Raw genomic sequence first — 57,671 nt, 5'->3', positions numbered from 1 at the left:
TTTTGGAAAGACAATACAGCTCTTTATGTGCTTCGCATTCCAGAGCGTGGAACGGCTCCTGCGGCTAGCCTTACGCCAACAGGTCCGGTTGTACAAGAGAATTTAGGCAAAGCAGCGCCATCGCGTACTTATCAAAATTTGTTACGCAATGAGTCTGATGTTCGTCTTTTCGATTATTATCTCAACGCACAACTTTCTGAAGTGCAGTTAGATGGCCAAGTCAAAGATATTGCGGCTCCAGCCATTTATAGAAATGTATCTAAATCACCAGACGGAAAATACTTGATGGCCACGACGATCAAGAAACCCTATTCTTACTTGGTATCTGTTGGTTCATTCCCATATCAAATCGATATTCTGGATCAATCCGGCACGGTGGTAAAAGCATTATATACGGCACCACTAGCCGAAAGCGTTCCACTGGGATTTGATTCAACCGTACCTGGCTATCGTAGTTTTGCTTGGCGAGCAGATCAGCCTGCCACGCTGTATTGGGCCAATGCGCTTGATGAAGGAAATAGCCGCACCGAAGTTCCTTTTCGTGATGAAGTGTTGCAATTAGCGGCGCCATTCACGGCTGCGCCGGTTCAATTTGCTAAAACGACATTGCGGTATGGTGGCATCACGTGGTTTGCTAACGATTACGCGGTGCTTTCCGAGCGCTGGCGCGCGAATAGACGGGTGAAAAACAGTTTGATCTCTAGTAAAGATGGCCAAGAAATCAAAGTCATTGAAGAACGCTCTTCTGAAGACGCCTATGCAGATCCGGGTCGTTTTATTCTGACGGACAATGATTTTCATCGTTCGGTTATTCTTACGGATAAAGGAAAAACGCCTACCGTTTTCACGACGTCCGATGGAGCATCGCCCGAAGGCGATCGCCCATTTTTATTAAAATGGAATTTGATGAGCGGGCAAAAAGATACCTTGTTCCGTTCGCGTGGCGAATGGTACGAAAGTCCAGTGTCCTTCAAGAACGATGGCACATTGATTATTTCTCGTGAATCGCAAACAGAAGTGCCCAACTATCAACGCGTGGCTTTGAAGTCCCGCAAGATGACGCCAATTACGCACTTTACCAATCCTTATCCCTCATTTGAAGGCGTGCACAAGCAACAGCTTTCGTATCCGCGCAAAGATGGTTTGAATCTGACTGGTACATTATATTTACCAAAAGGATATCAGAAGTCTGATGGGCCATTGCCATTGTTGATGTGGGCTTATCCTCGCGAATTCAAAACGGCGGATGCTGCCAGCCAAGTCAAAGGTTCACCGTATCGTTTTACGCGTATTTCTTGGGGATCACCGATTTATTGGGTCAATAGAGGTTATGCTATTTTGGATAATGCCGATATGCCCATTGTTGGAGAGGGGACGGCAGAGCCGAATGACACCTTTGTGCCACAATTGCAGGCAAATGCCGAAGCGGCAATCAATTACCTTTCTGACGCAGGATATGTAGATCGCAAACGCGTTGGCGTAGGTGGTCACTCGTATGGCGCTTTTATGACGGCCAATTTATTGGCGCATACCGATTTGTTTGCCGCAGGCTTGGCACGTAGTGGTGCGTACAATCGTACGTTTACACCGTTCGGATTTCAAGCCGAAGAGCGTACCTATTGGCAAGCGCCAGAAGTGTATACAACGATGTCGCCATTTAGCTATGCAGACAAAATCAAAACGCCCATCTTATTTATTCACGGTATGGATGATGAAAACTCGGGAACATTCCCTATTCAATCGGAGCGTTTCTATAATGCGATCAAAGGCCATGGAGGAACTACGCGTTTGGTATTCTTACCGAAAGAGTTTCATGGTTATCGCGCCAAAGAATCTGTCATGCACACCTTGTGGGAGATGGATCAATGGTTAGAGAAATACGTTAAGAATAAGAAATAGCATCACATAAAAAATCCGCTCTAGAGCGGATTTTTTTATTACTTAGTATTGAGGTTGGTCATCGTGAGCTCAATGCCGATATTGACAAAGCTATGCACCATCTTGACGCTATGTTCGATCAGTGCAGGTAATGTCTTGGATTCTTCGGCATCAAATGGGCCGAGTACATAATCTACTTGTCTGCCCTTTGGATAATTGTCGCTAATCCCAAACTTCAAACGTGGATAATCCTGTCCACCACAAAGTTGTTCAATAGATTTCAAGCCATTGTGTCCAGCGGCACTGCCTTTTGGTTTGATGCGGAGTGATCCGAATGGAATCGCCAAATCATCCACAATCACCAAAATATTCTGTTTCGGAACTTTTAGCGCGTGCATCCAGTAATTGACTGCTTTGCCGCTGAGGTTCATGTAGGTAGTCGGTTTGATCACATATACATTATGTCCGCGCTGTCTGAATTCTGTGTAATAAGCGTATTTTAAGGTAGACCACGTTGTGCCAGCTTGATTAGCCAACTCATCGGCCACCATAAATCCAATATTGTGTCGTGTGTCAGCATATTCGCGTCCGATATTTCCCAGACCAACGATAAGATAGTTCATGCGGTAAAAATATAAATTAACTCAGATTGTACCAAAATCTCTAAAAATACAAAAGGCATCGATTATCGATGCCTTTTGAAGCTTAGTGTGTGCTTAGCTTATTTTTTTCCGCCTTTAGCTTGTTTAGCAGCTTCTTGCTCTGCCTGACGCAATGCACGAGACATGATTACCGATACGATGGTATCGTCAGAATTGTTCAATACTTTCGCATCTTTCACTTCTACCTGTCTTACGCGGTAAGATTTACCTACTTCTAGACCGTCCATTGGAACTTCAATAGTCTGAGGAAGGTTGTTAGGCAACGCCTTTACGCGAAGGTTGCGCAATTTTTGAACTAATTTACCACCCATTTTCACACCTGGAGAAGTACCAGTCAATGTTACAGGGATGTTTACAGTTACTTCTTTGTCGTCAAACAATTCCAAGAAGTCTACGTGAGTAACTTGGTCTGTCAACGGGTGGAATTGTGCTTCTTGAACGATCGCTCTTGTTTTCTTGCCATCGATATCTAATTCGATGAATACTACGTCAGCAGTATAAAGAGCAGATTTCAAATCAGCTGCGGATACAGAAAGGTGAGTTTGCTCTTTACCTCCGTAAAGAACTGCAGGGATGTTTCCCTCGTAACGCAATTCCTTTGCATCTCTTTTCCCTACGTTCTGTCTAACAGAACCGCTAATAGCAATTGATTTCATGTTTAATTTGTTAAAATTTGAGGTGCAAAGATATTTAATTATTTTATAATCTGCAATATGCTGGCGCAAATGGCAAGAGTTAATCCATTATAAAGACAAAGGCGGTGCAAATTATAACTTTGCGCCGCCTTTGATATGTAGTCACAATTGAGCTTTAGATCTCGAACAAATCCGAGATAGATCCGTGTTCGTTCACATTTCTAATGGCTCCGGCAAATAGTTTATCCGTAGAAAGGACTTTGATTTTGCTGCACAAGTGTTTTTTTTCAGGGTGTAGTTGGATGGTATCACTTACGATCATCTCCGTCAATACAGAGTTTTCAATCGTTTCGTAGGCTTTGCCTGATAAGACCGCATGCGTACATACTGCACGTACAGAATTTGCGCCGTTTTCCATGATCAATGCTGCGGCTTTCGATAGCGTACCTGCGGTGTCGCAGATATCATCGATTAATACCACATCTTGTCCGGTCACATCACCGATGATCGACATCGATTCGATCTCATTGGCACGCTTACGGCGTTTGTCACAGATGATGACCTCTGCATTGAAGTATTTTGCAAAAGTACGCGCTCGGTACGAGCCACCCATATCTGGTGAAGCAATCGTCAGATTTGGTAGGTTAAGCGATTTGATGTACGGCACAAAGATGATTGCGCCATCTAAGTGATCCACCGGAATGTCGAAAAACCCTTGAATCTGGGCGGCATGCAAATCCATGGTCATGATGCGGTGTGCACCAGCCGCTGTCACCAGATTCGCCATCAATTTGGCGCCGATCGCTACACGTGGCTTATCTTTACGATCCTGTCTGGCGTAGCCAAAATAAGGCACTACAGCAGTAATGTAATGAGCAGAAGCGCGTTTTGCGGCATCGATCATCAAAAGCAGCTCTACTAGATTGTCATTGGGCTGATTGGTGGATTGTACGATAAAGACGTCGCTACCACGTACAGATTCATTGTAAAAGGGCTGAATTTCGCCATCAGAGAATTCGGATACGGTTACGTCTCCGAGAGGTTTACCGTAGCTTTTAGAAATTTTGTCGGCAAGTTCGCGAGATCCCGAACCGGCGAATAATTTTACGGTATTGAATTGCAAAGGCATGGTATAGTATGTTTTATCTGTCTTGCGCTTGAAAGTTATCGGGAGTCAAAGTTAGATAAATGTTTTTTAATAGTCACAAAAAACTAAACGAAAATGGAAGGATAAAATGGCTATAAAAAACAAAAAGTTGAGTTTGTGAAAACTCAACTTTTTGTTGCCCGACCTGGATTCGAACCAAGACAAACAGTACCAAAAACTGTCGTACTACCCTTATACTATCGGGCAAGCTATCAAGGTTAAGGAGGTGTTCCTTTGTTTTGATGATGCAAATATAGAGCGTTTTTTGATTTGTCCAAAATTATTCTTTCTATTTTTTTGTATCTACCTTGATTACCAAATGAATAAATTTTCATGCCGCTAATGGGGTAGTGCTAGTAAGCGCTCATCAGCGGCTAAACAGTTAAAAAATGCTATATAAATTCTTTTATAGAGGACTAATCCTTATTTTCGAAGCGAAAACGCAAAAAATAATCTCATCATAGGATATGAACTATAGTAAAATTAATAATTGGTTGGGTTGGTTATGTGCAGTCATAGCGACGCTTACCTATGTATTGACTGCCGAGCGCACAACGAGCTGGTGGGATACAGGCGAGTTTATAGCATCTGCTTACAAAATGCAGATTGTACACCAGCCCGGAGCACCATTATTTTTGATGATCCAAAATCTTTTCTCCAATCTAGCCATGGGCGATACCACGCGCATCGCATTCTGGATGAACATCGGTTCGGCCGTCTGTAGCGGATTGACCATTCTATTCCTTTTCTGGAGCATCACCGCTTTGGCGCGTAAAATCTACACGCGTTCGTATCAAGATCAAGAGATTTCTAGCATCGCTCTGGTGCGTATTATGGGTGCGGGTGTTGTTGGTGCGTTGGCCTACACGTTCTCCGACACATTTTGGTTTTCAGCCGTAGAATCAGAGGTTTACGCGATGTCTTCATTATGTACTGCCGTCGTATTTTGGGCTATTTTAAAATGGGAAGCTGTCGCGGACGAACCGGGAGCAGATCGCTGGTTGATCCTGATCGCCTACATCATGGGACTTTCCATTGCAGTGCATTTGCTGAATTTATTGGTGATTCCAGCTATCGCATTAGTCATCTATTTTAGACGTACACCCCAAGTTACTACCAAAGGTGTCGTTAAAGCATTATCCATAGGAGTCTTGATCTTAGCCTTCGTGTTATGGGGCGTTATTCAGTTTTCGATCAAATTTGCCGCTTATTTCGATCTGTTTTTTGTGAACAGTCTCGGTATGGGCTTTGGTACGGGAGCCGCTTTTTTTGCAATCGTAGTCATCGGAGCATTAATCTACGGTATTTGGTATTCGGTAAAAGCTGCCAAGCCTATCTTAAATATTGCCTTAGTATCATTAGGGTTTATTCTATTCGGATACAGTTCTTTCGCCATGATCGTGATTCGTGCAAAGGCCAATCCATCACTCAATAATAGCGATCCAGATAATGCATTTACCTTTTTGAGTTACCTAAACCGCGAACAATACGGTGATGAACCTTTGTTGAAAGGTAAGTATTTTGATGCCAAACCAACTGACGTATTCGAAGCAGGGAAAGTATACCGCAAAGATGGCGATCGCTATGTCGTGGCGCGTACCAAGATGAAGTACAGTTATGACAGAGAAACGATTTTTCCACGTATCTATTCCGAGCGAGGCCCACACGTACAGGTGTACAGAGACTTCTTGGGCTTAGGTCCCGATGAACAGCCGACGATGGCTGATAACTTGAAGTTCTTTTTCGGTTATCAGATCGGTCACATGTATAGCCGTTATTTTATGTGGAACTTTGTCGGTCGTCAGAATGATATTCAAGGACATACATCATTTACCGAAGGGAATTGGATTTCGGGTATCAAGCCCATCGACAATATGCGTTTAGGCGGTCAGTACGATTTGCCGACTTCCGAATTAGAAAATTCAGCGCGCAATACCTATTTCTTCCTACCGTTCATTCTGGGCTTGATCGGTGCGATCTGGCACTTCAAGTATAAGCAGCGCGATGCTGGCGTTGTAGGTTTGTTGTTTTTCTTCACAGGATTAGCCATCGTACTTTACCTGAATCAAACGCCATTGCAACCGCGTGAACGTGATTATGCCTATGCAGGTTCGTTTTATGCTTTCTGTATCTGGATTGGTTTTGGGGTAATTGGTATTGCCGAGTTCCTTTCTAAAAAAGTCAATCCAAAAACCGCAGGTTATATCGCGGTGGGTGTTGCTCTATTGGGAGCGCCCGTTTTATTAGCGAGCCAAAACTGGGACGATCACGATCGTTCGGAAAAATACTTAGCGCGCGACATGGCCAAAAATTATTTGGAGTCCTGTGCGCCAAACGCGATCCTATTTACTTACGGAGATAATGACACGTATCCGCTGTGGTACGTACAAGAGGTAGAGGGTTTCCGTACCGATGTGCGCGTGGTCAATTTAAGCTTATTGAGTTCGGATTGGTATATGAAGCAGATGATGCAACCCGTCAACGACGCTGCCGCTTTGCCTATCAAGATAGATCCCAACAAAGTGAAAGACGGCGTACGTGATGTCATCTATTATCAAGATCATCAAATTCCAGAACACATAGATATTCAAAACCTACTCGCTATTATGCTGTCGGATAACCAACAAAATATGGTGCAGTTGCAAAGTGGCGAATACGTAAATCTGTTGCCAACGAAAAAAATGCAATTACAAGTAAACCGTGATGCGGTGTTGGCCAATAATGCGGTTCCTAAGCAATGGCAAGATGCTATTGTAGATACCATGCAGTGGGATTATAGCATGGAATACGTGAGCCGTGCCGAGCTATCGATTCTATCGATCTTAGAGAATAACAATTGGGAACGCCCAATTTACTTTACTACGACCACGCCATCTGACAATTATATTGGTCTAGATCGCTTTTTGGTTTCCGAAGGTTTTGCCTTACGGCTAATGCCTGTTGCTTTGTCTCAATCGGAAGAAATGGGCGGTCCTGTAGCCAATGCCGAGCAGGTGTATGATAACATCATGAACAAATACACTTGGGGAAATATTGCGGGATCATCTTACTTAGATCCGGATTCGTACCGTTACATTAGTATGTATGCCGGTAGTATCTTTGGTGAGACTGCGCAGGATTTGTTGCTCATGGGTGAGCAAAAGAAAGCAAAAGATGTGGTGAACAACGCGTACACAAATCTACCTAATCGCGTGTATACCATGGGTGAAGTGTTGAGTTATGTGCCTTTGGTAGATGTGATGTATAAGGTCGGAGAGTCTACTAAAGCTAATGAGATTGTAAAACGCAATTTGCAGTATATTCGGGAGAATCTACAATATTACATGGCTGTAGCGGAAACCAAGCCAAATCTTGAATACCGCAATATGCGATTCGGATTGGCATCGATTCAACGCTATCAAAATCTATTGAAAACGACCAATCAAAAAGAATTAATTGCGGAAGCAGATAAGCTTTTCGAAACCTACAAATACTTGTACGGAGAATAGCGTCCAGAATCTTCATGATAGAAAGCCTGCTGATAATTTTCAGCAGGCTTTCTTGCTTTTGTAAGCTAAAACTGGTAACTATATGGATGTAAACTATTCGCGGCAGCAAAGCTAATGGGTAAGTAAATAGTGCTGGATAGAATAAAATTTTCAAGATTAGTAATAACTACATATGAAGCAAGAAAATGCGATTTGGCTGATGAGTTCAGCGTATGATAAATTAAACCAACAACAGCTGGTAGAGAAGGCCGTGACCCTGGGCGTGCAAGGCATTGATCTCTGTGTATTCCGTACCGATAGTGATCGCGCAGACCACACGGCAACGCATTTGGCATACGAATCCTTTGACTCCGATGATGCCGCGAAGCTAATCGAGCTATTTAATAAAAACGAATTACGTATGTCGCTCGGAGCTTTTGATAATATGATTGGGGGCGATGAAAGCGAACGCGTGAAGAACCAGAATCACTTACTACGCTTGATTCGTATTGCCCATCTGCTTGGCGGTGATGCGAATGATGTCATCGTAGGTACTTTTGTAGGATACAACCATGAGTTGGGCAATATGGAAGATGGATTTCAGCGAAACTTAGACGAATACAAACGCATATTTGCGCCGATCGTACGCTATGCAGAAGATTTGGGCGTTACGATTGCGTACGAGAATTGCCCGATGGAAGGTTGGCGCTCCGCGAGATATACCACGACCTACAATAACTTGCCCGGTGTGTTGGCTGCTCGCCAATTGATGTATGCGATGGTAGATAGCAAAGCGCATGGTGAGATTTATGATCCTTCGCATGATATCTGGCAAAATACTGATCCAGTGGCCGTTATGCAGCAAACCGATATTTCGCGTTTGAAGCGCATACATGTTAAGACTACCAGAAACTTACAAAATTCGGCACGCATTCAGTGGGGTGGGATGTACCCGATGCAGCAGGTAGATGCGTCTTTAGCAGAAAAAGCAGGCGTGTCGATTCCGAAGAATGATTGGGATCGCCATCACTATGAAGCCATGTTGCCGGGATTTGGTGGTACGGATCATATGGATTGGAATGCATTCACGGCGACTTTGCGTGAGCGCGGCTATAGTGGAGCGTTTGAAATCGAAAACGAAGCCAAAAATTCGAAAGATACGGGCGTGCCAGCAGCTATCGATCAAGGGATCAAATCTTGTGTGAATTATCTATCTCCGTTATTGTGGCCGCTGAGTGAAGCAGGTTATGTACGCCCAAATCATCAGCCGTTAGTGCAGGTAACTACGCAACGGCACGTGCCGGTAGTACAAATGAAAGACTTATTATAGTTATTCCTCGTTTAATTTAAAGAGTTCAATAAGCTCTGGTATATTGTTCACGTTCAGCTTTTCGAAAACTCTACTTTTGTAGGTAGATACGGTCGAAGAGCTGAGCTGTAATATATTCGAGACTTCAAGTATACCCATTCCGTCAATCAAGTGCTTGGCCACATCCATCTCCCGATTAGAGAGTTTGAGTAAAGGGTTGATCTTCTCTACTTCATTTTTATTCGAGATGAGCTTTTGAATATAGAGATCCCGGACGGCATCAGACATATATTTTCCAAGCTCCTGTACACTTTGGATAGCCACTTTTAACTCTTCCATCGCGGTGTTTTTATTTAAATAGCCACAAGCTCCTTCTTGGATATAACGTAGCGCATAAAGATGCTCGTCGTACGACGAAAACACTAATATTTTGAGCGCAGGCTGTATTTGGAGAATTTCTTTAATGACTCGAATATTATTCCCACCAGGCATGTTGATATCCAATAGAAGGAGGTCAAAACTTTGATCGGTCAGTTTCTGATAAACTTCGTCGTAAGTTTCAGCCTGTACAATGACAGCATTTTTGATCAATCCTGAAATAATGACAGAGGCACCTAGCCTCACAATACTGTGGTCGTCTGCAATTAAAATATTCTTCATTCAGCGTCTAATACAAGGAAGCGGTTAAATCACTGCAATTTAGTGAAATCTTTACAAGTTGCTGTGGCTATTTTGAAAATACTCGACATAAGGATAAAAAATATGATAGTCCGATGTTTTTCGTCCAAAGCGCTTTGTAATATCGAAATAATGTACAACTTTGTAGTAATAAAATATATTTACAATCTAAATCATTCTACTCATGGGGATTTTAAAAGAATTTAAGGAATTCGCCTTACGTGGCAACGTGATCGACTTAGCAGTCGGTGTGGTCATCGGCGGTGCTTTCGGCAAGATTGTGACTTCACTAGTCGATGATATCATTATGCCACCAATAGGTTTTCTGACCGGCGGAGTTGATTTTTCGCAATTGAAATATATTATTCGCGAAGCGAATGAAGCTGAAGGCGTGGCACAGGTTGCGGTTACTTACGGTAATTTCGTCAATGTGGTCATTCAGTTCACAATCATCGCGTTCTGTATCTTTATGGTCATTAAGGGTATCAATTCTCTGAAAAAGAAAGAGGAGATCAAAGAAGACAATGCCTTGCCAGTGCCTACGAAAGAAGAAACGCTTCTTACGGAGATCCGTGATATCTTAAAAAATAAATAGCATGTGTCCTCGAAAAGGGATAAACTTGCTATCGCAGGAAAAAAGTATAGGATTAATTTGTATTATTTCGATTTAAGCTTTACTTTTGCATTCCTGTTTTAGAGGAACATAGAGTTTTAAATCGAAATAATTAAGCATATATAAAGCGTCATGAAAAGAACATTTCAGCCATCGCAGCGGAAAAGAAGAAACAAACATGGTTTCAAAGAGCGTATGAGTACAGCCAATGGCAAAAGAGTATTGGCATCTCGTAGAGCTAAAGGAAGAAAACGCCTTACTGTATCTGACGAGTACCGTCACAAAGGATAAGGGCTCTTCTGTAGCCGGTTTGTGTCCGTGCTCGGTGATCTAACAGATAGATTGTTCGGATGCAAATGAATACTTTTAAAAAAGAAGAACGATTGTGTAGCGTCAGACTTATTCAAAGTCTGTTTCACAGTGGTTCTTCTTTTGTTGTATATCCTTTTCGGGTAGTATATCGTTTTGAAAAGCGAGATATCGGTACGGCACAAGTGCTTATCTCTGTGTCCAAGCGGCGTTTCAAACTCGCAGTTACGCGAAATAGTATCAAGCGACGCTTGCGCGAAGCGTACCGACTGGAAAAAGGAGAAAAGCTACTTCCTTTTTTGGACGAACGTAAACAGTATCTCGCATTTGCTATCCAGTATATTGGTAAGCAAGAAGAGGCTAGCTTGCCTACGTTGCGCGAAAAGATGATCACGGTATTTAAAAAACTCCAACATGAGAGCGATCGCATGGATAAGCACCTATCTGATTAAGATTCCGTTGCAGTTTATCTTCATCGGCATCATTCGCTTTTACCAAATTTTCATTTCTCCATTTCTAGGTGCCAATTGTAGGTACACACCAACCTGTTCACAATATGGCAAAGAAGCCATCTTGAAGTACGGGCCTTTTAAAGGCGGATGGTTAGCGGCCAAAAGAATTGGACGCTGTCATCCTTGGGGAGGTCATGGTCCAGATCCGGTGCCATAATCTGTTTTTAGATAAATTAATTCCAGTATGTCAGATCAACATTATCTCCTTTGTATAGAAACTGCTACATCGACTTGTTCCGTGGCGCTAAGTAATGGACAAGAGCTGTTGGGGATGCGAGAATCACGCGAGCCCAATATGCATGCTGCTGCTGTGACCGTTTTTATTCAGGAATTAGTGGCTGATTGTGGTATCACCTTCGATTCGCTCTCTGCTATTGCCGTGAGCAAAGGCCCAGGATCCTATACCGGTTTGCGGATCGGAGTTTCCGTGGCGAAAGGATTGTGTTATGCCTTAGATATCCCGTTGATATCGGTCAATTCTTTACTTGCCATGGCGCAAGGTTATCTCTCAGATAATGATGATTTGGCGAAGAAAACAGTGCTTTGCCCCATGATTGATGCGCGACGCATGGAAGTTTATGTAGCCACGTTTGATACGCACCTGAAAGAGTTAGAAGCCACTAAAGCCTTGATTGTTGATGCCGAATCTTTCGATCAATGGACAAATAAGAATCAGCAAGTTGTGTTATTCGGTACGGGAGCAGATAAGCTGCAGCAGTTATTTGAAGGGAATAATAAGATCGAAGTGGTGCTTGGCTTCCAAAATTCTGCTGCCCATATGATCCCTTTGGCTTGGCAGAAATTCAAAGCCCAAAACTTTGAAGATGTGGCTTATTTCGAGCCTTTTTACCTGAAGGATTTTGTGGCGACCACGCCCAAAAAGATGTTTTAATACTGCGCTACGTAGCGAGACAGCTGCTACAGCCAGCGTTTCTTTTTGAACCAAATGTAGATCGCTAACGATAGCAGCAGCATAAAAAGCAACACCGCCGGATAACCATATTTCCATTCCAACTCCGGCATATCCACAAAGTTCATCCCATACACACCGACCACGAAAGTAAGCGGCATGAAGAATACCGAGATAATCGTGAGCGTGCGCATAATTTCATTGGTATGATTCGACTCAATGTTGAAATACATCGATAGCAACTGCGACGTGTTTTCTGCGATGTTGCGATACAAAGTATCGGTTCGTTTATAGAGATCATGCAGGTTGCGATGGTAGGTGCTTACGCGCTCCGGAATATGAAAATATTCCACCAAATCCTGATACAAGGTCAGTATGATCCGGATTAGATCAATCTGCCGCTTGAGATAATAAAGCTTCTTCATGAATGGTTTGCGCCGACTGTGCAAGAACACAAACTCCTCGTATTGATCGATTTTTTCGGAGAAAGTATGGATCACTTCATGTTCAAATGTCTTCAAGGCTTGCGATACCAATAAGTTGACCACGTGTTTTGTGCCCTTAAGTTTTGCGTTGTCTGCCGGCGTTTGTTTGATCTTGTCGAGCCACTCGATCTGTGCGCGATGCACGGTGATGATAAATTTGTCGCCATAGAAAATCGAGATTCTTTCGGTAAGTTCTATCAGCACATCGGAGTGTTCTGGGTATTTTGCTGCGATCGAGCGGAGGATCAGGAATTGATAATCGGGATAGACTTCGATCTTGGGTAGATGGCCGACCTCCAAGCAGTTTCTGATCGTAGATTCGTGCAAGTTGTACCGCGTAGCCAATTCGTCGAAATCGCCTTCACTGGGATGAGTGATGTCGTACCAATCAAATCCATTCACTTCACTAGATAAAACATGTTGTATCATCGGGCAAACGTTTTATGGAAGGTACGTAGTTCTTGGCAGGTATACAACAACAAAAAAACCGGCAAGGGATTGGCCTGCCGGTTCTACTATCGCGAAGGATTAATTCGCTTATTTCTTATCAGCGTTTTTCTTTTTGTAATCCGCGTTTAGTCCATCAACCACTTGTTTGGTAATGTCCAATTTCGAATCTGCATACAATACACTTGGGTTTTTCTGTGAATAGGTCAATACCAAAGTGTATCCATGCTCAGAAGCGTGTTTTTTCAAGTATTCGGTAATAGCCGTGTACACATTTCCAAACTCAGTTGCCTCATCTTGTGCTAATGAAGAAGAAGCATTCTGATCTAATCGACCTAGTTCATCTTGCTTACGTGCTAGGCGTTCTTCTGTCGCTTGACGCTCAGAAGCACTCATGGTATTCATCTTTTGTTGGTAATCGGCAACCTCACGTTGGAATGCCTGTCCTTTCGATTGCAAATCAGTTTGTGCTTTCTTTACCTTTGATTCTAGCTTTGTTCTGATCTCTTTGTAGTATTCGTATTTCTCGGCCAATGTGTCGGAGTTTACGTATACAATTTTCTCGGTGGTAGCGCTGGGTGAGCTAGCTAGTGCTGTAGAGTCATTCGTAGAAGTAGTGGCCTTTTTATCTCCATTTTGGTTACAAGAGGCAAGTAATGCGGCAGCGACAACAGTCGTAGCCAATTTTGTCCATGTGTTCATGCTAAGTTCAATTTTCAAATCAACAAGCAAACCTAACATAAAAAATGATAAATCACTAATCCATCTCCTACTTTACGCGCGAAATCATCCCTGTGAGTCCTATTTTTGCCTTGCCAATATGGGTGATTTTTCGTATTTTTGATAGATAATTTCAAGAAGTCTTTAAGTATATTTCATGAGCGAAGAAAATAAAAATGTGTCTACGTATTCCGCGGACAATATCCAGGTGCTGGAAGGGTTGGAAGCAGTTCGTAAGCGTCCATCCATGTATATTGGTGATACCGGAGTAAAAGGTTTGCACCACTTGGTTTATGAGGTCGTGGATAACTCTATCGATGAGGCGGTAGCTGGATATTGTACTGATATTTTAGTTACCATTCATGAAAACAATTCCATATCTGTACGCGACAACGGTCGGGGTATCCCAACCGGTATAAATAAAAAAGAAAACCGATCGGCTTTAGAGTTGGTAATGACTGTATTGCACGCCGGCGGTAAATTTGATAAAGATACCTACAAAGTTTCCGGTGGTTTGCACGGTGTGGGTGTTTCCTGTGTGAACGCGTTGTCCACCGACTTACGTGCAGAAGTGCACCGCGAAGGCAAAGTCTTTGTCCAAGAATATAAGCAAGGTAAACCTCAGTACGAGGTGAAGGAAATTGGCGAAAGTGATCGTACGGGTACGACCGTTACGTTTCAACCAGATGCTGAAATCTTTACGATGACTACGGTGTATAATTATGATACGTTGGCCAATCGCTTGCGCGAATTATCATTTTTGAATAAAGGTATCACCTTGACCTTGGTTGATGAACGCGAAACTGTCGAAGATGGTGCGTTCCGTCAGGATGTATTTCTCTCTGAAGGTGGCTTGAGTGAGTTCGTAAAATACTTGGATGGTACACGCCAACCATTGATCCCAGAACCGATTCACGTAGAAGGAATCAAACAAGGTATTCCGGTGGAGTTGGCTTTGCAGTACAACGATACCTTCTCCGAGAATGTACATTCTTATGTAAATAATATTAATACCGTAGAAGGCGGTTCGCACGTGGCGGGATTCCGTCGTGGACTGACGCGGACATTAAAAAAATATGCCGACGAATCTGGCTTGTTGAAGAATTTGAAGGTAGAGATTACTGGAGACGACTTCCGCGAAGGTTTATCAGCCGTAATCTCGGTAAAGGTGGCTGAGCCTCAATTTGAGGGACAGACCAAAACTAAGTTAGGAAATAACGAGGTAATGGGTGCGGTGGATATGGCCGTTGGCGAAATCTTGAACACCTATTTAGAAGAGAATCCAAAAGAAGCAAGAACGATTGTACAAAAAGTCGTGATTGCAGCGCAAGCGCGTGCAGCAGCACGTAAAGCGCGTGAATTGGTACAGCGTAAAACCGTGATGAGCGGTTCTGGTTTGCCAGGTAAGTTGGCGGATTGTTCAAGCAGCGACCCTGCGCTGTGTGAGATCTTCTTTGTTGAGGGTGATTCGGCGGGTGGTACAGCCAAGCAGGGGCGTGATCGTAAGTTCCAAGCCATCATGCCATTACGTGGTAAGATCTTGAACGTCGAGAAAGCGATGGAGCATAAGATCTACGAAAACGAAGAGATCAAAAATATGTTTACCGCTTTGGGTGTCAGCATCGGTACAGAGGATGATCCAAAAGCGTTGAACACCGCGAAATTGCGTTACCACAAGATTATCATCATGACGGATGCGGACGTCGATGGTAGCCACATTGCTACCTTGATCCTGACGTTCTATTTCCGTTATATGCGTGAGTTGGTAGAACAAGGTTATATTTACATCGCTACGCCACCATTGTACTTAGTGAAAAAAGGTAAAGAAGGTGAATATGCGTGGAATGAAGAGCAACGTATTGCTGCCATCCAACGTTTGAAAGGTGCAGGTCGTGAAGATAGCGTACATGTACAGCGCTACAAAGGTCTTGGTGAGATGAATGCGGAACAGCTTTGGGAAACTACTATGAATCCAGAGTTAAGAACATTACGCCAAGTAACGATTGAGAACGCAGCAGAATGTGATCGTGTATTCTCTATGCTTATGGGTGATGAAGTAGCACCTCGCCGTGAATTTATTGAGAAGAATGCGCGCTACGCGCGAATAGATATCTAAGCAATCTTGCTTTAGGAAACTATCTGAGCTACTTTGTTAGACAGCCTGGCAGGGCTAGAACTAGCAAAGTAGCTTTTTTTATGTCCAATTGGTCGAATTTTTGAATAAACATATACTATGAAATCTAAATTGAGAGTGTTAGTGGTAGGGTGTGGCAACATGGGAGCTTCCCATGCACATGCTTATCACCACATGGACGACTTTGAGATTGTCGGGTTAGTATCCAAAGGTCAAAGTAAAGAAGCATTGAATGCCAGCTTGGGAGCAGATTATCCACTGTTTGGAGATTATTATTGGGCGCTGGCTGAAACGAAGCCCGATGCCGTTTGCATCTCTACTTATCCAGACACACACGAACCCTTTGCCATTGCGGCATTTGAAGCAGGTGCACATGTGTTTTTAGAGAAGCCTATGGCAGATACCATTATTGGTGCACAACGCGTGATGGATGCTGCAATCAAAGCCGACAAGAAGCTAGTGATTGGCTATATCTTGCGTTATCATCCGTCGTGGATTCAGTTTATTGCACAAGCGCGCGGAATGGGTACACCATTGGTGATGCGGATGAATTTGAATCAGCAAAGCCAAGGTTATATGTGGGATGTGCACCGCAATTTGATGAAGACCATAAGTCCAATTGTGGATTGTGGTGTACATTACATCGATGTGATGTGTCAGATGACCGATGCTAAACCGGTGCAAGTTTCCGCTATTGGCGCACGGTTGACGGAGGATGTTTCGCCAGATAATTACAACTATGGCCAATTGCAAATCCGCTTTGATGATGGCAGCGTGGGTTGGTACGAAGCAGGTTGGGGCCCAATGATTAGCGAAACCGCCTTTTTTGTAAAAGACGTTTTTGGACCTAAAGGCAGTGTCTCTATTGTAGCTAAAGAAGCCTCTGCTACCGGCAAATCACATTCTATTGATGCGCATACCAAAACGGAATCTATTCGTGTACATCATGCGGCAATCAACTCCGAGAATAAATTTTTACGGGAAGACGAATATATTGATCTACAAGATGAGCCCGGTCATCAAGAGTTGTGTAACCGTGAGCAGCAGTACTTTTTGCGTGCCATACAAGAGAACTTGGATCTGACTAGAGAGATGCAAGACGCCTTCAATAGCTTACGCATTGCAATGGCTTGCGATGAATCGGTGAAGACAGGTGAGATCGTCCGCCTAAGTGACGAAGGAAATTAAGACCTTACATAAGTAGCATGAACAAAAGGCTGATTCCGGTAGAAATCAGCCTTTTGAATATATTCGCATAGTGTAACCATCCTGCCAGATGACAGGCAAAAGATACAATCTAATTATACACGTCTTGATTTGATACGAGCCGCTTTACCAGTAAGTCCACGTAGGTAGAACAATTTCGCTCTACGAACTTTACCGTAGCTGTTCACTACAATTTTATCAATGTTAGGCGAGTTTACAGGGAAAATACGCTCTACACCAATACTGTTAGATATCTTACGTACTGTGAATGTTGCGTTAGCACCTTCGCTGTTCAATTGAATAACTACGCCTTGGTACACCTGTACACGCTCTTTATTTCCTTCGCGGATTTTATAATGAACGCTAATGGTATCTCCGGCTTTGAAAGCGGGGATGTCATTTTTCGCTACCGCTTGTTCTTCTACAAATTTTACTAAATCCATGATTTCGAGTAATTATATTACGATTTTGTCCTGTGAAAATCGGAATGCAATATTACGGACAATTTCTCACATTTTGAAATTAATTTTGAAAATGTCTATGACTGTACGTTATTCTACAAATATGCGCTTCTGTTTACGGATCAGATGGGGCTGTTTTATTTGGGTGAAAAAATAATATGCAATAAATCAATGAATTAGTAGATTCTTTTGCGCAGGGTATTGACAAGAATGAAAATGGTTGTATCTTTGTGCCACACAAACGAAGAAAGATTCGTTTTCGGGGTGTAGCGTAGCCCGGTATCGCGCCACATTTGGGATGTGGAGGTCGTAGGTTCGAATCCTGCCACCCCGACAAAAAAGCTCTAACGAAAGTTAGGGCTTTTTTTGTGTTTCGGGGTTTGGCAGATGAGAACCTTGGTTCGATCCGCAGGAGCTTCAGGGATTGTGTTTGGGGCGAGTGGGGCTGAAGCAATCCTGCCACCCCGACAACGAAAGAGGTGAGATTTAAAATACGAGTCGCCTATTCCAAGCTTTGGTAACTCAAAATTTTCAATAATAAATTAGCAATCTTTAAATCAGTCATAAAGAATCATTTATCATAGCCAGGGCAGTTCGCGCTTTGAGCATTTGTGATAAATGTGGGAGATGACTTGATGAGCGTTTTTCTTATACATATTCGTCGACGAACTTCGGATTGAAACTCTCCGTTCAATAATTAAAGAAAAAAGAGGAAGCAACTATTAGCAGAAGCATATGTTTGCCGTATAAAAGTGTATATAAATGGTGTTGGACATAGCGGCATAAAGCAGTTGTTATTTCAATGATACCAACACCTCAAAAACATAGTGGATTTCACTGGATCTACTATGAAAATACGAGGTAGCAATAGATGATAAATCTGTATTCGTGAACAAGGTTATTATACCAACAAGGTAGAGCGGGCTTGTGCTTCAAATTCTTCTTTCTCCAAGACAATTCATTATAAGTAGACCCTAGAGAATTTTAATAATAGAGTGCAAGTCATATATGTAAGTTATTTTCTTAGAGATTAAATTGATGAGGTTTAATTTTTGTTCAGTATACCTGTAGTGAATTGAGTCAATCTTTGTTAGTTTGCTTTTAATCAAGGTATGTAAGTCGATATTAACTCTATATAAACATTATCTCTGGGTTTTTATGTTCAAATTTTCTACCTGTAGTAAATTAATAGATAATAAACTCGTCTAAGAGATTTTTAATTATTGAAGGTAGGTCTCCAATATTGGTTTTTAATGTCCTTTCTAAAAAGCTATTACTCTCGGTGACATAGAATTATTAGACATAAGTTTGAAAATTCAAGTACTATGTTATCTCCTTAAATATATTTTTTCTCACTAGCGAAAGTTAAAAAATATTGATTTATGTCGGTATAGGGTTCGTTTTTGTGATGTAGTTCAAGTTCTACATTTTGAAATTTTATCTCTTCGTAAATAGTTATTTTGTCAAATAACTATAGATGTTTGCGCTGTGAAAACTTTCGGTTCATTTAAAATAAAACAGTTAGCATTCTTTGTTAAATATAAGTCGGCAAATGATGTGTTTTTAGTCAAGTAGTCGAATGTTATAATGTTTAAAACAATTTCAATGCTACAAATATGGGTTTGATTCAAAAAAAAGGAAATATTAGTAAAGTGTGTGGTCAAAAGCCTTATTCACCGCCCGCGATTTCTTTTATGAACGTTATGATGGAGTCAGGTTTCGCTGCTGGTTCAGCACGAATTACGCCAGGGGGGTCAATGTCTGATTTTCAGCCAGAATTAGAAAGTTGGGAAAATATTGGTGGTTTAAATGGTACAATCGATGCATAGCAATAGGTCAATCGGAAGTATATCCAGATATATTGCAGTTTTAGGGCTTCCGATATGTTTAACTGCGGTATCACTTTTTCAATTTGCTTGTAAAAAGGCATCGCCAGAACTGGCTGTCAAAGGTGATGGTACGCATATCACATTTGATTGGGTAGGAGTTGACGAAACTGTTATTGATGAATCCTCAGATCTTCGTAAAGCAACGGTCAGTGACAGAGATAATAATAAACCTGCCTTGGACGTGATCACAGCGACGGATAGACTCCTAGAAGAACACAGGATTGAGTTGAACGATGGGACGGAGGCTGTTGTAAATTTTTCAGAGATTGCGAATAGTTCATTGAGTATCCAGCAGGATTCTGAGAAAAATTTAAAAAATATAGGCACATTCTCAAGAGCTGCGGCTCTTGAGAATGTGCCTTCTGGGATTGCATACCGATTAGTTCTGTTCAATAACACGAGCGGTGCCTATGTGGCTACTATAAATGCAATTTCAGGTACTTCTTTCACTTTTACCGAAGCAAATAGAAATACTACTTATCGCTGGTTTGCCTATTCACAGAACTCTACGATACCTTATTCTGGTGAATTTAATGTGGGAAATCCGCAAATTACGGTAGCTCCGACTGAAAATGGCTTATTTTATGCCTCGGGAATTTTTACCACGAGTGATGTCGTAAATGGTGATAATAAATTGAACATTACTTTTCAGAGGAAAGTCGCAGCCATTGAAATTGTTGTTGACGTTAGAGGATTGTTCAGTACCATAAATAATATAAATGCAAGAACCAATAGTGCCAGTGATCTAAAATCTGGAACGTTCAACCTCAATACCGGCCAGTATGTCGAGCATACTAATAGTACAGACAATACGGTAAGTAATGCTAGTTTTGTGCGATACAATGCTAGCTTATTAGATTCCGTAAAACGGGCTCAAATCTACACCACTGATTCTCAAAACCCAATACAAAATCTTCAGATTATACTTACTAATGTAAATATTGATTTTGATTTAGGTGGCACGAGAAACTTTAGTGACCTAGTATTTTCGACTGGCACGAACATATTACCACAATTGGGTAAACGATACCGAATTACGATTACGCTAATAGCAAGTGCTCAGAGTGTGAGCAACGTTGGCTGGGCACGAGCAAATCTTTTTTATCGTCCGGCTGATGGTGGTTACAGATTCAGACATAATAGTTCTCATCTGTATGGAACCGTAGGTGGTAATCCGGTGAGTACTTCTGCTGCTAATGGGGAATTTTTCAATTGGCGAGCAAGAACGGCCGTGTTTAATGCTGCACCAAACCAAATTGATCCGTGTAATGAAGCATATCCAAGGGGAAGATGGAAATTGCCTACGCAAGCGGAAGCCCAATTATTAGCAAATGTGACTGCAACAACAGGATTCCCCAGACGTCGTTTTGAAAGACAGTCCTCAGCTACAGAGACTATCCGCTACACTGCATATGCAATTGGGGCAGGTATTCCAAACGATCCTTACGAATTAAATTGGATAACTTTTCTGAGTTATGGTAGAAGAAATCAAGGTAACTATTTGATTTCTGAATTTAACGATGAGGATCGCGGTCCAGCATATAGTTACCATTGGACTTCGACAGCAAATGGTACAAATGCAATGGCTTTAAGGATGATGAGCAACACTGCAAATTCAGCGAGTGGTACGGTTACTTTAGTAGCACAAAACACTTCGAATGGTTTTAATGTGAGATGCGTACGTAACAACAGTTGGACTACCGCTGCTATACCAGCTCTTCCTCCTGCAGATTATTAGTTTACAATATAGGGTGTTTACTATTGAACACCCTATGCTTTAAGATTGTTCTACTAGGAACGATCTGTTTCAGGCCACACTATGTAACAGCGATCATCTAAGAACTCCGAACGAAGGACTGAGTGGGTAATGCTGATAACCAGCTCATTCAAAATATTTCTGGTAGAATATGCTTTCTTTTTAAGAATCCGTTGTTATTTCTTTCGGCACATGGGTCTGTTTATTCAAACATAGTTTCCATATCAGTGATTTTTAAAAACACCCTATAGTTTCACGTGGTTGATTTACAATTTGCTTTCTGGCAAGTGCTGCATATGTTGTTGTAGCATCAACAGCAATTCGTAAATCCAAACCGACGAATTGTAAATGCATTGCGGCGCTTCCCATCTTTTACGCCGAAAATTTTCTAACTTTTGAATGGATTCTGAGTTATACTTTCAAAAAATGGTTCAAGCAATAAAGTTTCCATTTATTGTGATCGTATAAATTTTATATCTATTTCATTTGAAAAGAGAAATAGTATGTGATCACCTACCCAATGAATAATTTTTCAAGCACTATGAAACACTATATTTTAATCTTCACACTCACGATTATAAGTTTAAGCATGTTTGCTCAACACAAACCCATCGTCCCAGAAAATAACCAAGATATTGCAGGCCAATATGGTAGTAGTGATGGTATTTTACTGTTTGAAAATGGCCGTTTTGCACTCTACGGATATGCTACGTTTGTGCCAGGAAGTTATCAGATTACAAAAGAAGGGATCGATTTTACGCCAGATGTTCCACCACTTTTTAGCGTTTACGGATTTCATAATCCGGCATTAGGTGATGAGGTGCAAATGATGTTTCAAGGTTTTGAAGAAGGCGATGCATATGTGGTATTTGATGGTGAAAAACCACGACCTGCCTTCAATCAAGATGCAAACTGTTTTGACTGGCCCTTTGTCTACCATCGAAAAAAGGCACTGCAAGACCTCACATTTAATCGTAATAAAAGCGACTATGATGATGGTTTTGGAGAATTAACCATTGACAATCAATGGGAGTTTTCTAACGACGGCTACAACGATTTTATTTTTCTGTTTAATAAGCCTAGTCGTTACTATTCGCCGTTTAAGGGAATAGTGCAAGAGACAGCAGAAAACGTAAAATTTTTGCAAGTCTCCGCCAATTTTGGAGATCGTCTTTTACCATTTACACCCAAAGAGGTAGTGAATGAATGGGATGAAATTGTACAGATGCAAAGTATGTCTGATGTTTCTATGGAAGATCAAGATATACTTTATGCCAATGAACGGTACAATATAATTGGTTTAGAATCGGAAAGTTATGTATTGGACTCGAATTCCAATCTACTTATTGATACATTAAATACCGAAGAGGGGAGTGACTATCGGGCGACGAGCTATCACGATACGCGCTTCCTTAAAAAATATGTAAACATAAAGCCTTCGCGTAAAACTACTTCTGATATTGCCACATTGCAACCTACCACTGAAAGTATTTTCTTCACAAGTTGTGAAGAAACCGAGAAATCGTATAAAAATCCACATCATCAAGTGGACAGCATTGAGAATACCTATTTAGAAACTATACCATCTATTCCTATACCTGATAAGCAATAAAAATATGATGAAACTAATGTTTATAACCTCTATCCTTTTGAGTATGTTTTCTCTCCAGAACTGCACCCCTAATGGAGGACAAGTCAAGCATGAAAATCGTCCTCGTCCCGACTGGTTACAAGAAGAATACAACGATGCGGTCATGATAGAGCCCTTTAATTCGGTTGAGCAGGATGGATTTTTCCTCATCGACCAGCCGATTGATTTTGCCGAAGGCATTACGCCGACATTTTTTCTGACGACGATGATTCCATTAGAATTGTTTAAAAATTCAGAAGCTTTTTATCCAGAATTGAAAGAGTTTGTATTGGTCGTTCCTGATTGGGATTATTATCAAAAAACTACAGGAGATGCGCACGACAATGGCATTACGTTGGAACCCATCACCTCCAATTATTATTATCGTTTTGTCCGTACCGAGGACAGTGTGAAGGTAGACGATTATTATATTCAAGGTGAAGGGCAACCCGTGCTGAACTATAAAATACCAGCTGTTTCCAAAATAGAAAATCTCATAGTTTATCGCGAAGAGCAATACGGTTCGGTCTGTTGTCCGAGGGATGAAAAGCACACGCTAGCGGAGCAAGATTCTGCCTTCATCACAAGTTATAAAACTAAGAACCATGTGAGCATAGAAGGCACCTATCGCCAGACGAATGGCAAAGAAGGCGAACATATTAATTATTACACATTGCAGGGAATTTCATCCGCAGAGCGGTTGGCATTTCTACTAGCTAAAAACAAACAATGGCAGCTAGATGGTCAAGGTGTTTTTAATCCGGATGAAAAGCGTGTGATTACGCCAAAAGTAGTTGCTCAAGTAAATGAAGGCAGGATGAAAATGCATCTTGTTGACATGGAATGATCACTGGTATGTTGTTAAATATAACGATATTAGGTCAGTAAAAACTTTCAGAGATGATCGTCGTTTCATGGTTGGTGAACAATGATCTCGGGAATAGGTGTCTATTATCCAGACGGTACAGAGACGCAGCGCGTGGGCGTCGCACCTGATATCGAAGTGAAACCAACCATCGATGGAATAAAAGCAGGAAGAGACGAATTGCTCGAAAAAGCCATTGAATTGATTAAGAATTAGAATTGCTGCCATCAACTAAAGTCATCCGAAAGATTATGCGAAAATCCGATATCTACGAAGTTGCCATTAAAATTCTTGGGCTATACTTATTATTTACTTCCATTGACTTATTGTCTACTGTCTTCGCTGCATTTGCAATAATGGCCCAAGTGAACCAAAATATTCAAGTGTCTGATGATTTTGTACAAATACCTTTCTTGGTACTGAGTATCGTCAACTTTGGGTTAGTTGTTGCATTTGCACTATTTCTAACGTTGAAAACTCAGGTTATAGTTCGGTTTGTATGTAGCCCAACGGATTATGAAGAAACGAGTTCTCTATTTGCAGATCGAAAAGTCATTTACGAAATTGCACTGGTTTTGATGGGGCTTATCTTAGTCGTCTGGACGCTGCCTGACTTTGTTATTAACCTGAGGGAGCATGTTCGTTTGGTTCAAAGTGATACGCCGACCAATCAACAAGATATGAACTTTGTGATTACTGCGGCTGTAAAGATAGCGCTTGGCTTGATCGCGGTCATTTATGCCAAGTCGATCTCGGTACTATTGCTAAAGGTGAGTAAAAATGGAGATGTGGTGTGATAGTTTTGGTTTCTGAAAAGCTTACTTTTGTCTCACCACCACGGCCATTTAATAGTTAACGATTATGATTAGATATCTTGGGACAGTTTTAATGACTTTATATCTGTCTTGTTCATTCGCGCAAACCTATAATGAATCTTACGGAGAACCAAAAGTTGTTCTGATAGAAACCGACCCTTGGCTCATGGTCATCGGGTCAGACGTTCCCACGTTTGCATTGTATGAAAATGGGCAGGTCATTTATAGAAAAGTAGTGGATGATGAATATCAGTATTTTGAAATTAAGTACGATCGGACGCAAACGCAGTCAGTGATTAGTTCCTTTGGGATTACCGATAGCTTGATGCTACAATCCGAGGTCATAGAGGCTTCTTTAGCTACCGATCAACCTTCCAATATTTTGTTGCTCAACTTTGATACCTTAGCACAATTAGAAGTATACGGAAATCTGCGTAATCTCAAAGGTGAAGCGCGAAAACGTACTCCAAAAGATTTTTTAAAAGTGTATGACAACATTTTGAAATTTGAAGATGCCGCTGCGGTCACATGGCTCCCTGATAGCATAGAAGTAATGGCGACAAATTATGATTATTCTCCCGAAGAGCCCTTGAAATGGAATGAAGCGTGGAATGATCTTAACAGTTCTTCAACTATTAAACATAGTAGTGGTTTATACAGTATTTTCCTAGATAGAAAAGACTTTGACGAAGTAGTGAAATTGATTGAGAATCTCAAAGAGAAGCAGGGCGTCGAAATTAACGGAAAGAAATATTCGCTGAACTACAGGCTTCCATTTCCAAATCTTTAAGATGCTATCGGTATCAGACAGCAAATGAGTAATTCGAGTGTTTAACAGTTCTGCACCCGCGATCCGCAAACAAAGACCGAAACTGCCGTACATCATTACAACTCAATAAGAAAAACCAAACTACTAAATGAAAAAATTACTATTCTTACTTCTTGCAACATTCTATGCAAATGCTAACTATGCCCAAAACACCGTACTCGACAGTCTAGTCCAAAAGAATGTTTTTCCTTTTGGAAGTGATTCAAACATTTCCTTTCAGGGAAAAGGATGGGATGTATTGCTAGACGAGGTAAAGCAATCTAATTCGGTTTTGTTGGGCGAAACACATTTTACCAACGAAATTCCATATTTCGCTAATGCACTTGTCCATGCGGTTGAGTTTGACAATTACTTTCAGGAAGTTGACCCTTATACTGTAGCTATCATTGAGACAAAAATCAAATCGCTATCTGCTGATCAGCTTAACGATTTTGTGAAATCGCATAGTACCAATTTCTCTTTTTTGCGCTATGAGCCCGAATTTGCCTTTTTTAAGGATTTAGTAGATCGTAATACCAAAGCTTACGGTGTCGAACAGATTAGCATTTTTGCAGATCAACTGATCATCTCAAGCTTAAAAGAAGTTTCTAAAAACAAGGAAGCAATCAACTTATATGAACAAATGCTTCATGACTCTAAACGAGCTGCCCTAAAAGAGGGTTTAGAAAAATACTACCTGCTTTCCGACGATTGTCTTCAAAAAATCGACTTGCTATTAAGTTTAAAATTGTCAGACCTAGAGCGCAAGCAAATGGAGGATCTCAAGCTCAGTAGGGAGATCTATACGAATAGAAATCATGCCTTAAGGATTCAGTTGATGAAAAACATTTTGCTAAACCAACTGCCTGATTGGACGAATAAAAAAAATCTATTCAAATTTGGTGCGGTGCATGTACCCAGCGGCGAGACCATATTAACGAAAACGGATATCTATGATATAGGCAATTTAGTGGCCAATATTGAAGATGGCAATTTCAGGAAATCTTTGCATATCATGCTGACGGGAGGTGAGGATAAAACTGTTTTTAAACCTTTTTTGGATGAGATCAAAGATGAAGAACAGTGGTACTGTTTTGATTTAAGACCGTTAAAAAAATCGATTTTACAAAATCAGCTAAAAGTAGATGACGTATACTTATCGAGAGTGATAAAAGGCTATGATTATCTTATTTATATCCCCAAATTAACTAAAAGCAAGGAGATCTCGGTTGAATAACAACGTTCATCATCGTTTGGAAATAAGGTTGGTTGGGCTGGCTAGTATCTTGATAAAAGTTTTGTAACTTAGTTAGGTACAGTTTACTATGAACAATTATATCTTGATATCCAATCATTATGACAACGCATGAAATGAAAGACTATATTTCACTGGACTGATGGATGAGTTTGATAAAGCGCTCAAATACGATCATCAAAAAGCGAAAACTATTTTGAGGCTTCTAGGAGTTGATCGACCCGCTATCCACAAAATTGTTGTATAGTTCCTATAGAAGCAGTAACCTTCACCGATGCCATTATGACAATATCAACCCAAGCACAAAATATTCTCACTCAAATTGCCGATAAGAACACCAAACTCGGTGATCTGCGCACGATCGCCAAAGAGGTAAAGAAAGATCATGTATTGGCGATGGAACTTTGGGCATCAAAACGCGTGCTTGCTCGGCAATTAGCCATTTTGATTATGGATAAGAAACAGCTCACTGAAGAGGTGGTTGATACGTTAATCCATGATATAGAGCCGCACAGGGAGAAGGAAAAACTGCACCTCATAGATTGGCTGTTTGCCAATCAACTGGCAAAAGACAAGAAGACTATTGCCATGATCGAAAGTTGGCAGCACAGCAAATCCTCCTTAAAAAGACGAACGTATTATTATTACCAAGCGCGTTTGCGTTGGATGGGGCAGACGCCGCCGCCCAATAGCGAAGAACTGCTTTCCACCATTGAAAAAAATATCGAAACGGAAGAACCAGAAGTACAATGGATGATGAATTTTACAGCTGGACAAATCGGTATATTTCAAGAGAAGTATCGCGCCAGATGTATTGCACTGGGCGAGCGCACTGGTTTGTATAAAGATGAGATGGTGGCGAAAAATTGTACACCGAGCTATTTGCCGCAGTTAATTGCAATCCAAGTCGAAAAGGAAAAAAGGAGAAAGAGGTTGTAAACGTGATCTCTAAAAATGAAACTATCCAATCTCAATAAATCATTAAAAACATGCGTAATAATCTTATTCTGATTGGATTCATCCTACTGAAATTCATTATTCAGTATACGCTGATTGGATCGGAATACGAATTGCAGCGTGATGAATTTCTACATCTTGATCAAGCGAATCACTTGGCTTGGGGATATACTTCAGTTCCGCCTGTTACTTCTTGGATTTCTTATTTGATTCAGTTGATGGGCAATTCTGTGTTTTGGATCAAATTTTTTCCAACACTTTTTGGCGCACTTACCATTTTGGTGGTGGGTCGAACTATTGAAGCATTAAAAGGTAACCTTTTAGCCCTGCTGCTGGGGACAAGTTGTATCACCTTTTCGGTTTTATTTCGGCTAAATATTCTTTATCAGCCTAACTCTTTAGATGTACTATGCTGGACGGCAAGCTATTTTTTCTTTATCAAATACCTTCAAGAAAGGCAGGCGAGATGGATGTACGCGCTGGCATTCACATTTGCCATCGGTTTTCTAAATAAGTATAACATTGTCTTTCTGCTTTTGGGTATTATACCAGCTTTGCTAGTAAGCCGGGAGTGGAAAATATTTACTGATCGCAGGTTGTATTACAGCGCGGCGATTGCTTTTATATTGATCCTTCCTAATCTCATTTGGCAGTATACGCATGAGTTTCCGGTGTTTCAGCATATGAAGGAGCTTTCTGAGACGCATCTTGTTCATGTGAATAGGTGGAATTTCGTGCGTTCACAGTTTTTATTCTTCCCAGCAACTTTTCCCATCATCTTAGTAGGGTTATACGCCTTAATGAGGTATGTTCCTTTTCGAAAATATCGCTCGCTCTTTTGGTCATTTATTTTCACGCTGATCATCTTTCTCTTTTTTAGAGCCAAGGACTATTACGCGATTGGACTTTATCCTATTTATTTCGCCTTTGGATCTGTCTATATATCATCATTACTAAGCAGTAGAGTTGGTCGCCTGATCCAAATAAGCTTGATCGTGCTTGCTGCGGTTTGCTTCTTACCTATCTATGATGTCGCTTTTCCCAACAAAAGTCCGGAGTATATTGTAAATCATCGGGATAAGTATAGCAGGTTCGGCTTATTAACTTGGGAAGATGGCAAAGAGCATCACATACCGCAAGATTTTGCAGATATGCTGGGTTGGAAAGAACTAGCAAGCAAAGTCGATAGCATTTACCGCGAAATTCCAAACGCAAGCAGTACCTTGATTCTTTGTGATAACTACGGGCAGGCAGGGGCAATCAACTACTATTCTGAACTGGGGGTTCGCGCTGTATCTTTCAATGCTGATTATCTAAACTGGTTTGATTTTTCCATGCCGCATTACAACTATATCCGAATTAAAAGTGGCTGGGAAGCTACAGAAGAGTTAGAAAAAACTGCGCCTTACTTTGAGCAATCCATCGAAGTTGGCTCCGTCACCAATGTGCATTCCAGAGAGTTCGGAACGGCGATCCTATGCTTTATCGGAGCGAATATTGATCTTAACCATCAAATCAAAAAAGAGGTGATGACGCACCAAATTGGCGAATAAGACATTGCTTTCTCACGATCTAAACTCACCTAAAGCTCATCTGGTAATAAATTACGAGATCAGGATAATACTCCAATAATATAATCCGCTTTTACTATTGTAATTTAATTAAGCTTAGAATAAATAATTGTCATTTAAATATTATTTTTGTTTAAATATTTTATAAATTAGTGGGCGATTTATTGGCTATTTAATTTATGCGATTTTAACTCTTAATCTGAGGTCGACAGATCAGATTGATGTTTCTGTACATGCATTGCTCATTTCGTGAGCAATAATGCATGGCAAACTATCTTGCCAGTTAAGAATACGTGAGCTTATCGGATGCATACTATTATCATGTTTGTATATGCTATCTGATTGCGTTGCGATAGCATATATAACATAGTAGAAAATACTTCGGTTATTATCACAACTATTAATTATACCAACCATTATGACAAAAAACAAAATTTGGCTATTGCTGTACCTTTTCATTCTACAACTAGCCATCGGCTCCACATTATATGGTCAAACATCTCTAGTCACAGGTAAAGTACGTGCTGACGGTATCGCGTTGCAGGGTGCCACGGTTACTGAGGTGGGGACTAGAAATGCTACTTTAACTGACAAGGATGGAAACTATTCATTACCCGTATCGTCTGGCACTACCGTAGAAATAAAGGTTTCTTACGTGGGCTTTAAAACGTTAACAAGGACGATTATATTGTCTGAATCTACCATCTTAGATTTTGATCTGTCTGATGAATCCCTAGATGAAGTGGTGATTATTGGTAGTCGATCGGTGCCCCGAACCAACTTAGAAACTACGGCACCTGTAGATGTGGTGGATATGAAAGGTTTGTCAAAAGATGTCGCGCAAGTCTCCGTTAATCAAATCCTTAATTATGTAGCGCCTTCGTTCAATGCGGTTAATACGTCTATCAATGATGGAACGGATCACATTGACCCGGCATCGTTACGAGGACTTGGTCCCGATCAGGTATTAGTGTTGATTAATGGCAAAAGAAGACATACATCTGCTCTAGTAAATGTGAATAATTCGGTCGGGCGTGGTTCTGTAGGCACGGACCTAAATTCAATACCAACTGCGGCAATCAAAAGGATAGAAATATTGCGCGATGGTGCGGCTGCGCAATATGGATCTGATGCGATTGCAGGTGTGATTAATATTGTATTGGACGATAGTGTTAATGAGCTCACCGTGAATATGTCAGCAGGAGGAAATGCTTCGCGGTATGCACAAGGAGGGATAGATGGTGAACAAGTGCAGTTAAACTTAAACTACGGTGTACCATTAGGTCAGAATGGTGGCTTTTTGAATGTGACGGGTTCGTATGATAGGCGAGAAGCAGTCAATAGACAAATACAATATTCAGGTACGATATTTAGCGATTACAATAATCCAACGCTCTATCCAAATCCAATTGGTATGGATATTACTGATGCAGAATTATTGAGAAGAGGATTGGATAGAACCGATTTTGTTTCACAAATAGGGGCTTCGGAATTAAGTGGCGGATCCGCTTTTTTTAATAGTGAGATACCGCTTAACGATAAGAGCGCTTGGTATGCATTCGGCGGTGTCAATTTTCGATCAGGAAAGTCGGGTGCATTCCGACGTATGCCAGCACAGCTGTCCCAAAATAATGAAACGGTATATCCGAATGGTTTTTTGCCATTTATCGAATCTAGCATCTACGATCAGTCTTTTGCTACCGGTCTTAGAACGCAGATTGATGACTGGCATGTCGACTTTTCAAATACCTACGGACAGAATAGAATCAATTTTTGGAATACAAATACGATCAATGCGACGATGTTAGAGCAATCTCCAACAGAATTTCGTTCGGGCGGTCTTTCTTTTCTGCAAAACACGACCAATTTTGATATCACCAAAAATTTCGGAACTGTATTGGAAGGACTAAATCTAGCCTTTGGATTGGAACATCGCTATGAGCGATATCAAATTCGGGCTGGTGAAGAAGCATCTTACACCGATTATGGTAAAGGTTATTTTATCACGGATGAAACGGGTGTTCGTAGATTTATTCCAGATTACATCAACGGGCCTTCTACGAGATTTGCGGCGGATGGCGCACCCTTATTTCAAGGTTCTCAAGCTTTTCCAGGATTCCGACCAGAGAATGAGGCCTTGGAGAATCGTAATTCTGTTGCGGCATATGCAGATGGAGAGTTGAACGTCAACGAAAACTGGCTGTTGACCGGTGCTTTGCGTTTTGAGCATTATTCAGATTTTGGATCCACCTTAAATTGGAAGCTGAGTACACTATATCGGTTGGGTGACATCTACAACTTTCGGGCAGCCGCGAGTACAGGATTTAGAGCGCCATCTTTACAGCAACGTTATTATAGTGCGACAAACAGCCAAGAGATTGATGGTGTTTTCTTGAATTCGGGCGCATTTCAGAATAGTAGTCGGGTAGCCGAATTATTAGGCATTCCATCGTTGCGGCAAGAATTGTCGCAATCATACAGCGCAGGATTTACAGCGAACTGGGGCGCACTGAAAGCCACGGTAGATGCTTACTACATCCGAGTCGATGATCGTGTCATCTATACTGGTATGTTTCAGGGCAATACTTCGCCAAATGCAACGGAACAAGAACGTGAAATTGCGCGCTTGTTAGGTCAGGCAAATGCTAGTGCAGCGCAGTTTTTTGCGAACGCCATTGATACAGATACGAAGGGTATTGATGTGGTGCTTACGTACAATAGAGCGGTCGGTCAAGGTCATTTGAGAGCCGATTTGGCGGGCACTTTTGTAAAAACTAATATTATCGGCGATCCGAAGACATCAGATCAATTAGCAGGTCTAGAAGATGTTTACTTTGACCGCACGAATAGGATTCTATTGGAATCTGCGATTCCTCGCGTAAAAAGCAATCTTGCTTTAAATTATACTTACAATCGTCTGAATGTTTTTTTACGGAACGTCTACTTTGGATCGGTAGATGAGGCCACCAATCTTCTTGATTTTACACAGACTTTTGGCGCAAAAGTGATCACGGATTTATCTGTAGGCTATGGCGTTACCAAAAATCTGAGATGGGCCGTCGGTGCAAATAACATCTTTGATATTTATCCCGATCAACTAAGATCCGACAGCCCTGTTAGGAACAACGATATTTTCCTTTATGCTCGGACTGCACAACAGTTCGGTTATACGGGTCGGCATATATTTACCAGATTAAGCTTGACTATGAAATAATACGGAGAAGGCTATACAGATATAGCCTTCTTGATCAAGACTTTCACTAAAGTACTTGATCAGTTCATTATCTAATCATGTAAATTCTGACTAATACAATACATTGCCATGATGGATCAAAGACTTTACCGGAGAGATGCGGGAAACTGCTTCTGCAGAACAACTCGCATCAATGAGCACCATATTGGCTGTATCGCCTGCTTTCGGCCACTGTTGTGCACCATTGTCATCTAGTGGAAGTAGGTTAGCTGTTGCCAGCTTCAAACTTCGAGATAATAAAAACTCGGTCGAATAGCCGTAAAGCTGAGCCATTACATTGGCTTTTTGCAAGACGCTGCCGCTTCCAAACGTATTCCAATGGTCGATAATGCTGTCATTGCCGGTTAATACCGTGACGTTGTGCTTATATAATGTTGGGATCGGCATCATTAATTTGCCGAAAGGAATGGTTGATACTATACCTATCCCTGCTGCACTGAGCTGCTCTGCAATAGCTTCTTGCTTTGTAGGTTCTAGGTTGGCCAATACAAAGCAGTGGCTCAGATAAGTTTTATTTTTTAAGATTGGATTCTCATTTACTTTTTGGATCAGGTATTCTACGGTTTTCAATCCCGATTCGCCCGATTCGTGTAAGTGTATATCAATGCCTTTGCCATTATCCAAGGCAAGCTGCACCGTAAAATCCATTGTTTTTTCAATGGCGCCGTCAAGTGAATAAGGATCAACACCACCGATAAAGTCAATATCCATCTGCGCAGCTTCCTTCATGTAAGAAACTGAGTCCGTATAGAAAACGCCGTGTTGGGGAAATGCCACCAATTCCGCTCCGAAACCACTCGCTTTGTTTTCCAACGCTTTTTGCAGGTTGATGAGCGACTGTAATTTAGAAGTTGGCTCGATATTTACATGACTTCGTGCAAAGGAAGTACCCTGTGATTGGAGCAGTTCAATCAGCTTTTCGGCACGCTGTGTCGATGTCGCTAACATCTCCGGTAAGATTTGCTGCTCCAAGGCGATCATGCCTTTTACACCGCCTGTTCTTTTGCGAACTGCTTGCCACTCGCCACCATAGAAGGTCTTGTCCAAATGAATATGCATATCCTTGAAAGCTGGCAGCATCAGCAATCCTTTAGCATCTATGGCATTCAAGTCATTGGGTTTATTAGCAGCAACGTGCGATATTTTACCATCGCTGATGGTCACGCAAAATAAGTCCGTTTTAGTACGAATGACTTCTTCATCCTGATATGCGAAACCAGTTTCTAATAAGACATTTTTTAGCGTATAGCTACTTTTATTGGCTTCTTTTAATATGATTGCGTTAGTAGGGTCTATCACGGCAGCAGGCCCAGACAAACCTTGCGTAGCGACCATACCCATCAGTCCTAAACCAGATTTTTTTAAAAAGTCCATGCGTGATATATCGGTGAGTTTCATATGCTGTAAATCTATTTTACAAAGGTATGTGTTCCTGACCTGAGCGCTGTGTAAAAATCATTCCATCACTTGTGCAATTTATCATTTCAGATTTAAGAATAGGGAGATTGCATCGATTCGCATGAATTGATAGGTATTCTGCTGCAAAGAAAATCAGCTTGTTGTTTTTTGTTTACAAGTAAAATAAATTGATTTATAACCTCACTTCGTATTCTTTACTTTCGTTTAAAAAAACTTATTAACCGACATGGGATGTCTGCTTAGAAAAGATCTCCCTAGTATTAAATTAATTATTTATACGAGTCTGCTATGATGGTCTTCTTCTATCTTATGTATAATTAAATCGTGTGTTTTAAAACTTATGCCATGTATACATCTATCCAAAAAACAACGAATATTTTTAAACTTCTTGCGCTAGGTCTACTGATTAATATTGCGCAGTCTTGTAGTCAAAAATCGGATCCGATGGCCGGTCATGGTGAAAAGATCGAAGTGAGAGTTTCGCTTACCGATGCTATTTATGAAGAAGTTTCTGATCTAAGTCGTGCTGCCACACCTTATCTGACAGATCCGTATGCCAGATCACGGATACAGCGCGGGGAAGAAATACAATTGGATGAGGATCTTTTTTTGACAGCAGAGCTTATCCCTGAGAGGCGTGATGATACGTTAAATGGAGAGTTGTTTTCGGGAGATGCCCTAAAAGATAGGACTCGTGCAGCGGCGGAGATTACTCCAGTTACCACGGGAGTTGCTTACAAATTGCTAGTTTACGCTGCAAATGGTGGTTACGTGACCGAGCGAGATTATATTCGTGGTCAGGAAGCCAGTGCACCAGCTTTGCTACTAGACGGAGGGTATACATATAGTTTTATCGCCTATTCGGTCAATACAACCACGGCGCCACCCGCGGTGACTTTCACAGGTGGAACGCAAACGTTGGCTGCCTCCAATGTATCCATTACTGGAGTTCAGGATTTCATGTATTTCCGTCAGGAAATGACTGTTTTAGGTAGCACTACAAATAATTTGAACGTGATACTACGTCATCGCATGAGCCAGATTACTACTACGATAAATGCGAATGCAGTAGCTTACAACGTTACGGCAGTTACTGCGTCTTTTTCTCGTCATCAGCCTAGCGCTACCGTGCCTTTGTCTACGGGATTGCCGACCAGATCGGGTACTATTGGAACAAGAGCAGTTACCTTCGCTTCTTTAGGTACTCGGAGCGTGACGAGCACACCAACCATCATCAATGCTGCAGCAAACAGCCTGACTAACTTTGTGATCTCGTCAATACAGATTGGTGATATTATCAGGACATCATTGACGCCATTCACCAATCTGACCGTAACGCCAGGCGTAAAGTACAATCTTGTTCTAAACATCACACCAAACGATATCTTTACTACGTTAGATGGTAGGCCTGCTGCAAGGATCAATGGTAAACTCTGGCTTCGACATGATGAGGGCGTACTTCCGACTCACGATGCGGATAATTTTGGCTCTTCTAATGAACATCTAGTGGGACGTTATTTTCAATGGGGTATAGGAGAAGGAACTAATACCGACAACACCTCTTGGATTGCAACTCCACAAACACAACCGGGATCGATTTCGGGATATAATACATCTCCCATCACTACTTCGTGGACATTAACGCGTAGTCCTTGTCGAGGAGGTACGGCGACCAGACTGCCCACTGTAGCAGAAGTCAATGAATTATACGCTGCTACGGTGGCTACCAACATAGGCAATTGGAATAATTCCGCCACAAATTTCACAGCAGCTAAGGTTTTTACCAGTCGCAGAAATGCGAATGTTAAACTGACATTTCCAACTCCTGGATATCGACTGTATACAAATGGATCCCTTAACTTTCGTGGGGATACTGGGTTTTATTGGTTATTAGGATCTCCTAGTGCGAACCATGCAAATAATATGTACATTACACAAGGTGCGCCTTCAATCGAAAATAGACATATGAATTATGGTTTGTCTATTCGCTGTGTTACACGATAAAGCATATTTCCAAACAGATCTAATAGTCATATTCAATTTCAGCATACGACTATTTTTTTGTTATTCTGACATCAATATCGGACCGCTTAAGCAAAGACTGATTTTCAGATCTTTGCTTATATTGTTGCGGATAAGCAATTGTACTACAGCGAATAAAGATGAATTCTGAAAATAATTCTGTACCTGTACTTGGTATTCAAGAGTTTAGAAATGGACAGGCTGCTGGTCAAAAGGAATTGTTGTATAATGAATTGCATGGTGAAAGGCATATTCTTAAACCGCATAAGCACGATTTCTTTATCATCATTTTGTTCGATCAGGCTAGCGGAGTACATACGATCGACTTTCAGGAATATCCTATTGCCGATCGACAAATACACGTTCTCTTTCCCAATCAAGTGCACACTTGGCATATTGAGCCAGATACGACTGGATATCAGCTAATGATTGATAAGCTGTTTTTCGAAAGGTTTTCGCCGTATTTACGTTTTTCACCTTCCAATTACATCAAACATCCAGTCATTCCATTATCCCAAGAAAATTTTGATTTGCTGCAGTATGAGTTTGATGCGATTAAGCGAGAGCTGGAGGCTGCATCTTCGCTTCAGGATATTATTAGCGCGCGAGCAACGGTAATAGCAGCGATTGTCAGTAAGGCGGCCGAATCCCTTTTTACAGAAGCGAAGATTTATCAAACTGACACGAGATTGGTTCAATTCTCGACGCTTATCGATCTATATTTTAAAGAGGAAAAGCAGGTTTCTTATTATGCCTCGCGGCTGAATATATCAGCTAATTATCTCAATGTCCTTTGCAAGAAAAGTCTCCACGTATCTGCTACGCAACTGATTCAACAACGAATCTTGCTCGAGGCAAAACGCCTATTACAGGCTTCGGATCTATCCATTAAAGAGATCGCTTTTGAACTGGGATTTGTAGACCACGCTTATTTTTCAAATTTCTTTAAGAGCCAAACAAATCTAACCCCTACATTTTTTAGACAACACTAATTTGCGCTACTATATCCTCGAGAAGACTTCTTCGATAGCTGCTGGACTTTTTAAAATGTTATAATGCCCTACCTCGTCTAAAAGGCGAACATCTTTATCTAAGTCTAATCGCCATTCTTTCGCTAGTGACAAGATAGCATCGGTCTTAATGATGTCGTCATCTTTACCATGTATGAGAGTTATGTTAGCCAAATGATCTGGAATTGATTTTTTGCGCCAATTGTCTTTATCAAAGTCTAGTTGTATTTTCTGCTTTACATAAGTATGTATCTTCAACGCATCTTTAGTAGATACATTCATCAACGTAATATAATCATCGAAGATCTTTCTTAGATCCGAAGGAGCCGCTAAAGCGAACAGGTTGGCTATTTTGATATCAGGAGATTCCATGATCGCCAAAGTCGCTGCGGCTGCACCTAGCGAATGCCCGACTACGGTGATTTGTTCGTAATGTTTCACCTCGTTTAAACAGTATTTTATCGTGTCTATAAATTCGAGTATATGTGTTCTTCTCCCGGCAGAAGCACCATGCGCTGGCGCATCATATCCGATAATGCTGATATTGCGATCAACTGCGTGCTGGAAAAAGTACTTGTAGTTTTGGATGCTACCGCCCCAGCCATGTGCAAAAATGATAACCGAGCGTGAAGCCAACTTTTTGTACATAGTAAAGCTGGTTTCTTTAGCATAACCTTCCAATTTTACACTAGTTGCATCGAAGGCGACATTGAAAGCCGGCGGCACAGTTTTACTTTTGGGTGGTGTAGAGAATATATTTAATAAGAAGTCGTAGTAGGCTTTTTTGTTAACAATACGTATTGCTTTTCCAATAAACTGTGCAGTTTTAACCTTATTCATAACAGCATTTTAAAAGTGAGGTAGCGTTTCTTTTTTAAACGCCTCACTGCTATTGTAAATATAGCGAATATTATTTTCCTTAATAGAAATTAGTGGTTTTAAAATGTAGAAGTTTAGTGAATTTATAAATTTAGTTTGCGCCGGTTAGTGTTATTTGTGGTATTTACAAATATGATTAATGGGCTACAACCTTACGGTAGTGTTTACCGGAAGTAATTATGGCAATTGGCGCGGGAAATTGCCATTTTCTATTTTACTTTTACTAAAGCATGTGCTACCAGCTATCCGTAAGCAATCAGACCTGTGAGCTAAGATAAATACCGCTACTTCAACAGCTGCTGATAACCTGCTGCGCCGACCCATTCTAAACTCGAGTAGAACGGAAAAAGATGCGCTTCTTCGGCAACTGGAATATAGGTGGACAAGCCGGAAAATGCACGAATAGGTTGTCCGAGGAAGTTTTGAGTATGTGCTTTGTACAAGACAGCCCGATTGATGGCGGCTTCTAATTTTGATAAATCAAAGGCTGGTATTGGCTGTTGTTGGAACATATCTAGAAAATCGAATGCCACCACAGGACTACTGCGATCCAAATCCAATCGCTGCACGCCGTTGCGGCTGAAACGTAGATTTGGGTATTGCAATACTATTTCTTTGGTCACTCCTGCCAAGGCTGGAAGCGCTTGGGTATCGATCAGAGAAAATGTGGCCGACTGCTCCAAACCCGATTTCTGCTTATAATAGCCGATGTAGCTGCGTGCAATCTCCTGCAATCCGAATTTGACATCAGGATAATACAACATGTGGTTGATCTCGTGATAAGGCATGCCTACACTGAGTACTTCGGTTGGCGAAGCCAGAATATATGGCGCAATATGCCGCAACTCGTACAGCACTTCGACGGAAGCCATAGAACAGGCATCAAAAATCAAGAAATCCAGATTGTTGGGCAAAGCTTTCTTCAAAGTTTGCACATCCATGCTGCGGAAATTGTCGTCGCCAAAAGATCGGGTCACAATGGTCGCTTTGCGCGGCAGCTCGGCAGGCGCCCAATTCGTGGCGTGCGACCAAAGGATCGCGCCGTAAGAATGCGCAGGTGCCAGGCTTTCCATATCGGCAAATACCTTGCGCATAATATCCGGATCAGAAGAATCGTGATCTGCGTAGGTTTTTAGCACACGGCTCTTGATCTCGGCGCTGGTATCATGCACGATCTGATAGACCTTGGGCTGCTGCCCAAAGATGCGTGCATATACAATCATTTCGCCATCAATACCTGTAAAACCCGCTTCCATCTGATTCAAGTTATTATAAGCATCGGCTGCCAACGAATTGTTGGCGGCCATATAAACCATCACCGTCCGCGTCGCAGGAAGCACCTCGTCTGTCGCCTTTTGGCAAGCAAACAAAGTGCTTAATACAAATAGGATATAAAGGTGTCGTAGCATCGTTGGCTTTAAGCGCAATTACTTTAAATCTTTTACCAAATAAATCAAGGTCGGAAAGTGATCCGAATAACCATTTTGAAATACATTCCCTGCGAAAGTACGGAAAGGATAACCTTTGTAACGCCCTTCTTGCGTAATCAAAAACTCTGGATTGAAGATTTCAGATTTCCAATAGGAAAGGTTAGCGCGATCTTCGGATAACAGTGGTTTTGAGACGATGATTTGATCAAAAAGGTTCCATTTTCCTTGATAACCCAGTGAACCTACACCACGATCATAATGTTGCCACATGGTATTGTACAATCCACCTTCACTTACTTGATCAGGGTATTTTTTTGCATCCAGCACGATGCGTACACTTTTATCTATTGGATCATCGTTCAAATCGCCCATGATGATGATCTTGGCGTTCGGTTGCTGCGCATACAGCGAATCCGCGGCTGCTTTTGCGATGGCGGCCGCATGCTCGCGCAATTCCGATGATTTGCCGCCATAACGAGAAGGCCAGTGATTCACCAATACATGAATCTCTTCGCCCGCAAGCTCGCCGGTGACCAACAATATATCGCGCGTGGTATAATCTGGTACGCGCTCCAAATGATATGGCAGCACTTTGCTGTGCAATACTTTGAACATTTTGGGGTTATACAAAAGCGCCACATCAACCCCGCGACGATCGGGCGAATCATGGTGTACTATACCATAATTGCGATTGGCAATTGCCGGCTGTTCTACCAGATCTTGCAACACTTGGTGATTTTCCAGCTCGCATAGGCCGATTAGTGTTGGCCCTTCCGGACAGTATTTTTTGCCCAAGCGGGATAGCACTTTGGCCATATTTTGCTGTTTCTTCTGGTATTTTCCTGGCGTCCATCGGTTCGCGCCGCGCGGCGTGAATTCGACATCATTGATGCTGGTATCTTGCACGGTGTCGAACAGATTTTCCAAGTTATAGAATGCCAATGCATAGACCTGATATTGCTTTTGTTGCGCCATCGACAAAGTCGATAGCACAACAAAAAAATAAACCAACGAAATGCTTCTTATATTCTTCCAATTCATACCTATTACTCCTAATTAGGTTTTACGATGATTGGCTGACCATTGCCCGTATTGCCACCCGACGACGAACCGTTACTGCCGCTCAATTCGATATTGTCCAAACGGAATCCAGCGGTATTGACTGCAGCAGCCGACACAAACTCGATGGTCAAGTTTTCCGACGCGGTAATGTTTGGAATGCTGACGGTGTAGAACTTACCATTATCACCTGCGGCATTAGTTACCACTTGTGATGGTACAGTTACCGAAGTGCCATTTACTTTCAGCTGAATATTGTTGAGGTTGGCTGAAGTGCCGGCATCAAACAAGTTGGCCGCTAGCTGATAGGTCAAGGTCACCGTGCCTTTGTTGGCGGAGTTAATGCCTGTAATCTTCAATCCCGATTCGCGGTTCGCTGGCAACCAGATATGAGCGCCATTATCGCCAGATACGCTGCGAATATCTGCCCATGCCTCTGCCGTAAGATCCGCATAAACGATCGGAGCTTTCATATCAAATTCGGTAAATGCAGCCACTTTCGGACGGTTTCCAGATGGATACGTACCCGTACCGAAGGTTTCTTTGAAGAAAGATCCAACCTGCGGTTGCTCTGGTTGCGGCTCTTGGCCATCAAATTCTTTCACATCCGCTTTGGTGCGCAATAGCAATTGCCAACCACCATTAAAGCGACCCAATATCCCAACGATCGATCCTTTGCCGACAGGCAACATATCTTTAGCAAAGGTGGAGAAATTGCTGGATCGTACATCCAACACATTGCCGCTCGCATTTTTAATTTGCTCATTGGTTGTGGCGTCACCGGTGGTGAATGCTTTTTTGCCGCCATTGGTGAAGGTGATATCTTTGATCTCCACCAAGCGATGCACCATATCTGCCGTTAAGGCATTCAATTCAACAACCTCAGGGACCACATTCGTAGCATTGGGCCAAGAATTTAAAAAGGCTTTTGCCTGAAACATTTCCCAGCTGATGCGGTTGGCGTTGGTAGATCCCATACCGATCTGAAGCTCGCCACCGTATTTCACGACAAAGAGATCTTTCAGTTGGATGAAAACTTCTTGGCCTACTTGGTACGTGCCGAAGATGGCATTTTGGTCTACGCCCAAATTGATGGCGCCTGATGCATCCTGCACATAAATCTGTTTGTAAATATTGCCCGATTCATCATTACCCGTTACCATACCGCGAATGATCAGATTATCTTCGATAAGCTGAGGTGCGGTGATATCGGCATAACGTTGTTTCAGTTGCGCAATCGTGATATTGTCCAAATTACCCTCATACTTTGGTTCGCCGAGGGGAGGAGCAGCATATTCACGTTCACAGCTTATATTCAATAGTAGCATACATAATGCTAGCACGGTATATTTTATGGTATTCATAGTACTCATATATTAAAAACGGTAACTGACGTTAAGAAAGACATTGGCGCCTTGCATGTAGAAATACCGCGACGCGAAACGATTTGGATACGTGGTGTCAAGACGTCCTTGTTCAAAACCACCTGTCCGGATATTTTTGTTGTTTAAGAGGTTGATGACAGAGAAATTAAGATTTATCGAACGACGATCTTTGAGGTAAAATAGTTTCCCGATCGACGCATCCAAAGTCACCACATCATCTAAGCGTTCTTGGCTGGTCAAGGTCTTATATGCTTCCAAATCTTGCTCATTAAATGGATTGACATTGGCATAATTTGAGGCCTGGCGACGTAGTGGCGCTGCGGTCAGGTAATTACGACCAATTGCATTGGCCGAAACTTCGAAAAACCAATAATCGTAAAAGTAACGTGCAGCTAATACACCCGCAAACTGCGGCGTGCCAGATACATAAAGATCTTTCATATACACGGTTTCTTCGACATCGACCAGCTTGCCATTTTCGGAGTTCATAATTCCTAGAGGATTGTTAGCATAGTAGTATTCAGCCATCGTACCGATGAAATCAAAGTTCCAATTGTCGTCTAAGCGATAGGTAAGCGCCGCTTCTATACCGCGATGCACTTTATTCACGCCTGTTAGATTATGGAATACAAAGGTTCTTTCAGAATCGTGGTAATACGCCATGCGCTCCAGTTGGTCGTAGAAGTTGGTCTGGAAAGCCGAAATCCGTCCGGCTAAGCGCGGCATGGAAAACGTGTAATTGATGTCGGATGCGAATATTTTGCTACTGGTTAGGCCTTTTACGACCTGATCAGATACACGAGACATCGCGTAAGCGCGATCTGGAATCGGTGCTTCAGTAATGTAACCGGTATTGGCAGAAAGGTAATGTCTTCCATCAAACTTATACGTGACACCACCTTTCAGCGTGTAATCAAAGAAATGATGTTTGACGCCTCTGCCAAAAGAATTATTTGGGAAGCGACCATTCTTCATATTTCCGTTTCGTTGGAATTCGGTATAGGTTAGTTTGGTACCATAAAAGAAATCGACATTGCCAGTTTGGTGCGTATTGGTTACCCAAGCATTTACTGATTGTACATCAATATCGAAATCGTAACCAAAGATATCACCCACATATGCACGACGATTCGGGAAGTTCAAATCATTCTGATTGATGATGCTATTACCACGGTTATCACGTTCCGCGAATTTGTCAATGTCCAATACGAAATCAGAGCCCAGTAGATCGTCGACCGTCTTGTATTGGTAAGAACGAGTTTTTCGCGCTTCTACACCCGCTGTCAACCGAACATTGTTGTCATACAACTTGTTGAATGTACTGTTGACGGTGGCCTCTAATAAATCAGAATGCCTTTTTTCAACCATATACAGGGCTGCACCCAGATTCTTGCGGCGGTGTTCTGGATCCATATTCTGGCGGTACATTTCTGCCCAATTTAACTGTGTGATCGCTGGATTGTTGGACATCCAAAGATCGCGGTAATAGTCGTACGTCGTCTGATCGGTATTCGCTGGATCCATCGCAAAGTACGATGGCAAGTAGCCGTAATAATCTGGTCGTGGATCCGATGCATCGTACCAATTGAGTGCCGAGCTGGAGTAGCGTCCGTAGTGCAATAATCCACCCGATGTCAACGAAGTTTTCTCATCGATCTTCCAGATGTGCGATAATACGGCCGTTGGGTCGAATGCGTTGACCATGCGTGAATTTCGGGCTTTGCCATCTTGAAAACCCCAGTTCGGGTTGTACAGATTATTACCTACTAAATCGTACACTTCTTGGAAGGAAGAGCCTTGCTGTCCGCGAACCACAGGCGATCCGTAGGTCACTAAGGAAATAGAATGCTCACCTTCGGCCCATTGTTTCTCCAATGACAAGGCGTAGGAAAAGTTATTGTACGAAGTACCTTGTATAAATCCTTTGTCGGCATAGCGACCGCCGATCGCTCCGGTAACTGCCCAACCATTGTCCATCAATCCGGTGGAATAGCTGAACATGCCGCGCGCATAATAATTACGATTGGTATAAGAGCCGGTTACTTTGCCGCCTTTGGCATAAGAACTGGCTCGCATATTGATATTTTCGGCACCACCAATGGAACCGAAACTGAAGTTGCCAGCGTTGTTGTAATTGATCACATCCCCGTTTCGCGTCAAATCATTCAAAGCGCCGATAGAGGCAAAGTTGAATACGCGGCGGTATTGATCGTTGGCCAATACACCGTTGACATAGGTTTGCTCAAAGAATAAGTCGTATCCCCGTACGCGGAAGCGAAATGGAGATAACTTAAATCCTACCTTATTGAGGTAAAGATCGTTGGATAGGATGACCGATGTACGGATATCTTGCCCGTGCAGGTCGCCATCTTCACTCAATACATCATCATCTATTACGCCCAGAATGGTTTGTACGTCGATTTGATTTTCCTGTATCAGTGCGATAGCTGGTAAAGATTTAGATTCGCCGGAGGCAATGGAAATAGGCAAACGAACGCTGCGAATTCCAGCCGATTGAATCACTAAAAAGTCGTCACCTGCTTCAAGGTTGACAAAGATGAAAGCACCTGCTGCATCGGTCGTAGCGGTCTGCTTATTGTTCTCAAGCGACAGGACTACTCCAGCAATAGGTGTTTTATTTTTCTCGTCGATCAGTGTGCCACTGAGCTGTGCTTTTTCTTGCGCAAAAAGCGCCTGACAGCAACCGAGGACAATAAATAACACGTATAACGTATTACGCATAGTAGGGTATGAGTTTATTGGAAATAAGCAAGAGGAGATAATCGCTCCTCTTGCCTGTTGTAGGGTTGATTTGGTTTTTTCGGGTTACTATTTATTTAGTACCGACTAATTTGATATTATCTACACGGTATCCGGCAGTATTGTCATTCGCTGTAGTTGAGAATTCAATAGTCACTAGGTCACTTGCCGCGATGCCTTCGATCATATAAGTGCTGAATGTGTTGCTAGCACCTAATGTGCCAGTTACTGTTTTGTCAACTCCGTTTACACTCACTTTAATCACAGCAGCGGACGCACCTGTTGCATTTGCTGCCAAGTCATAAGACAATTTTAAATTACTGTAACCAGTAGCATTGATTCCAGAGATTCTAAAACCAGTAGTTCTAGCTGAGGGCATCCAAACGTGAGAATTGATTTGAGTTGTAGAACGGATATCCGCGAAATCTATAGGGAACAAATCTGTGTATGTCACTGGTGCTTTCATGTCGAAGCCAGTGTAAGTAGCCATTCTTCCACGTGGATTAGCAGTTGGACCTTCTGTTCCAAAAGTCTCTAAGAAAAATGTTGCTTCTTCGCCTGTTCCCGGTACTTCCGGCTCTTCGCCACCACCTTGCTCATCTAAACCTAAGTTTACCGATCCGCCCGGTACAGTAGTCCAGTCTTCAATAGTTGCTGCTCCAGTTACTATCACTTCGTTACCGCCAGCCTCTGTTTGCAATACGATATCGTACGTGTATTTTTTGCCTGCTTCAAACTGAAGGCTTGCTGGTAATGTCCAAGTAAATGAAGAACCAGCTACCGTAAATGCTACTTGTTTAGCGCCGTAGTTTCCTGGGATCACGATCGCTTCTACCAATTGAGAAGCAGAAGTCGTTTGAGCAGTAGTTTTTGCCGTAAGATTTTGGGATCCGGAGACATTAGTCATCGCGCCAGTTGCTAAATCAAAAGTAGCTGTCGTGTTTACGCTATTGTAAGCTACTGCTAATCCAGTTACGGAAGGAATACCTGTTCCAGCTTTTACGTTTAATTCTACTTTTGCTAATTGATGCTTGAACGCCAAATTAGCAATAGGAGAGGTTTTTGATAATCCGGTTGCGTTATTAGAGTACAAGATATCAATCGCTGCTTGATTGGATTGATCCGCTACGTTGACAGGCAATGTCGTACCTGTTAAACCTGCTGCATAAGGATAGTAAGCGATGAAATCTACGCTACCTGTTTCTGGGTAGTTGATGATCTCTGCACCTTCTGCGCTGAAGTTACCGTTTCCGGCAGTAGTGTATTTCTTATTCATCGCTAATGCGCTGCCTAAGTTTGCACCTTGTTTCATGAAAACACCGATTGCATCGTTGTTGTCCCATTTGTTGCCGGTAACGCGTGTGCTCACGTCGCCACCGATGCTAGAGGTAAATTGTACCTGTCCATTGCCTTCTGGCACTAAGTCACGGTACGCATCATTCTTACACGAATGACCGAAAACTAGCAGGGCTACTGCCGCTCCGAATAATTGATTTTTTTTCACGGTAAATAAATTAAAATGGTTTTTTTATGATATATAATAAGGGGATATTTAACGCCAAATTTGGGTGTTGATGGTGATTTTCACCGCGTCTGGAAGAGCAGGGAAGAAGGTGAAACCTGTTTCTTTTTCCAGATCAGCTACGGACACGGTATAGTCCATGAAGTTGACATTACCATGTGCAACATTGTTAAACCGGAAGCCAATGGTGTAATAGGTCGTACCGCGTTTCATAGCCAAAACTTTGTAATAATACTTTGGCTTGACGACATTTCTGCCCGCGTTGTCACTTACATATTCCAGTGTTGTGTTAGTAGCAGAGGTCGCCATTCCGCCTGTTACTACATAGACCGTATCTACTCCAGATGCGGTAGCCCAGCTACGCACTTTGTCTTCTAGCTTAGCCCACACATTTTGGTTTAGTGTTTTTGCCTGCGGCGTCATGTTCGTATAGTAGAACGTTTGCTCGTTTTCGCTGCGGTTTGCTGTGCGATCACCACTCGGTAATTGATGTCCGCGATCAATACCTAAAGCAGCGTTGTTGGGATATCCGCTTGATAAATCGGCTTGAAACAGACGTTGGATTTTTGGATCAGGATCATAAGCCCAACGATCTGTGCGGCTCTGACCGCCGAGATAAGCATCGCATAATGGATAAGCTACCCATTCTGCTAGTTTATAATCGTTGTTGTACAGGATAGAATAATTACGGCGCCCAGATCCCATTTTGAGACTGTATACTTCATTCGCGCCTGCGGCAATAATCGGCAGCTCCATGTAGCTTGCGGTTGGTGTTGGCGTCACTTGGCCGCCCGTTCCTAAGGTCAAATCGTATTGGTAACGATGTCCTTTGGCAAATTCAGTGTTGGGGGCGATGTTCCAAGTGTACGTGTTGCCATTGGCTTTGGTAAAGACCATTTTTTGTGTAGCGGTGCTTTGTCCGGGAAAGATAGTCCAGCTAACAACGGTTTGATTTAACTCATTTTTGGTGATATGGGCTGGTACATTAATCGGCGTTTGTGCGGTTTCGAATGTGCTAGTCGCCAAGTTAAATACAGCGGAAGAGGCTAAGCCGATCCACTCAGCGCGGATGCCATCGAGGTCATTGCCCGCTATTTTAAATTCGAGCTTGGCCATCTGTCTTACGAAAGAAAGTACAACTGGCGCACCTGAAATAGGGGATGTTCCTGTGCGATCGCTCACCATAAAATCAAGCGCTTCGGGTTTGCTTTGGTCAGCAATGTCTACCAACGGTGCTACATTAGTCAATCGGCGGTAAGGGTAGTAAGCCACAAAATCAACCTCTGTGCCGCTTGGCATGTTGAGTCTTTCTGCAGGTTGCTTAGCTACAAAATTACCATTGCCATTGGTTTGGTACGCTTTGTTGAAACCTTCATTGACGATACTGCTGCCGTCCAATGTAGCGCCTTTGCGGTACATGAAAATACCGATACTATCCTGCGGATCCCATTGTGTGCCTTGTGCACGAGTACGCGGTAGTCCTGAAATTTCACTCGAAAAATAAATGGTTTCATCTTGCTGCCCTTGCAGCACATTGGATTCCTTTTTACAGGAAGAAAAGAATAGGACACTCACAAATCCTAGGCATACCCATCCTCGGGTACTTGCTTTAAAAATTTTCAATCGCTCTAGTTTTTTTTACACTTGCTAATAAAAGGAAGGAAGTCGTTTGGTTACTTCCAGCATTTCATTACGTAGATTAACAGGACAAAACTAGGGTTGTGATAAAACCTGAAAATTACCGAGTTGTGAACTTTTTGTTAATAATTCAAAGAATGCGTAACCTCTTGATGTATGGCTGTGAAAGTGGATTTTTAGCGCGTTTTAGGCGGTTTTCTTGTGCTGTTAATAGACGAGTGTTTACGGAAAATTACTACGATTAAAGGTGAACTAGGTCGAGTGTGGACGCTTTGACTTACAGTCTTTTATTATTCGTTTTTTATTGATAAATGCGCGGTTTTTGCTGATCTGGAAAATGGTTTTAGAGCCTATTTTACCAATTAGTCCCAAAAACATAAACATAAGTCCTAAAAAGTAAAATACTATTTTGAGATATTGTGGTTAAACTTGCGATGAGTTTTACGAAGATGCCCACATGGCATCGATACAAAAGAAGAGCGATACGATTTTGAAAAAGTTTTTGGTTACTATCTTGCTTATCACACTAACGATACAATCGTTTTATCGGGTGATGATGGCAGTGGATTACCAAGTGCACTTGCCAGAGTATCTCGCCAAATGTATCAATAAAGATCGGCCGCAGCTGCAATGTAACGGACAGTGTGAGCTGATGAAGCAAGTGCGCGAACGTGAAGCAAAAGAAGCACAACAAAACATAGCGAAGTACGAATTCAGTGCACTTTATTTGCATAAAGAACAGTTGTTGATGCCGACCTTCGTACAGACACAGGTACAAGAATCCAACCTGATGTATCCCTTTGTTGCTGTCCTCTTGTCTCCAGACGGCGATTCCGTTTTTCGTCCTCCGATTGCCTAATTTCCCTTCAACTGTTAGCTGATCTGGCTAATAGCAAAGATTCATTCCCTATTTAAAGTGCAATATTGTTCAAGATGTTGCATCCGACAAGTGGTTGTGCAAAAGCCTCCATTGATCGTCTTTGATATACTACTGCCATCCTTTTATTGTCATCTGATGCAGTCGTAAAAGTACGGTGATAGGATGATTGCCTCCCTAACTAATACTTATTTATACACGATCACTAGCACCTCGTGCTAGTATTTTACATACAGTTATTAACCATGAAGAAATATACCAGTTTTGCCGTTCTTTTTGTTGCACTTTTAAGCGGTTGTACCAAAACCGAGATCCAAGAAGTCCCGGCGGATCAAGGAAATACCTTACAAATTCGCTTCGATAACCAATATGGCGATCAGGATTTTGAACTCAAAAGAAGATATGCACATCAAGCCACAGACCAAAGCGCGGAAGCCAATCTTGAAATCGCATTTGATCGCCTGCGTTATTGGGTAAGCAATATCAAACTTATTAGTAGTGCTGGCGAGGAAGTCGCTATTCCAGATGCCTATTATCTGATTGAAGAAACTGGCGAGGTCGTCGTCCAGCATTTGACCACTGCCAATATTTATCCTGCCACCAAACGAGATGAGCTAATCATTAGAAATGTGCCAACGGGAAACTATACCGGCGTGAAATTTTCCATCGGAGTCGATTCGAAATATAATGACAATATTACTTTGACAGCTGGTGAGCTAGGCTTGTTAAAAGGCATGGGATTTTCGGACGGTTGGATGTGGTTTACCAGTTACATTTTCCAAAAGCTCGATGCGCAAATGTATATGGGTAATGAGGAGAAAAGTTTACGCTGGGATTCCGGGTCGAATGCCCTATTTCAAGGAGCAGAGAAAACCGTAAAATTTCCAAATATGGTTACGCTTGATCAGACCAAAGGTCTGAATGTCGACTTTAAGGTTGATGTACAGCAATTGCTTTCTACTGCTGCTAATCCTTGGGTAGACAATATGATCTCGCAATCAAGACCCGAAATGATGGTCAAATTTAGAGATGCTTTATTGCATAAAGCGATTGTCTTGGCAGAAGTTAAAAACGGCACGGCGAACTAAACGTATGGTGAGCAGGGTTGCTAATGTGCTAAAATCAGTAACGATACTACTTGGTGTCGCCATGTCCTTTACGCAGATTTCTTGCGTAAAGGACGATGCATATGTTCGTGAGATAGCCGAAGATGCCAACCGACCATTCGAATTTCAGGTGCCGGCCAATTTTCCAGAACCGGTAGCGATGTCGAGCAATCCCTTGACAGAAGCTGGCGTCGCATTAGGCAGAAATCTTTTCTACGAGCCCTTGCTATCGGGGACCAAGAACGTTTCTTGTGCTACTTGCCACAATCAACGAAAAGCCTTTTCTGATGGATTGGTGCTGTCCAATACGGGTATATCGGGTAAGCCTTTGCAGCGTCATTCGCCCGTGATTTTCAATCTGGCGTGGACAGGAATCGAATCCGGTTTTTTCTGGGACGGTGGAGCTAAAAATCTGGAGTCCCAAGCTTTTGCGCCGCTGACGCATCCTGACGAGATGGGTATTTTCTTTCCAGAGATGGTCGCTCGGCTAGAAGCGATTCCGGAATACGTCACTTTATTTCTCCGCGCATTTCAAGAGTTACCTACAGCGGCAGGAGTGGCCAAAGCGCTGGCGCAGTTCCAGCGTACCCTGATTTCGGCAGACTCGCCATACGATCGCTATCGTCGCGGTGAAGATCGCGCCGCGCTAGGCGCAAGCGCGCTGCGTGGGCTGACGCTGGTACAGCAAAAATGTGGTAACTGCCATGCTGGTGAGTTATTCACCGATAACCAATTTCACAATAATGGACTGGACAGCAACTTTACCGATGATTCGCACGAAGAAGTCTATTTCGGTCGCTTTCGAGTTTCGCGTAATCCGACAGATTTGGGTGCATACAAAACGCCTTCTTTGCGCAATGTGATGGTGAGCGCGCCTTATATGCACGATGGGCGGCTGTCTGATATCAGTGCTGTATTTGACCATTATCGCACGGGAGTGCAAGCCGGCGCAACTACCGACCGTAGTTTTTATCAACCAAATGGCCGTATCGGAATTCCTATTACCGATGAGGAAATGCGCGATATGATTACTTTTCTACACGGCCTCACCGACAATACCTATTTAAATAATGATACCTATTCAAACCCTCATAAAAAATAATATTCATGATGACGAACTTTAAAATATGGCTTTTATTGGGCTTATCAAGCCTGTTTTTGATAGCAGCTTGTAGCAAAGATCCGGATGTGATCGACGAAAGCAAGTTGGCAGATTTTTCTATAGAATTTGATCATATTGTCGGCGAAGATCGCTTTTTTATCGACCCCAATTATATCTATAGAAATGCAAGAGGTGAGCAATTTTCGATAAGAGAGCTTAGGTATTATATCAGTAACATTAAACTATTTCGGGCCAATGGATTGGAATACACGGTGCCGGCCGAAGAGAGTTATTTTTTGATCAATGCTGGCGATCGCGAAACGCGTTTCACAAAGGTGCGCGTGCCAGAAGGAGATTACAACCGAGTTCAATTTATGATTGGTGTAGATCGTGAAAGAAACATGATGACGCCCGAATACCGGACTGGTGTCTTATCATTCAATCCAAATGAAGGCCATGCCGGGATGTTTTGGACTTGGAGTCAGGGATATATTTTCTTCAAACTTGAAGGTAATAGTCCAGTTGTCACGATACAACAAGATCCAACAGGAAACCAACAATTCAAATACCATATTGGAGGATTTGGCTATCCATTCGATGATCCCGAAGCGATGGATAATATAAAAATTATTACGGTAGATCTTACGCAAGCGTCGGGCGATCATTTGGCGTATGTGCGCGAAGGTTTGCGTAGCAATGTGCACCTCACTGTAGATGTCATGAAAATATTTAACGGCCCCAACACAATCAATATAGCAGAAACAGCAAACGTAATGTTTAACAAAGAAGAAAGTGGAAAAATTGCAGGTAACTTTTCGTCGCTGTTTACCCACGATCATACAGAGAACTATGTTCGTACTGAATCTGAGTTGTAACAATATAAATCAATCGTATGAAAAAGATTGGCGTGATATTATGTATCTGTATTCTGATATGGGCATGTAAAAAAGGAACAGATTTAATGGAAGAAAACGAGGTTTTTACGGGTTTTGTACAGCCAAGTAATTTTCCAACACCGGCATATGATTTTACTAGAAATCCAATTACTAAAGAAGGATATGAGCTCGGGCGCAAGCTATTTTACGAGCCTCGCCTTTCGAGAAATAATAGTATTGCTTGTGGTAGTTGTCATATTCAGTCGGCCGCCTTCACACATCATGGTCATGATGTGAGTCACGGTATAGATGATCGGCTAGGTACACGTAATCCGATGCCGATTATGAATATGGCATGGCATAATGAATTCTTCTGGGATGGAGGCGCCTATCATTTAGATTTGGCACCAATCAATGCCATTCATAGTGAAGTAGAAATGGACGAGACCTTGACCAATGTATTAACGAAATTACGGGCACGTCCGGAATATCCACCATTATTCAAAAAGGCTTTCGGTACAGAAGAAATTAACGATGAATTTTTTCTAAAAGCACTTTCACAATTTATGCTACTGGCTACAAGTTCAGATTCGAAGTATGATAAAGTAATGCGTCAGGAAGGCGAAGTCGCATTCACGAACGCCGAGAAAAATGGGTATTTATTCTTTCAAAATAACTGTGCAAGCTGCCATAGCGAACCACTTTTTACAGATTTGAGTTATCGCAATAATGGGGTGCGCCCCAATCCTAGTGACGATCATGGGCGAGCCACAGTAACTGGCAATCCGAAAGACATGTACAAGTTTAAGGTGCCCTCTTTACGAAATTTAGCTTTTACAGCACCATATACGCATGATGGGCGATATTTAAGCATCAGTCGCATGTTAGATCATTACCGATTTGATGTTTCCGATCTGCCCACGCTGGACCCGATCTTTCAGCGTGCAGATGGCACGCGTGGCATACCTATGAGCGAAGCCGAAAAGGCGGATCTTATGGCATTCTTAAAAACATTGGAAGATTCGGCTTTCTTGTCCAACTCCTTATTGTCGGAGCCTTTTGGTTCCGAATTTATTATCCATTAATTTTCATATACAAAAAACCACCATGAATAAATTAGCAAAGATATGTGCGCTTAGCGGAATCCTATTTACGGTTTTAGCATTACCCACTGCCAAAGCTTGCGATGTCTGCGGCAGTGGAGTAGGCAGCTATTACCTCGGCATCTTACCCAATTTCAACAAGCGATTTGTTGGATTGCGTTATCAGCAAAATCGGCTGCAAACCCATTTGGGACCTACCGGTAATCGTACGGTAAATACGGCAGACGAACAATACCGGACGATCGAACTTTGGGGTGCTTGGAATTTCGGAGAACGTTGGCGGGTGATGGCCATCGTGCCATACAGTTTTAATCGTCGGTATATAGGTACAGGCGCACAGTGGGCAGAAAGCGGACGAAAAGATGGTCTTGGAGATGTAGTCGCGATGGGGCATTATAAATTATTTGAAAATGTACATACTACGAGCAATAACAAATTGCTGATGCAGTCATTATGGATTGGCGGTGGAATCAAGGTACCTACTGGAACTTACGATCCTAGCGAACAATCGAGATTAGGTGCTGGAGCGGCTAATACTTTTCAATTGGGAACAGCTAGTACAGATTTTCTGATCAATGCAGCGTATGATATCCGATTGATGGATGCTGGTATAAATATTAATACAACTTACAAGCTGAATACGGAAAATCGATATGGATACCGATATGGAAGTAAGATTGCCATCAATGGACTGTTTTACTATAAGTTTAATTTTAAAGATAAGGTGCGATTGTCTCCCAATATGGGAGTCATGTACGAAAGCCAACCCAAAGATGTGCTAGACAACCGATTTGATGTAGCTACATCTGGTGGGTATTCCACGATCGGTATCATCGGTTTGGAAGCGAATATAGGTAGAATTTCTCTTGGTGGAAACTTTCAGACGCCCCTTAGTCAGCAATTGGCAGATGGTCGTATCATAGCTGAAAACCGGGTGATGACACAAGTGTCATTTTCATTTTAATATTTTTAATGAGTGTTATAATGAATCTATACAAAGCGGTTTTCATTATGTCCAATTTCTAATTTGCTTTCGCCTTGAGTAACAGACGGATTTAGATTTTTCTGTCTTAAAAAATAACATGGTTACTTCTGCATTTTCCTAAAGGCGAAATGTGCTAACTAGCCATGCTTATTAAATCGGTCAACTCACGTTGATTCACCACACCTAATTTTGTATAAATTCTATTTTTATACGTAGACACTGTAGACGGTTTGATGGCTAATAGTCTGGCAATTTCAATTAGGGGTACTCCGTTACGAAGAAAAGCTAGAACGGAACGTTCGCGTTCCGAAAATTTTTCGAACAACCATTGACCCGATGCATGATCTGGATATTGAATGTTAGATTCAGTTTTTTTTAAATAGTTGGGGGCACTGCTACATTCTAAAAATCTTATTAGAGCATCCTTAATGTAGTCTAAGCTAGAACGTACATTGATAAATGCATCTGCTCCGGCCTCTATTAATCTGGATGCAAATATTTTTTCAGCGTAATTTGAGAATAACAATATCCTGAGCTCTGGTTTTATGCTTTTAAACTTGGTGATGGCTGCAATAGAATGGTCTCCACACATATCTGTATTTAAAATCAGTATGTTTATATCTTCATTCCTAAGAAGACTACAGACTTGATGGTGGTTACTAGCCTCAAATACTCCAATATCTGATTTGATACTTTTAACCAGATTAATTGATCCAAAACGTACTACTCCCTGGCTATCTGCAAATATTGCGTTCATAATGATGGTGGTTAAGTGGGTTCTGTAAAAGCGCAGCATTGTGATCCGATTGTATTGCTACTTCGAAAGACCTATGTATGATAGCTTTTTCTGTGAACATATTTTGTAATTGTAGGTTAGTTTATTAGCTCTAGTGAATGACTATTCTGAAATAAAAAACTGAATACTTTTGTCGAAAAGAAATAGTTAGCTTTTGCCGTATCCTAGATTCTCGATACCTTTTAAATGGTCGTTGTCATAGCATGTGTAAAGAGAAACACCAATACGAGACGCTACTGGTGGGTTTTGGTTCTGTTGATTCTGATTCATAAAATTTACCTTTTATAATTAAATATTTGTTAATAATTTCTTGATGTTAAAACACACATTTTTTATCTAATAATTCCTATTGTTAAGAATAAAAAATATCAGTTTCCAGACCTCTCTGGGATAAAACGCTTAATTCGCACGACATCAGTCGCTTGCGTATTTCATTATTAGCCGTTACTATTTGGATATAACGGATCATAGGTGCGATATTAGCTTGCTTTATAATGTAATATTACTGTCTTTAAGACAGTTGTTAATAAAAGTTGGGGCTGATATTTTTTTTTGTAGACAAAACGCTACAAGGTTTTTATTGTGAGGGGAATTATGATATTTGTTTCAACCTGATGTATTTAGTGAAAAATGTGCAATTTTATAGCAGATTACTTGAAAAAATGTGTTTTATGGACTTTTTTAAGTAGAATGTGATTTTGTTTGCGTCATCATTTATCGCATCATATCTTATCGACAACAACACAGATTGTAACGAAGAAAACCGATGGATAGAATGTATGAGCAAACTACATCAATATGAGCTACCTATGAGCGCTCTTGAAGCAACTATTTCGTAGGTGCACGAAAAGTTGTGTCGCATCGATTCAAATCTTCTGTAAATGAGCGTGAAATATACATACGGTTGCTCGTGCTACGGAGTATACTGCTCTGTAGTACGAGTACCAGCTTTGTAATACAAACCCGCTAATGCTTTTTGATACTCTGCTACAAGATTTTCGCGCTGGCGCTGCATATCTATGAGTGTGGTCTCCCGGTTATTGATGATGAATAAGGTGCTTTCTCCCAGCTCAAATTTCTGCAATTCGCCTGCCAGTAAAACCTCTTGATTGGCGATACTCTTTACTTGTAGTCTCAGTTGCTGTGTATACGCTGTGAGATCGTTATAGGTAGTATTGATATCATTGCGGATATTACGCCCTAAGATTACTTGATCGTAACGGAGCTGATCTTGCTGAATGCGCACTTCTCGTAATTTTCCACGCTCACCGCGCAAGAAAAGTGGGAAAGCAAAGGACATTCCCAGCTTATAATTGCCCCAGTTAAAGTCGTAAATGGATGGTATAGATTCACCGAAGTTGCGTCGGCTCGAAATTAGAGTTCCCGAAATATCCAACCGTGGCTTCAACATTTCGCGCCTGTATCGTTCTTCGATGCTCAGCTGTAGCCCTTTACTTTCTAACATTAACAATTCTGGATGTTGTTGTTCAGCCACTTCCAATAACTGCGATAAAAGTTGGGCATCAGCTGCTAAATCACTGATGTTTACGGCAGATGGTCGGGCTCGATCTGGTAACTCCACCGGTAGCTCTTCTGCATTCCAAAGATGATTGGATAAGATCAATTTTCTGTTGCGAAATTCGATGGCATATTTAGCTAATTGCATCTCTCGCTCTTGTAATGTAATAGCCGCTTCGACGGAGTCGATCGGTGGGCGATCTCCCAGAACAGTTTGTGCGCTAATGGCGCGAAATCGTGTGTCGGCTAGGCGAACTCCTTCTTCGAGCAATCGAAATTGCCGGTAGGCATAATACCAATCCCAGTAATCTGATACTGCTTGATACCAAAGACCATTAATTTGACGAACTTGGTCTGCCTCGGCATATTCCACCATGGCGCGCGCTTGCTTCAAGGTGTTTCTGCGACTATCAATTAGCAACCCTTGCCCCAGTGGAATGCTCAGACCGATACCAGAAAGACCATTATTAGATGTGCGACTTTGTGGATTGGTAAACATGCCTACATTACGATCATAACCTACCTTCAAATCAGCGCCCGCTAACCATAATGGTACTTTTAGTTCGCTGCTCCAGTCATTGTAATAATCCGTTTCCCCGAAATACTTATTCTGAAAATCAGCGTACAATGCTGGGTCAAATTTGCCTAATGCTTGCGTTACTGAAGCACGTGCCGACTCGCTTAATAAGTTAATTTGCTTTAAAACCGGGTGATTGCTGAATAAGAAATCTTCCAAATCTTGCAATGAAAATTCTTCCGTCAAAGATGCGGTAGTATCTGTCTGGCCGTAGGCCACAAAGCGAGCAGATGACGACATGCCAATAAGGATGAGTAGTATCAGTCTAATCATGATTATTGAAATTAATCTAAGGCGTGTCCGCCTTGTTCTTGTTCCAAACTAGGTGGAAAACCATTAAGTTGTCGCCAGATCTCATACCATAGTGGCACTGGGCCTAAGATAATCCGTGCATATACACCAGAGCCTACGCGTAACTGTATTGGCCAATCATCATCACCTTGAGGTACAGGTTGCGCTGGACGGATAAGCACGCGATATTTACCATTTTGGCTACTAACTTTGTCAATCACGGTCACACTTCCTGCGAATGTGCCCACAGCAACCGATGGCCATCCGGAAAATTGAATAGAAGGCCATCCGTCAAACTGAAGGCGTGTATCATTCTCTAACCCAATGAGCGGTACATCCATTGCATTTACGTAGATCTCGGCAGCCAGAACTGGTTTTTTGGATTGTAATGTAGCGACCGATTCACCTTCTTTGATTGTTTCTCCGATACCAGCCTTCAATGTTTTGACAATAAAACCATCTTGTGGTGCACGCACCACATACAATCCGCGGCGTACGTCAATATTGGCGATCTCATTTCTTAATTTCGAGATATCACCTCGTGCAGACGCCTTAGTAGATAGGGCCGATCCCAAATCTGATTGTGCTTTGGCCAAAGATTCATTATACCGCGCACGAATATTGTTCAATTCAATCTTGGAATTGATATAAGCTTGACGAGAATTGGATAATTTATTTTCTGCACTAATCACTTTGGCGCGATCGTTCTGTAAGTTCAATCGACGCGTCTCTATATCTGTTAGCGAAAACAAGCCATCACGATAGCCTTGCTCATAGCGCTCTAGTCTTGCTACGCTGGTTTCTAGAAAACTCTTGGTGGCCACAAGATCGGCACTGTCAATTTTTACGACGTTTCGCGCTTGTTCAACGGAGTTTGTTGCCGATTCCAATTGATATTGAAGCCCATTTCTCAATGCTGCGATCTGTGCTTCTGTCGCGATCATT

47 protein-coding genes and 2 tRNA genes (2 of these 49 cut by a window edge) are annotated in these 57,671 nt (G+C 41.9%); 30 read left to right on the top strand and 19 right to left on the bottom strand.

Annotated features, from left to right (window positions below; all coding sequences use genetic code 11):
• Positions 1-1,899, top strand: partial view of an alpha/beta hydrolase family protein gene (locus tag GKO22_RS00735; protein ID WP_166332231.1) — the 3' portion only. It extends 507 nt beyond the left edge of the window; the window shows 1,899 of its 2,406 coding nt (coding positions 508-2,406); its start codon lies off the left edge, out of view; the stop codon is at positions 1,897-1,899.
• A gap of 38 nt (positions 1,900-1,937) precedes the next feature.
• On the opposite strand, the gene pth is transcribed toward GKO22_RS00735, so the two are convergent.
• The 4 genes from pth to GKO22_RS00715 all read right to left on the bottom strand — a co-directional run bounded on the left by pth (position 1,938) and on the right by GKO22_RS00715 (position 4,529).
• On the bottom strand, positions 1,938-2,501 hold the full coding sequence (pth, locus tag GKO22_RS00730) for an aminoacyl-tRNA hydrolase (RefSeq protein ID WP_166332230.1): 564 nt from the start codon (positions 2,499-2,501) through the stop codon (positions 1,938-1,940).
• Between the two features lie 98 nt (positions 2,502-2,599).
• On the bottom strand, positions 2,600-3,196 hold the full coding sequence (locus GKO22_RS00725; protein WP_166332229.1) for a 50S ribosomal protein L25/general stress protein Ctc: 597 nt from the start codon (positions 3,194-3,196) through the stop codon (positions 2,600-2,602).
• Positions 3,197-3,350: 154 nt separating this feature from the next.
• Positions 3,351-4,304, bottom strand: a complete 954-nt coding sequence (locus GKO22_RS00720) for a ribose-phosphate pyrophosphokinase (protein ID WP_166332228.1) — start codon at positions 4,302-4,304, stop codon at positions 3,351-3,353.
• Between the two features lie 154 nt (positions 4,305-4,458).
• A tRNA-Gln gene (locus GKO22_RS00715) sits at positions 4,459-4,529 on the bottom strand.
• A 260-nt stretch (positions 4,530-4,789) separates the two neighbouring features.
• Here GKO22_RS00715 and GKO22_RS00710 point away from each other — a divergent pair.
• Both GKO22_RS00710 and GKO22_RS00705 read left to right on the top strand, forming a co-directional pair.
• Entirely contained in the window at positions 4,790-7,810 is a 3,021-nt protein-coding gene (locus tag GKO22_RS00710; RefSeq protein ID WP_166332227.1) for a glycosyltransferase family 117 protein, read from the top strand.
• 172 nt (positions 7,811-7,982) lie between these two features.
• Positions 7,983-9,119, top strand: a complete 1,137-nt coding sequence (locus tag GKO22_RS00705) for a sugar phosphate isomerase/epimerase family protein (RefSeq protein WP_206367766.1) — start codon at positions 7,983-7,985, stop codon at positions 9,117-9,119.
• Here the strand turns inward: GKO22_RS00705 and GKO22_RS00700 are convergent, their stop codons facing one another.
• Positions 9,120-9,758, bottom strand: coding sequence for a response regulator transcription factor (locus GKO22_RS00700; protein WP_166332226.1), 639 nt, complete (start codon positions 9,756-9,758; stop codon positions 9,120-9,122).
• A 202-nt stretch (positions 9,759-9,960) separates the two neighbouring features.
• Here GKO22_RS00700 and mscL point away from each other — a divergent pair, with 202 nt between their 5' ends.
• The 5 genes from mscL (at position 9,961) to tsaB (ending at position 12,102) form a co-directional block, all read left to right on the top strand.
• On the top strand, positions 9,961-10,371 hold the full coding sequence (gene mscL, locus GKO22_RS00695) for a large-conductance mechanosensitive channel protein MscL (protein WP_166332225.1): 411 nt from the start codon (positions 9,961-9,963) through the stop codon (positions 10,369-10,371).
• A gap of 150 nt (positions 10,372-10,521) precedes the next feature.
• Positions 10,522-10,680, top strand: a complete 159-nt coding sequence (gene rpmH, locus GKO22_RS00690) for a 50S ribosomal protein L34 (RefSeq protein ID WP_082784996.1) — start codon at positions 10,522-10,524, stop codon at positions 10,678-10,680.
• A 65-nt stretch (positions 10,681-10,745) separates the two neighbouring features.
• The gene (locus GKO22_RS00685) at positions 10,746-11,150 is read left to right on the top strand and encodes a ribonuclease P protein component (protein WP_240920079.1); all 405 of its coding nucleotides are present in this window, start codon (positions 10,746-10,748) and stop codon (positions 11,148-11,150) included.
• On the top strand, positions 11,113-11,367 hold the full coding sequence (yidD, locus tag GKO22_RS00680) for a membrane protein insertion efficiency factor YidD (protein WP_166332223.1): 255 nt from the start codon (positions 11,113-11,115) through the stop codon (positions 11,365-11,367). The genes GKO22_RS00685 and yidD overlap by 38 nt, the downstream gene beginning before the upstream one ends.
• A 27-nt stretch (positions 11,368-11,394) precedes the next feature.
• Positions 11,395-12,102, top strand: coding sequence for a tRNA (adenosine(37)-N6)-threonylcarbamoyltransferase complex dimerization subunit type 1 TsaB (tsaB, locus tag GKO22_RS00675; RefSeq protein ID WP_166332222.1), 708 nt, complete (start codon positions 11,395-11,397; stop codon positions 12,100-12,102).
• Positions 12,103-12,128: 26 nt separating this feature from the next.
• On the opposite strand, the gene GKO22_RS00670 is transcribed toward tsaB, so the two are convergent.
• Both GKO22_RS00670 and GKO22_RS00665 read right to left on the bottom strand, forming a co-directional pair.
• Positions 12,129-13,034, bottom strand: a complete 906-nt coding sequence (locus GKO22_RS00670) for a CorA family divalent cation transporter (RefSeq protein WP_166332221.1) — start codon at positions 13,032-13,034, stop codon at positions 12,129-12,131.
• A gap of 108 nt (positions 13,035-13,142) precedes the next feature.
• A complete protein-coding gene (locus GKO22_RS00665) occupies positions 13,143-13,754 on the bottom strand; it encodes an OmpH family outer membrane protein (RefSeq protein ID WP_166332220.1) in 612 nt (203 codons plus the stop codon).
• A gap of 175 nt (positions 13,755-13,929) precedes the next feature.
• Here GKO22_RS00665 and gyrB point away from each other — a divergent pair, with 175 nt between their 5' ends.
• Positions 13,930-15,888, top strand: a complete 1,959-nt coding sequence (gene gyrB / locus GKO22_RS00660; protein ID WP_166332219.1) for a DNA topoisomerase (ATP-hydrolyzing) subunit B — start codon at positions 13,930-13,932, stop codon at positions 15,886-15,888.
• 117 nt (positions 15,889-16,005) lie between these two features.
• Complete coding sequence (locus GKO22_RS00655) at positions 16,006-17,094, top strand: Gfo/Idh/MocA family protein (protein WP_166332218.1); 1,089 nt, start codon at positions 16,006-16,008, stop codon at positions 17,092-17,094.
• A gap of 113 nt (positions 17,095-17,207) precedes the next feature.
• Here GKO22_RS00655 and rplS read toward each other — a convergent pair whose 3' ends face one another.
• On the bottom strand, positions 17,208-17,555 hold the full coding sequence (rplS, locus tag GKO22_RS00650) for a 50S ribosomal protein L19 (protein WP_116776114.1): 348 nt from the start codon (positions 17,553-17,555) through the stop codon (positions 17,208-17,210).
• 278 nt (positions 17,556-17,833) lie between these two features.
• Here rplS and GKO22_RS00645 point away from each other — a divergent pair.
• The 12 genes from GKO22_RS00645 (at position 17,834) to GKO22_RS00590 (ending at position 32,333) form a co-directional block, all read left to right on the top strand.
• Positions 17,834-17,907, top strand: a tRNA-Pro gene (locus GKO22_RS00645).
• Positions 17,908-19,189: 1,282 nt separating this feature from the next.
• The gene (locus tag GKO22_RS00640) at positions 19,190-19,402 is read left to right on the top strand and encodes a hypothetical protein (protein ID WP_166332217.1); all 213 of its coding nucleotides are present in this window, start codon (positions 19,190-19,192) and stop codon (positions 19,400-19,402) included.
• A complete protein-coding gene (locus GKO22_RS00635; protein ID WP_166332216.1) occupies positions 19,395-21,200 on the top strand; it encodes a fibrobacter succinogenes major paralogous domain-containing protein in 1,806 nt (601 codons plus the stop codon). Before GKO22_RS00640 ends, GKO22_RS00635 begins: the two co-directional genes overlap by 8 nt.
• 607 nt (positions 21,201-21,807) lie before the next feature.
• Positions 21,808-22,830 (top strand): hypothetical protein, encoded by a 1,023-nt coding sequence (locus GKO22_RS00630; protein ID WP_166332215.1) that lies wholly within the window; start codon positions 21,808-21,810, stop codon positions 22,828-22,830.
• 4 nt (positions 22,831-22,834) lie between these two features.
• Positions 22,835-23,695 (top strand): hypothetical protein, encoded by an 861-nt coding sequence (locus GKO22_RS00625; protein ID WP_166332214.1) that lies wholly within the window; start codon positions 22,835-22,837, stop codon positions 23,693-23,695.
• Between the two features lie 81 nt (positions 23,696-23,776).
• Positions 23,777-23,929: a hypothetical protein gene (locus GKO22_RS00620; protein ID WP_206367765.1), complete on the top strand. Its 153-nt coding sequence runs from the start codon at positions 23,777-23,779 to the stop codon at positions 23,927-23,929.
• A gap of 35 nt (positions 23,930-23,964) precedes the next feature.
• Positions 23,965-24,510, top strand: a complete 546-nt coding sequence (locus GKO22_RS00615) for a hypothetical protein (protein ID WP_166332213.1) — start codon at positions 23,965-23,967, stop codon at positions 24,508-24,510.
• A 64-nt stretch (positions 24,511-24,574) separates the two neighbouring features.
• The gene (locus GKO22_RS00610) at positions 24,575-25,318 is read left to right on the top strand and encodes a hypothetical protein (protein ID WP_166332212.1); all 744 of its coding nucleotides are present in this window, start codon (positions 24,575-24,577) and stop codon (positions 25,316-25,318) included.
• Between the two features lie 127 nt (positions 25,319-25,445).
• Entirely contained in the window at positions 25,446-26,573 is a 1,128-nt protein-coding gene (locus GKO22_RS00605; RefSeq protein ID WP_166332211.1) for a hypothetical protein, read from the top strand.
• A 300-nt stretch (positions 26,574-26,873) separates the two neighbouring features.
• Positions 26,874-27,530 (top strand): DNA alkylation repair protein, encoded by a 657-nt coding sequence (locus GKO22_RS00600; RefSeq protein ID WP_166332210.1) that lies wholly within the window; start codon positions 26,874-26,876, stop codon positions 27,528-27,530.
• A gap of 50 nt (positions 27,531-27,580) precedes the next feature.
• Positions 27,581-29,101 carry an ArnT family glycosyltransferase gene (locus tag GKO22_RS00595; RefSeq protein ID WP_166332209.1) on the top strand — a complete coding sequence of 507 codons (1,521 nt, stop codon included), beginning with the start codon at positions 27,581-27,583 and terminating at the stop codon, positions 29,099-29,101.
• A gap of 436 nt (positions 29,102-29,537) precedes the next feature.
• Complete coding sequence (locus GKO22_RS00590; RefSeq protein ID WP_166332208.1) at positions 29,538-32,333, top strand: TonB-dependent receptor; 2,796 nt, start codon at positions 29,538-29,540, stop codon at positions 32,331-32,333.
• Between the two features lie 90 nt (positions 32,334-32,423).
• On the opposite strand, the gene GKO22_RS00585 is transcribed toward GKO22_RS00590, so the two are convergent.
• Complete coding sequence (locus GKO22_RS00585; RefSeq protein ID WP_240920077.1) at positions 32,424-33,746, bottom strand: amidohydrolase; 1,323 nt, start codon at positions 33,744-33,746, stop codon at positions 32,424-32,426.
• A gap of 390 nt (positions 33,747-34,136) precedes the next feature.
• Between GKO22_RS00585 and GKO22_RS00580 the strand changes: the two genes are divergently transcribed.
• Both GKO22_RS00580 and GKO22_RS00575 read left to right on the top strand, forming a co-directional pair.
• Positions 34,137-35,795, top strand: a complete 1,659-nt coding sequence (locus GKO22_RS00580; RefSeq protein WP_166332206.1) for a hypothetical protein — start codon at positions 34,137-34,139, stop codon at positions 35,793-35,795.
• Between the two features lie 158 nt (positions 35,796-35,953).
• Positions 35,954-36,805: an AraC family transcriptional regulator gene (locus tag GKO22_RS00575; RefSeq protein WP_166332205.1), complete on the top strand. Its 852-nt coding sequence runs from the start codon at positions 35,954-35,956 to the stop codon at positions 36,803-36,805.
• A gap of 9 nt (positions 36,806-36,814) precedes the next feature.
• Here the strand turns inward: GKO22_RS00575 and GKO22_RS00570 are convergent, their stop codons facing one another.
• The 7 genes from GKO22_RS00570 to GKO22_RS00540 form a co-directional block, all read right to left on the bottom strand.
• The gene (locus tag GKO22_RS00570; RefSeq protein ID WP_166332204.1) at positions 36,815-37,663 is read right to left on the bottom strand and encodes an alpha/beta hydrolase; all 849 of its coding nucleotides are present in this window, start codon (positions 37,661-37,663) and stop codon (positions 36,815-36,817) included.
• Positions 37,664-37,986: 323 nt separating this feature from the next.
• Positions 37,987-39,111 carry a clostripain-related cysteine peptidase gene (locus GKO22_RS00565; protein ID WP_206367764.1) on the bottom strand — a complete coding sequence of 375 codons (1,125 nt, stop codon included), beginning with the start codon at positions 39,109-39,111 and terminating at the stop codon, positions 37,987-37,989.
• An 18-nt stretch (positions 39,112-39,129) separates the two neighbouring features.
• The gene (locus GKO22_RS00560) at positions 39,130-40,173 is read right to left on the bottom strand and encodes an endonuclease/exonuclease/phosphatase family protein (protein WP_166332203.1); all 1,044 of its coding nucleotides are present in this window, start codon (positions 40,171-40,173) and stop codon (positions 39,130-39,132) included.
• Positions 40,174-40,184: 11 nt separating this feature from the next.
• Complete coding sequence (locus tag GKO22_RS00555) at positions 40,185-41,555, bottom strand: DUF5689 domain-containing protein (RefSeq protein ID WP_206367763.1); 1,371 nt, start codon at positions 41,553-41,555, stop codon at positions 40,185-40,187.
• Between the two features lie 12 nt (positions 41,556-41,567).
• Positions 41,568-44,318 carry a TonB-dependent receptor gene (locus GKO22_RS00550; protein ID WP_166332202.1) on the bottom strand — a complete coding sequence of 917 codons (2,751 nt, stop codon included), beginning with the start codon at positions 44,316-44,318 and terminating at the stop codon, positions 41,568-41,570.
• A gap of 91 nt (positions 44,319-44,409) precedes the next feature.
• Entirely contained in the window at positions 44,410-45,840 is a 1,431-nt protein-coding gene (locus GKO22_RS00545; protein WP_166332201.1) for a fimbrillin family protein, read from the bottom strand.
• A gap of 48 nt (positions 45,841-45,888) precedes the next feature.
• The gene (locus GKO22_RS00540; protein ID WP_206367762.1) at positions 45,889-47,481 is read right to left on the bottom strand and encodes a DNA/RNA non-specific endonuclease; all 1,593 of its coding nucleotides are present in this window, start codon (positions 47,479-47,481) and stop codon (positions 45,889-45,891) included.
• Positions 47,482-47,953: 472 nt separating this feature from the next.
• Here GKO22_RS00540 and GKO22_RS00535 point away from each other — a divergent pair, with 472 nt between their 5' ends.
• The 6 genes from GKO22_RS00535 (at position 47,954) to GKO22_RS00510 (ending at position 53,523) form a co-directional block, all read left to right on the top strand.
• The gene (locus tag GKO22_RS00535) at positions 47,954-48,355 is read left to right on the top strand and encodes a hypothetical protein (protein WP_166332200.1); all 402 of its coding nucleotides are present in this window, start codon (positions 47,954-47,956) and stop codon (positions 48,353-48,355) included.
• A 263-nt stretch (positions 48,356-48,618) separates the two neighbouring features.
• Positions 48,619-49,461, top strand: a complete 843-nt coding sequence (locus tag GKO22_RS00530; RefSeq protein WP_166332199.1) for an MbnP family protein — start codon at positions 48,619-48,621, stop codon at positions 49,459-49,461.
• A gap of 4 nt (positions 49,462-49,465) precedes the next feature.
• Positions 49,466-50,581 carry a cytochrome-c peroxidase gene (locus GKO22_RS00525; protein ID WP_240920076.1) on the top strand — a complete coding sequence of 372 codons (1,116 nt, stop codon included), beginning with the start codon at positions 49,466-49,468 and terminating at the stop codon, positions 50,579-50,581.
• Between the two features lie 5 nt (positions 50,582-50,586).
• Positions 50,587-51,456 (top strand): MbnP family protein, encoded by an 870-nt coding sequence (locus GKO22_RS00520; RefSeq protein WP_166332198.1) that lies wholly within the window; start codon positions 50,587-50,589, stop codon positions 51,454-51,456.
• A 17-nt stretch (positions 51,457-51,473) separates the two neighbouring features.
• The gene (locus GKO22_RS00515) at positions 51,474-52,541 is read left to right on the top strand and encodes a cytochrome-c peroxidase (RefSeq protein WP_166332197.1); all 1,068 of its coding nucleotides are present in this window, start codon (positions 51,474-51,476) and stop codon (positions 52,539-52,541) included.
• Positions 52,542-52,563: 22 nt separating this feature from the next.
• The gene (locus GKO22_RS00510) at positions 52,564-53,523 is read left to right on the top strand and encodes a transporter (RefSeq protein WP_166332196.1); all 960 of its coding nucleotides are present in this window, start codon (positions 52,564-52,566) and stop codon (positions 53,521-53,523) included.
• Between the two features lie 154 nt (positions 53,524-53,677).
• Here GKO22_RS00510 and GKO22_RS00505 read toward each other — a convergent pair whose 3' ends face one another.
• The 3 genes from GKO22_RS00505 to GKO22_RS00495 form a co-directional block, all read right to left on the bottom strand.
• Positions 53,678-54,301, bottom strand: coding sequence for a response regulator transcription factor (locus GKO22_RS00505; RefSeq protein ID WP_166332195.1), 624 nt, complete (start codon positions 54,299-54,301; stop codon positions 53,678-53,680).
• 952 nt (positions 54,302-55,253) lie between these two features.
• Positions 55,254-56,708 (bottom strand): TolC family protein, encoded by a 1,455-nt coding sequence (locus GKO22_RS00500; RefSeq protein ID WP_240920075.1) that lies wholly within the window; start codon positions 56,706-56,708, stop codon positions 55,254-55,256.
• 11 nt (positions 56,709-56,719) lie between these two features.
• A protein-coding gene (locus tag GKO22_RS00495) for an HlyD family secretion protein (protein ID WP_166332194.1) crosses the window boundary here: on the bottom strand, positions 56,720-57,671 show its 3' portion. 410 nt of this gene lie beyond the right edge of the window; 952 of the gene's 1,362 nt are visible here — the last part of the coding sequence; its start codon lies off the right edge, out of view; the stop codon is at positions 56,720-56,722.

The sequence above is a fragment of the Sphingobacterium chungjuense genome, from assembly GCF_011316935.1.
Taxonomy (GTDB): Bacteria; Bacteroidota; Bacteroidia; order Sphingobacteriales; family Sphingobacteriaceae; genus Sphingobacterium; species Sphingobacterium chungjuense.
This window is presented reverse-complemented; position numbering and strand designations above follow the sequence as displayed.

What these genes read in the sequence shown, in the direction of transcription:
- GKO22_RS00510 (WP_166332196.1), top strand. Translation starts at nt 52,564, where the DNA reads ATGAATAAATTAGCAAAGATATGTGCGCTTAGCGGAATCCTATTTACG.
- GKO22_RS00725 (WP_166332229.1), bottom strand. Translation starts at nt 3,196, where the DNA reads ATGAAATCAATTGCTATTAGCGGTTCTGTTAGACAGAACGTAGGGAAA.
- GKO22_RS00600 (WP_166332210.1), top strand. Translation starts at nt 26,874, where the DNA reads ATGACAATATCAACCCAAGCACAAAATATTCTCACTCAAATTGCCGAT.
- GKO22_RS00520 (WP_166332198.1), top strand. Translation starts at nt 50,587, where the DNA reads ATGATGACGAACTTTAAAATATGGCTTTTATTGGGCTTATCAAGCCTG.
- GKO22_RS00530 (WP_166332199.1), top strand. Translation starts at nt 48,619, where the DNA reads ATGAAGAAATATACCAGTTTTGCCGTTCTTTTTGTTGCACTTTTAAGC.
- GKO22_RS00720 (WP_166332228.1), bottom strand. Translation starts at nt 4,304, where the DNA reads ATGCCTTTGCAATTCAATACCGTAAAATTATTCGCCGGTTCGGGATCT.
- GKO22_RS00555 (WP_206367763.1), bottom strand. Translation starts at nt 41,555, where the DNA reads ATGAATACCATAAAATATACCGTGCTAGCATTATGTATGCTACTATTG.
- GKO22_RS00630 (WP_166332215.1), top strand. Translation starts at nt 21,808, where the DNA reads ATGTTTGCTCAACACAAACCCATCGTCCCAGAAAATAACCAAGATATT.
- GKO22_RS00710 (WP_166332227.1), top strand. Translation starts at nt 4,790, where the DNA reads ATGAACTATAGTAAAATTAATAATTGGTTGGGTTGGTTATGTGCAGTC.
- mscL (WP_166332225.1), top strand. Translation starts at nt 9,961, where the DNA reads ATGGGGATTTTAAAAGAATTTAAGGAATTCGCCTTACGTGGCAACGTG.
- GKO22_RS00515 (WP_166332197.1), top strand. Translation starts at nt 51,474, where the DNA reads ATGAAAAAGATTGGCGTGATATTATGTATCTGTATTCTGATATGGGCA.
- GKO22_RS00570 (WP_166332204.1), bottom strand. Translation starts at nt 37,663, where the DNA reads ATGAATAAGGTTAAAACTGCACAGTTTATTGGAAAAGCAATACGTATT.
- rplS (WP_116776114.1), bottom strand. Translation starts at nt 17,555, where the DNA reads ATGGATTTAGTAAAATTTGTAGAAGAACAAGCGGTAGCGAAAAATGAC.
- GKO22_RS00655 (WP_166332218.1), top strand. Translation starts at nt 16,006, where the DNA reads ATGAAATCTAAATTGAGAGTGTTAGTGGTAGGGTGTGGCAACATGGGA.
- GKO22_RS00670 (WP_166332221.1), bottom strand. Translation starts at nt 13,034, where the DNA reads ATGATACAACATGTTTTATCTAGTGAAGTGAATGGATTTGATTGGTAC.
- GKO22_RS00550 (WP_166332202.1), bottom strand. Translation starts at nt 44,318, where the DNA reads ATGCGTAATACGTTATACGTGTTATTTATTGTCCTCGGTTGCTGTCAG.
- GKO22_RS00665 (WP_166332220.1), bottom strand. Translation starts at nt 13,754, where the DNA reads ATGAACACATGGACAAAATTGGCTACGACTGTTGTCGCTGCCGCATTA.
- GKO22_RS00525 (WP_240920076.1), top strand. Translation starts at nt 49,466, where the DNA reads ATGGTGAGCAGGGTTGCTAATGTGCTAAAATCAGTAACGATACTACTT.
- GKO22_RS00685 (WP_240920079.1), top strand. Translation starts at nt 10,746, where the DNA reads ATGAATACTTTTAAAAAAGAAGAACGATTGTGTAGCGTCAGACTTATT.
- yidD (WP_166332223.1), top strand. Translation starts at nt 11,113, where the DNA reads ATGAGAGCGATCGCATGGATAAGCACCTATCTGATTAAGATTCCGTTG.
- gyrB (WP_166332219.1), top strand. Translation starts at nt 13,930, where the DNA reads ATGAGCGAAGAAAATAAAAATGTGTCTACGTATTCCGCGGACAATATC.
- GKO22_RS00575 (WP_166332205.1), top strand. Translation starts at nt 35,954, where the DNA reads ATGAATTCTGAAAATAATTCTGTACCTGTACTTGGTATTCAAGAGTTT.
- GKO22_RS00500 (WP_240920075.1), bottom strand. Translation starts at nt 56,708, where the DNA reads ATGATTAGACTGATACTACTCATCCTTATTGGCATGTCGTCATCTGCT.
- GKO22_RS00610 (WP_166332212.1), top strand. Translation starts at nt 24,575, where the DNA reads ATGATTAGATATCTTGGGACAGTTTTAATGACTTTATATCTGTCTTGT.
- tsaB (WP_166332222.1), top strand. Translation starts at nt 11,395, where the DNA reads ATGTCAGATCAACATTATCTCCTTTGTATAGAAACTGCTACATCGACT.
- GKO22_RS00590 (WP_166332208.1), top strand. Translation starts at nt 29,538, where the DNA reads ATGACAAAAAACAAAATTTGGCTATTGCTGTACCTTTTCATTCTACAA.
- GKO22_RS00640 (WP_166332217.1), top strand. Translation starts at nt 19,190, where the DNA reads ATGGGTTTGATTCAAAAAAAAGGAAATATTAGTAAAGTGTGTGGTCAA.
- GKO22_RS00535 (WP_166332200.1), top strand. Translation starts at nt 47,954, where the DNA reads ATGGCATCGATACAAAAGAAGAGCGATACGATTTTGAAAAAGTTTTTG.
- GKO22_RS00625 (WP_166332214.1), top strand. Translation starts at nt 22,835, where the DNA reads ATGATGAAACTAATGTTTATAACCTCTATCCTTTTGAGTATGTTTTCT.
- GKO22_RS00700 (WP_166332226.1), bottom strand. Translation starts at nt 9,758, where the DNA reads ATGAAGAATATTTTAATTGCAGACGACCACAGTATTGTGAGGCTAGGT.
- GKO22_RS00565 (WP_206367764.1), bottom strand. Translation starts at nt 39,111, where the DNA reads ATGCTACGACACCTTTATATCCTATTTGTATTAAGCACTTTGTTTGCT.
- GKO22_RS00560 (WP_166332203.1), bottom strand. Translation starts at nt 40,173, where the DNA reads ATGAATTGGAAGAATATAAGAAGCATTTCGTTGGTTTATTTTTTTGTT.
- GKO22_RS00505 (WP_166332195.1), bottom strand. Translation starts at nt 54,301, where the DNA reads ATGAACGCAATATTTGCAGATAGCCAGGGAGTAGTACGTTTTGGATCA.
- GKO22_RS00605 (WP_166332211.1), top strand. Translation starts at nt 25,446, where the DNA reads ATGAAAAAATTACTATTCTTACTTCTTGCAACATTCTATGCAAATGCT.
- GKO22_RS00635 (WP_166332216.1), top strand. Translation starts at nt 19,395, where the DNA reads ATGCATAGCAATAGGTCAATCGGAAGTATATCCAGATATATTGCAGTT.
- GKO22_RS00580 (WP_166332206.1), top strand. Translation starts at nt 34,137, where the DNA reads ATGTATACATCTATCCAAAAAACAACGAATATTTTTAAACTTCTTGCG.
- GKO22_RS00620 (WP_206367765.1), top strand. Translation starts at nt 23,777, where the DNA reads ATGATCTCGGGAATAGGTGTCTATTATCCAGACGGTACAGAGACGCAG.
- GKO22_RS00615 (WP_166332213.1), top strand. Translation starts at nt 23,965, where the DNA reads ATGCGAAAATCCGATATCTACGAAGTTGCCATTAAAATTCTTGGGCTA.
- GKO22_RS00705 (WP_206367766.1), top strand. Translation starts at nt 7,983, where the DNA reads ATGAAGCAAGAAAATGCGATTTGGCTGATGAGTTCAGCGTATGATAAA.
- GKO22_RS00585 (WP_240920077.1), bottom strand. Translation starts at nt 33,746, where the DNA reads ATGGACTTTTTAAAAAAATCTGGTTTAGGACTGATGGGTATGGTCGCT.
- rpmH (WP_082784996.1), top strand. Translation starts at nt 10,522, where the DNA reads ATGAAAAGAACATTTCAGCCATCGCAGCGGAAAAGAAGAAACAAACAT.
- pth (WP_166332230.1), bottom strand. Translation starts at nt 2,501, where the DNA reads ATGAACTATCTTATCGTTGGTCTGGGAAATATCGGACGCGAATATGCT.
- GKO22_RS00595 (WP_166332209.1), top strand. Translation starts at nt 27,581, where the DNA reads ATGCGTAATAATCTTATTCTGATTGGATTCATCCTACTGAAATTCATT.